Source organism: Kribbella sp. NPDC051587, from assembly GCF_044453945.1.
In the GTDB taxonomy this organism is placed as follows: domain Bacteria; phylum Actinomycetota; class Actinomycetes; order Propionibacteriales; family Kribbellaceae; genus Kribbella.
In genome coordinates this window covers 677,696-725,527 of record NZ_JBITDE010000002.1, presented here as the reverse complement: position 1 = coordinate 725,527, position 47,832 = coordinate 677,696, and the positions used below count along the sequence as shown (strand labels likewise).

Annotated in this window: 62 protein-coding genes and 2 tRNA genes (1 of these 64 running past the window's edge); 28 read left to right on the top strand and 36 right to left on the bottom strand. The window is 67.5% G+C overall.

Translation table 11 applies throughout. From position 1 onward, the window contains the following. The first annotated feature begins 104 nt into the window (after positions 1-104). The 4 genes from ACIA49_RS09800 (at position 105) to ACIA49_RS09785 (ending at position 3,443) form a co-directional block, all read left to right on the top strand. Entirely contained in the window at positions 105-1,448 is a 1,344-nt protein-coding gene (locus tag ACIA49_RS09800) for a hypothetical protein (RefSeq protein ID WP_396376735.1), read from the top strand. 4 nt (positions 1,449-1,452) lie between these two features. Next, complete coding sequence (locus ACIA49_RS09795; protein ID WP_396376734.1) at positions 1,453-2,082, top strand: 2'-5' RNA ligase family protein; 630 nt, start codon at positions 1,453-1,455, stop codon at positions 2,080-2,082. Continuing rightward, on the top strand, positions 2,075-2,704 hold the full coding sequence (locus tag ACIA49_RS09790) for a hypothetical protein (RefSeq protein WP_396376733.1): 630 nt from the start codon (positions 2,075-2,077) through the stop codon (positions 2,702-2,704). The genes ACIA49_RS09795 and ACIA49_RS09790 overlap by 8 nt, the downstream gene beginning before the upstream one ends. Positions 2,705-2,771: 67 nt before the next feature. Continuing rightward, positions 2,772-3,443 (top strand): hypothetical protein, encoded by a 672-nt coding sequence (locus ACIA49_RS09785; protein ID WP_396376732.1) that lies wholly within the window; start codon positions 2,772-2,774, stop codon positions 3,441-3,443. 154 nt (positions 3,444-3,597) lie between these two features. Here the strand turns inward: ACIA49_RS09785 and ACIA49_RS09780 are convergent, their stop codons facing one another. The 3 genes from ACIA49_RS09780 to ACIA49_RS09770 are packed head-to-tail and all read right to left on the bottom strand — an operon-like array spanning position 3,598 to position 5,446. After that, entirely contained in the window at positions 3,598-4,623 is a 1,026-nt protein-coding gene (locus tag ACIA49_RS09780; protein WP_396376731.1) for a UDP-N-acetylmuramate dehydrogenase, read from the bottom strand. After that, complete coding sequence (locus tag ACIA49_RS09775) at positions 4,620-5,027, bottom strand: MaoC/PaaZ C-terminal domain-containing protein (protein WP_396376730.1); 408 nt, start codon at positions 5,025-5,027, stop codon at positions 4,620-4,622. Before ACIA49_RS09775 ends, ACIA49_RS09780 begins: the two co-directional genes overlap by 4 nt. Further along, a complete protein-coding gene (locus tag ACIA49_RS09770) occupies positions 5,024-5,446 on the bottom strand; it encodes a MaoC family dehydratase N-terminal domain-containing protein (RefSeq protein WP_396376729.1) in 423 nt (140 codons plus the stop codon). The genes ACIA49_RS09775 and ACIA49_RS09770 overlap by 4 nt, the downstream gene beginning before the upstream one ends. Positions 5,447-5,527: 81 nt before the next feature. Between ACIA49_RS09770 and ACIA49_RS09765 the strand changes: the two genes are divergently transcribed. Continuing rightward, the gene (locus ACIA49_RS09765) at positions 5,528-6,274 is read left to right on the top strand and encodes a hypothetical protein (RefSeq protein ID WP_396376728.1); all 747 of its coding nucleotides are present in this window, start codon (positions 5,528-5,530) and stop codon (positions 6,272-6,274) included. 58 nt (positions 6,275-6,332) lie between these two features. Here ACIA49_RS09765 and rpmG read toward each other — a convergent pair whose 3' ends face one another. The 3 genes from rpmG to ACIA49_RS09750 form a co-directional block, all read right to left on the bottom strand. After that, on the bottom strand, positions 6,333-6,500 hold the full coding sequence (gene rpmG / locus ACIA49_RS09760) for a 50S ribosomal protein L33 (RefSeq protein ID WP_012923742.1): 168 nt from the start codon (positions 6,498-6,500) through the stop codon (positions 6,333-6,335). Positions 6,501-6,564: 64 nt separating this feature from the next. Continuing rightward, positions 6,565-6,641 (bottom strand) — tRNA-Met (locus ACIA49_RS09755). A 50-nt stretch (positions 6,642-6,691) separates the two neighbouring features. Beyond that, positions 6,692-6,764, bottom strand: a tRNA-Thr gene (locus ACIA49_RS09750). Positions 6,765-6,978: 214 nt separating this feature from the next. On the opposite strand from ACIA49_RS09750, the gene ACIA49_RS09745 reads away from it, so the two are divergent. Beyond that, entirely contained in the window at positions 6,979-7,602 is a 624-nt protein-coding gene (locus tag ACIA49_RS09745) for a DUF899 family protein (protein WP_396376727.1), read from the top strand. Positions 7,603-7,714: 112 nt separating this feature from the next. On the opposite strand, the gene ACIA49_RS09740 is transcribed toward ACIA49_RS09745, so the two are convergent. The 11 genes from ACIA49_RS09740 to ACIA49_RS09690 form a co-directional block, all read right to left on the bottom strand. Further along, positions 7,715-8,491, bottom strand: coding sequence for a DUF1684 domain-containing protein (locus tag ACIA49_RS09740; protein WP_396376726.1), 777 nt, complete (start codon positions 8,489-8,491; stop codon positions 7,715-7,717). Next, positions 8,488-9,594: an LLM class flavin-dependent oxidoreductase gene (locus ACIA49_RS09735; RefSeq protein WP_396376725.1), complete on the bottom strand. Its 1,107-nt coding sequence runs from the start codon at positions 9,592-9,594 to the stop codon at positions 8,488-8,490. The genes ACIA49_RS09740 and ACIA49_RS09735 overlap by 4 nt, the downstream gene beginning before the upstream one ends. Beyond that, positions 9,584-11,470 carry an FAD/NAD(P)-binding protein gene (locus tag ACIA49_RS09730; RefSeq protein WP_396376724.1) on the bottom strand — a complete coding sequence of 629 codons (1,887 nt, stop codon included), beginning with the start codon at positions 11,468-11,470 and terminating at the stop codon, positions 9,584-9,586. The genes ACIA49_RS09735 and ACIA49_RS09730 overlap by 11 nt, the downstream gene beginning before the upstream one ends. A gap of 5 nt (positions 11,471-11,475) precedes the next feature. Next, a complete protein-coding gene (locus tag ACIA49_RS09725; RefSeq protein ID WP_396376723.1) occupies positions 11,476-12,792 on the bottom strand; it encodes an NtaA/DmoA family FMN-dependent monooxygenase in 1,317 nt (438 codons plus the stop codon). Then, positions 12,789-14,087: an LLM class flavin-dependent oxidoreductase gene (locus tag ACIA49_RS09720; RefSeq protein WP_396376722.1), complete on the bottom strand. Its 1,299-nt coding sequence runs from the start codon at positions 14,085-14,087 to the stop codon at positions 12,789-12,791. The genes ACIA49_RS09725 and ACIA49_RS09720 overlap by 4 nt, the downstream gene beginning before the upstream one ends. Next, a complete protein-coding gene (gene ssuE, locus ACIA49_RS09715; RefSeq protein WP_396376721.1) occupies positions 14,084-15,139 on the bottom strand; it encodes an NADPH-dependent FMN reductase in 1,056 nt (351 codons plus the stop codon). Before ssuE ends, ACIA49_RS09720 begins: the two co-directional genes overlap by 4 nt. A gap of 18 nt (positions 15,140-15,157) precedes the next feature. Then, on the bottom strand, positions 15,158-16,111 hold the full coding sequence (locus ACIA49_RS09710) for an ABC transporter substrate-binding protein (protein WP_396376720.1): 954 nt from the start codon (positions 16,109-16,111) through the stop codon (positions 15,158-15,160). A 9-nt stretch (positions 16,112-16,120) separates the two neighbouring features. Continuing rightward, positions 16,121-17,071, bottom strand: a complete 951-nt coding sequence (locus ACIA49_RS09705) for an ABC transporter substrate-binding protein (RefSeq protein WP_396376719.1) — start codon at positions 17,069-17,071, stop codon at positions 16,121-16,123. A 10-nt stretch (positions 17,072-17,081) separates the two neighbouring features. Next, the gene (locus tag ACIA49_RS09700) at positions 17,082-17,843 is read right to left on the bottom strand and encodes an amino acid ABC transporter ATP-binding protein (protein ID WP_391541326.1); all 762 of its coding nucleotides are present in this window, start codon (positions 17,841-17,843) and stop codon (positions 17,082-17,084) included. Beyond that, the gene (locus tag ACIA49_RS09695; protein ID WP_396376718.1) at positions 17,840-18,787 is read right to left on the bottom strand and encodes an amino acid ABC transporter permease; all 948 of its coding nucleotides are present in this window, start codon (positions 18,785-18,787) and stop codon (positions 17,840-17,842) included. Before ACIA49_RS09695 ends, ACIA49_RS09700 begins: the two co-directional genes overlap by 4 nt. A 99-nt stretch (positions 18,788-18,886) precedes the next feature. Next, entirely contained in the window at positions 18,887-18,961 is a 75-nt protein-coding gene (locus ACIA49_RS09690; RefSeq protein WP_355460830.1) for a putative leader peptide, read from the bottom strand. Positions 18,962-19,325: 364 nt separating this feature from the next. Between ACIA49_RS09690 and ACIA49_RS09685 the strand changes: the two genes are divergently transcribed. Both ACIA49_RS09685 and ACIA49_RS09680 read left to right on the top strand, forming a co-directional pair. Beyond that, positions 19,326-20,150, top strand: coding sequence for a M23 family metallopeptidase (locus ACIA49_RS09685; RefSeq protein ID WP_396376717.1), 825 nt, complete (start codon positions 19,326-19,328; stop codon positions 20,148-20,150). A gap of 134 nt (positions 20,151-20,284) precedes the next feature. After that, positions 20,285-20,680: a hypothetical protein gene (locus tag ACIA49_RS09680; RefSeq protein WP_396376716.1), complete on the top strand. Its 396-nt coding sequence runs from the start codon at positions 20,285-20,287 to the stop codon at positions 20,678-20,680. 69 nt (positions 20,681-20,749) lie between these two features. Here ACIA49_RS09680 and ACIA49_RS09675 read toward each other — a convergent pair whose 3' ends face one another. Genes ACIA49_RS09675 through ACIA49_RS09665 form a run of 3 tightly spaced genes read right to left on the bottom strand, consistent with a single transcriptional unit; the run spans position 20,750 to position 22,996 of the window. Then, a complete protein-coding gene (locus ACIA49_RS09675; RefSeq protein ID WP_396376715.1) occupies positions 20,750-21,235 on the bottom strand; it encodes a GNAT family N-acetyltransferase in 486 nt (161 codons plus the stop codon). 10 nt (positions 21,236-21,245) lie between these two features. Further along, the gene (locus ACIA49_RS09670) at positions 21,246-22,337 is read right to left on the bottom strand and encodes a sensor histidine kinase (RefSeq protein ID WP_396376714.1); all 1,092 of its coding nucleotides are present in this window, start codon (positions 22,335-22,337) and stop codon (positions 21,246-21,248) included. Then, positions 22,334-22,996, bottom strand: coding sequence for a response regulator transcription factor (locus ACIA49_RS09665; protein WP_396376713.1), 663 nt, complete (start codon positions 22,994-22,996; stop codon positions 22,334-22,336). Before ACIA49_RS09665 ends, ACIA49_RS09670 begins: the two co-directional genes overlap by 4 nt. 87 nt (positions 22,997-23,083) lie before the next feature. On the opposite strand from ACIA49_RS09665, the gene ACIA49_RS09660 reads away from it, so the two are divergent. Beyond that, a complete protein-coding gene (locus tag ACIA49_RS09660) occupies positions 23,084-23,674 on the top strand; it encodes a M15 family metallopeptidase (protein ID WP_396376712.1) in 591 nt (196 codons plus the stop codon). On the opposite strand, the gene ACIA49_RS09655 is transcribed toward ACIA49_RS09660, so the two are convergent. Beyond that, positions 23,671-24,186, bottom strand: a complete 516-nt coding sequence (locus ACIA49_RS09655; RefSeq protein WP_396376711.1) for an arsinothricin resistance N-acetyltransferase ArsN1 family B — start codon at positions 24,184-24,186, stop codon at positions 23,671-23,673. The genes ACIA49_RS09660 and ACIA49_RS09655 overlap by 4 nt on opposite strands. 39 nt (positions 24,187-24,225) lie before the next feature. Between ACIA49_RS09655 and ACIA49_RS09650 the strand changes: the two genes are divergently transcribed. Beyond that, positions 24,226-24,783, top strand: a complete 558-nt coding sequence (locus ACIA49_RS09650) for a helix-turn-helix domain-containing protein (protein ID WP_396376710.1) — start codon at positions 24,226-24,228, stop codon at positions 24,781-24,783. Here ACIA49_RS09650 and ACIA49_RS09645 read toward each other — a convergent pair. Together ACIA49_RS09645 and ACIA49_RS09640 are read right to left on the bottom strand one after the other, a co-directional pair. Next, complete coding sequence (locus tag ACIA49_RS09645; RefSeq protein WP_396376709.1) at positions 24,750-26,246, bottom strand: FAD-dependent monooxygenase; 1,497 nt, start codon at positions 26,244-26,246, stop codon at positions 24,750-24,752. The genes ACIA49_RS09650 and ACIA49_RS09645 overlap by 34 nt on opposite strands. Positions 26,247-26,328: 82 nt before the next feature. Further along, positions 26,329-26,934 carry a TetR/AcrR family transcriptional regulator gene (locus ACIA49_RS09640; RefSeq protein ID WP_396376708.1) on the bottom strand — a complete coding sequence of 202 codons (606 nt, stop codon included), beginning with the start codon at positions 26,932-26,934 and terminating at the stop codon, positions 26,329-26,331. Between the two features lie 102 nt (positions 26,935-27,036). On the opposite strand from ACIA49_RS09640, the gene ACIA49_RS09635 reads away from it, so the two are divergent. The 3 genes from ACIA49_RS09635 (at position 27,037) to ACIA49_RS09625 (ending at position 29,573) form a co-directional block, all read left to right on the top strand. Continuing rightward, the gene (locus tag ACIA49_RS09635; RefSeq protein WP_396376707.1) at positions 27,037-28,239 is read left to right on the top strand and encodes a TerC family protein; all 1,203 of its coding nucleotides are present in this window, start codon (positions 27,037-27,039) and stop codon (positions 28,237-28,239) included. Positions 28,240-28,363: 124 nt separating this feature from the next. Beyond that, positions 28,364-29,191, top strand: coding sequence for a TrmH family RNA methyltransferase (locus tag ACIA49_RS09630; protein ID WP_396376706.1), 828 nt, complete (start codon positions 28,364-28,366; stop codon positions 29,189-29,191). Positions 29,192-29,201: 10 nt separating this feature from the next. Continuing rightward, entirely contained in the window at positions 29,202-29,573 is a 372-nt protein-coding gene (locus ACIA49_RS09625; protein WP_396376705.1) for a VOC family protein, read from the top strand. Position 29,574: 1 nt separating this feature from the next. On the opposite strand, the gene ACIA49_RS09620 is transcribed toward ACIA49_RS09625, so the two are convergent. Beyond that, the gene (locus ACIA49_RS09620) at positions 29,575-30,369 is read right to left on the bottom strand and encodes a class I SAM-dependent methyltransferase (RefSeq protein WP_396376704.1); all 795 of its coding nucleotides are present in this window, start codon (positions 30,367-30,369) and stop codon (positions 29,575-29,577) included. Between the two features lie 124 nt (positions 30,370-30,493). On the opposite strand from ACIA49_RS09620, the gene ACIA49_RS09615 reads away from it, so the two are divergent. The 3 genes from ACIA49_RS09615 (at position 30,494) to ACIA49_RS09605 (ending at position 32,447) form a co-directional block, all read left to right on the top strand. Continuing rightward, complete coding sequence (locus ACIA49_RS09615) at positions 30,494-31,315, top strand: prolyl oligopeptidase family serine peptidase (RefSeq protein WP_396376703.1); 822 nt, start codon at positions 30,494-30,496, stop codon at positions 31,313-31,315. A gap of 86 nt (positions 31,316-31,401) precedes the next feature. Further along, the gene (locus ACIA49_RS09610) at positions 31,402-31,698 is read left to right on the top strand and encodes a putative quinol monooxygenase (protein WP_396376702.1); all 297 of its coding nucleotides are present in this window, start codon (positions 31,402-31,404) and stop codon (positions 31,696-31,698) included. Continuing rightward, complete coding sequence (locus ACIA49_RS09605; RefSeq protein ID WP_396376701.1) at positions 31,695-32,447, top strand: isocitrate lyase/phosphoenolpyruvate mutase family protein; 753 nt, start codon at positions 31,695-31,697, stop codon at positions 32,445-32,447. The genes ACIA49_RS09610 and ACIA49_RS09605 overlap by 4 nt, the downstream gene beginning before the upstream one ends. On the opposite strand, the gene ACIA49_RS09600 is transcribed toward ACIA49_RS09605, so the two are convergent. After that, positions 32,423-33,736, bottom strand: a complete 1,314-nt coding sequence (locus tag ACIA49_RS09600) for an AlkA N-terminal domain-containing protein (protein ID WP_396376700.1) — start codon at positions 33,734-33,736, stop codon at positions 32,423-32,425. The genes ACIA49_RS09605 and ACIA49_RS09600 overlap by 25 nt on opposite strands. Before the next feature lie 243 nt (positions 33,737-33,979). Here ACIA49_RS09600 and ACIA49_RS09595 point away from each other — a divergent pair, with 243 nt between their 5' ends. Genes ACIA49_RS09595 through ACIA49_RS09585 form a run of 3 tightly spaced genes read left to right on the top strand, consistent with a single transcriptional unit; the run spans position 33,980 to position 36,019 of the window. Continuing rightward, positions 33,980-34,525 (top strand): AAA family ATPase, encoded by a 546-nt coding sequence (locus tag ACIA49_RS09595; RefSeq protein WP_396376699.1) that lies wholly within the window; start codon positions 33,980-33,982, stop codon positions 34,523-34,525. Positions 34,526-34,571: 46 nt separating this feature from the next. Next, the gene (locus ACIA49_RS09590; RefSeq protein ID WP_396376698.1) at positions 34,572-35,255 is read left to right on the top strand and encodes an RraA family protein; all 684 of its coding nucleotides are present in this window, start codon (positions 34,572-34,574) and stop codon (positions 35,253-35,255) included. After that, the gene (locus ACIA49_RS09585; RefSeq protein WP_396376697.1) at positions 35,252-36,019 is read left to right on the top strand and encodes an aldo/keto reductase; all 768 of its coding nucleotides are present in this window, start codon (positions 35,252-35,254) and stop codon (positions 36,017-36,019) included. Before ACIA49_RS09590 ends, ACIA49_RS09585 begins: the two co-directional genes overlap by 4 nt. A 147-nt stretch (positions 36,020-36,166) precedes the next feature. Here the strand turns inward: ACIA49_RS09585 and ACIA49_RS09580 are convergent, their stop codons facing one another. The 3 genes from ACIA49_RS09580 to ACIA49_RS09570 are packed head-to-tail and all read right to left on the bottom strand — an operon-like array spanning position 36,167 to position 38,193. Next, entirely contained in the window at positions 36,167-36,472 is a 306-nt protein-coding gene (locus ACIA49_RS09580) for a putative quinol monooxygenase (RefSeq protein WP_396376696.1), read from the bottom strand. 52 nt (positions 36,473-36,524) lie between these two features. Further along, positions 36,525-37,046 carry a YciI family protein gene (locus tag ACIA49_RS09575; protein ID WP_396376695.1) on the bottom strand — a complete coding sequence of 174 codons (522 nt, stop codon included), beginning with the start codon at positions 37,044-37,046 and terminating at the stop codon, positions 36,525-36,527. Positions 37,047-37,065: 19 nt separating this feature from the next. Further along, the gene (locus ACIA49_RS09570) at positions 37,066-38,193 is read right to left on the bottom strand and encodes a hypothetical protein (protein ID WP_396376693.1); all 1,128 of its coding nucleotides are present in this window, start codon (positions 38,191-38,193) and stop codon (positions 37,066-37,068) included. 79 nt (positions 38,194-38,272) lie between these two features. Between ACIA49_RS09570 and ACIA49_RS09565 the strand changes: the two genes are divergently transcribed. Beyond that, a complete protein-coding gene (locus ACIA49_RS09565) occupies positions 38,273-38,698 on the top strand; it encodes a GNAT family N-acetyltransferase (RefSeq protein WP_396376692.1) in 426 nt (141 codons plus the stop codon). Here ACIA49_RS09565 and ACIA49_RS09560 read toward each other — a convergent pair. Beyond that, complete coding sequence (locus tag ACIA49_RS09560) at positions 38,685-39,485, bottom strand: LLM class flavin-dependent oxidoreductase (protein WP_396376691.1); 801 nt, start codon at positions 39,483-39,485, stop codon at positions 38,685-38,687. The two genes, ACIA49_RS09565 and ACIA49_RS09560, sit on opposite strands and share 14 nt — an antisense overlap. A 64-nt stretch (positions 39,486-39,549) precedes the next feature. On the opposite strand from ACIA49_RS09560, the gene ACIA49_RS09555 reads away from it, so the two are divergent. Next, a complete protein-coding gene (locus tag ACIA49_RS09555; protein ID WP_396376689.1) occupies positions 39,550-40,062 on the top strand; it encodes a DinB family protein in 513 nt (170 codons plus the stop codon). A 1-nt stretch (position 40,063) separates the two neighbouring features. Here the strand turns inward: ACIA49_RS09555 and ACIA49_RS09550 are convergent, their stop codons facing one another. The 4 genes from ACIA49_RS09550 to ACIA49_RS09535 form a co-directional block, all read right to left on the bottom strand. Beyond that, on the bottom strand, positions 40,064-40,348 hold the full coding sequence (locus tag ACIA49_RS09550; RefSeq protein ID WP_396376687.1) for a hypothetical protein: 285 nt from the start codon (positions 40,346-40,348) through the stop codon (positions 40,064-40,066). Continuing rightward, a complete protein-coding gene (locus tag ACIA49_RS09545) occupies positions 40,345-40,800 on the bottom strand; it encodes a hypothetical protein (protein WP_396376686.1) in 456 nt (151 codons plus the stop codon). The genes ACIA49_RS09550 and ACIA49_RS09545 overlap by 4 nt, the downstream gene beginning before the upstream one ends. A 37-nt stretch (positions 40,801-40,837) precedes the next feature. Further along, positions 40,838-41,716 carry a hypothetical protein gene (locus tag ACIA49_RS09540; RefSeq protein ID WP_396376684.1) on the bottom strand — a complete coding sequence of 293 codons (879 nt, stop codon included), beginning with the start codon at positions 41,714-41,716 and terminating at the stop codon, positions 40,838-40,840. Positions 41,717-41,801: 85 nt separating this feature from the next. After that, the gene (locus ACIA49_RS09535; RefSeq protein ID WP_396376683.1) at positions 41,802-42,119 is read right to left on the bottom strand and encodes a hypothetical protein; all 318 of its coding nucleotides are present in this window, start codon (positions 42,117-42,119) and stop codon (positions 41,802-41,804) included. A gap of 220 nt (positions 42,120-42,339) precedes the next feature. Here ACIA49_RS09535 and ACIA49_RS09530 point away from each other — a divergent pair, with 220 nt between their 5' ends. Next, a complete protein-coding gene (locus ACIA49_RS09530) occupies positions 42,340-43,038 on the top strand; it encodes an SDR family oxidoreductase (RefSeq protein ID WP_396376682.1) in 699 nt (232 codons plus the stop codon). A gap of 215 nt (positions 43,039-43,253) precedes the next feature. On the opposite strand, the gene ACIA49_RS09525 is transcribed toward ACIA49_RS09530, so the two are convergent. From ACIA49_RS09525 to ACIA49_RS09515, 3 genes are read right to left on the bottom strand one after another with little or no spacing between them, the layout of a single operon-like run. Beyond that, on the bottom strand, positions 43,254-44,057 hold the full coding sequence (locus ACIA49_RS09525) for a hypothetical protein (protein ID WP_396376681.1): 804 nt from the start codon (positions 44,055-44,057) through the stop codon (positions 43,254-43,256). Between the two features lie 10 nt (positions 44,058-44,067). Further along, positions 44,068-44,562 carry a GNAT family N-acetyltransferase gene (locus tag ACIA49_RS09520; protein ID WP_396376679.1) on the bottom strand — a complete coding sequence of 165 codons (495 nt, stop codon included), beginning with the start codon at positions 44,560-44,562 and terminating at the stop codon, positions 44,068-44,070. After that, positions 44,562-45,293, bottom strand: coding sequence for a GntR family transcriptional regulator (locus ACIA49_RS09515; RefSeq protein WP_396376678.1), 732 nt, complete (start codon positions 45,291-45,293; stop codon positions 44,562-44,564). The genes ACIA49_RS09520 and ACIA49_RS09515 overlap by 1 nt, the downstream gene beginning before the upstream one ends. A 141-nt stretch (positions 45,294-45,434) precedes the next feature. Here ACIA49_RS09515 and ACIA49_RS09510 point away from each other — a divergent pair, with 141 nt between their 5' ends. The 6 genes from ACIA49_RS09510 to ACIA49_RS09485 all read left to right on the top strand — a co-directional run. Then, complete coding sequence (locus ACIA49_RS09510) at positions 45,435-45,605, top strand: hypothetical protein (protein WP_396376677.1); 171 nt, start codon at positions 45,435-45,437, stop codon at positions 45,603-45,605. Positions 45,606-45,691: 86 nt separating this feature from the next. Further along, complete coding sequence (locus tag ACIA49_RS09505) at positions 45,692-45,940, top strand: DUF6284 family protein (RefSeq protein ID WP_396376676.1); 249 nt, start codon at positions 45,692-45,694, stop codon at positions 45,938-45,940. Next, the gene (locus ACIA49_RS09500) at positions 45,937-46,404 is read left to right on the top strand and encodes a DUF3307 domain-containing protein (RefSeq protein ID WP_396376675.1); all 468 of its coding nucleotides are present in this window, start codon (positions 45,937-45,939) and stop codon (positions 46,402-46,404) included. The genes ACIA49_RS09505 and ACIA49_RS09500 overlap by 4 nt, the downstream gene beginning before the upstream one ends. Then, on the top strand, positions 46,401-46,655 hold the full coding sequence (locus tag ACIA49_RS09495; RefSeq protein ID WP_396376673.1) for a hypothetical protein: 255 nt from the start codon (positions 46,401-46,403) through the stop codon (positions 46,653-46,655). Before ACIA49_RS09500 ends, ACIA49_RS09495 begins: the two co-directional genes overlap by 4 nt. Continuing rightward, positions 46,652-46,867, top strand: a complete 216-nt coding sequence (locus tag ACIA49_RS09490) for a hypothetical protein (RefSeq protein ID WP_396376672.1) — start codon at positions 46,652-46,654, stop codon at positions 46,865-46,867. Before ACIA49_RS09495 ends, ACIA49_RS09490 begins: the two co-directional genes overlap by 4 nt. Then, positions 46,864-47,832 carry the 5' portion of a hypothetical protein gene (locus ACIA49_RS09485; protein ID WP_396376671.1) on the top strand. The gene runs 72 nt beyond the window's last position, so only the first 969 of its 1,041 coding nucleotides appear in the window; its start codon is at positions 46,864-46,866; the stop codon falls past the right edge of the window. Before ACIA49_RS09490 ends, ACIA49_RS09485 begins: the two co-directional genes overlap by 4 nt.

Sequence of the window (47,832 nt, the reverse complement as noted above, 5' to 3'; positions counted from 1 at the left end):
CAGATCGGGGCATCCCGGGGCATTCCGGGGCATCGCGGGGCAGATCGTCTCCAGCCGTCCTTTCCGTCGTTGCAGAGAGTGTTCGCAGACCTACAATTGCCGCCATGCAAGCCGCCAATGACCTGTTGCGCAGCGCACGAGAGCGCACCCCTTCTCGGCGCGCACCCGGCGAGTACATGTCCCGCGTCGAGCTCGCGGAGACCGTCTGTGCGTGGCTCTGGGAGACGACCGAGGTCCGCTACGAACTGGACGGCCACTACATCGCGAAGCTCGAACGGGGCGCGGTCCGCTGGCCGGGTGCCGCCTACCGCTCCGGCCTGCGCTTCGTCCTGAATGTTGCCTCCGACAACGAGCTCGGCTTCCTCCCGCCGCCCGGCGCACCGGCCGGCGAACTGGAGCTGGTCCCGCCGTCGACCGTCGGCTTCGACCAGGAGGTCGGGCTCGCCGGCGACGAGTCGATCGCCCTGCTGACCTTCGCCGAGGAGTCGAACGTCGGCGACCTCACGGTCGAGCAGCTGCACGCCGACATCGAACGCATCTCCCAGCTCTACCTCCGCACCGCCACCAAGCCGTTGTTCGAACGCAGCCGGGCCGTCCGCGACCGGGCCTTCGTCCTGCTGGCCGGGCGGCAGTCACCGAAGCAGTCACGTGATCTCTACGCCGCCGCGGGCTGGGCGATCACCTTGCTGGCCTGGATGTCCGTCGATCTCGGCCACCCGGAGGTCGCCGAGAGCCACGCGCGGACGGCCTGGGCCTGCGCCGAGGCCGCGGACCACAACGAGCTCCGCGGCTGGATCCGCGCGACCCAGCACACCGCCGCGTTCTGGCAGGACGAGTTCGACCGGGCTGCCGACCACGCCCAGCATGGTCTCCGCTACGCCACCGGAACGTCGCGACTCTTCCTGACCAGTGCACTCGCGGTCGACCTCGCCCGCTCAGGCCGGGTCACCGAGGCCCGCGCGGCGCTGGCCGCCGCCCAAGAGGTGCCGTGCACACCATCGATTCCGGAGCTCGGTGGCCCGCTGCTGTGTACACCGGAGCGCGCCGAGGGTTTCTGGGCCGACGCCCAGCTGACGCTGGGCGATGCGAAAGCAACGCTCGTGCACGCGGACCGTTCGGTCGCCCGCTTCGAAGCGAGACCACATGCCCTGCGCAACCCAGGATCCGAGCGGATGGTCAGGCTCCAGCAGGTCAAGGCTCATCTGACGCTCGGTGAGCTCGACGGGGCCATCGCTGCTCTCGAGCCCGTCCTCACCACATCCCTGGAGTACCGGGTCCGCCCGCTGATCCACCGCATGGGCGAGGTCGCTGCCATGACGGCCCCCTACACCCGCGTCGCGAGAGCACGACAGCTCCGCGAACGCATCCGTGAGTTCATCTATCGCCCTGACCTACCGGGCCGGCAGCTCGACCACAGACCCCAACCCCTGATCGCAAAGGAGTCCTAGCCACATGATCGACCACGTCCGCGATCACTGGTACTGGCGTCCGGGCTGGCGACAGGGACGGTCCTTCTACACCTGGCACCTCACGTTCCGGTACGCCGCCGCCCTCGCAGCACTGCACAGCAGCTACGAGCCGCTGCTGTGCTCGATGCCGGAGCTCACGCCCGTCCCCCGCCAATGGCTGCACCTGACCCTGCAGGGCGTCGGCTTCGCCGACAAGCTCAACCCAGCGGAGCTCGACTCGATCGTCGCCGCTACTCGCGACCGCCTCGAGTCAGCAGCGCCCTTCGGCGTCACCGTCGGACCGGCGATCGTCGACCTCGAGAGCCTCCAGCTCCCGGTCTACCCGGCCGACAACCTTCGTCAGCTCCGCATCGTCCTGCGCGACGCAATCAAGGAGATCTGGGGCGAGGACTCTCTCCCGGCCTTTCCCGACCTCAACCCACACATCTCACTGGGCTACTGGAACCAGTCGGCCCCGGCCGAACCGCTGCGCGACCGCGTGGCGAAGTTCGGCGAGCACACCACGCAGCTCTACATCAACGAGGTCAGCCTGATCGACCTGAACCGCGACCAGCTCTGCTACCAATGGACGCCGTACGTCGCCCTCCCCCTCGGCCGGCCCACCCATGACTGACGACAGCGCAGCCCGCGTGATCCGTGCCCTCCTCGACTACGGCTCCATCTGGACCACCCACGACCTGGTCGACCTCAGCCAGGCACCCGCCCCCGCCGTACGGCGAATCATCGACAACTTGAGCGCCGTCTCCCTCGTGGAACGTCGCCGCGGCGGCATCATCGCCGTACCGGACTGGTCTCGTCTGCTCCGCCACTGGGCCGCCGACTCCCCCGCGCCGGCCACCAGCCAACTCTCCCGCTGGAAGCCCAGCGCCAGCCACGACGACCTCTTCCACCACCTCGCAACCAGCCCCGTCCGATACGCCCTCACCGGCACCCACGCGGCCGCCTTCTGGACCGCTGGCCCCATCGAAGACGACCCCGTCATCTACACCCCCGACCCCCAAGCCGCTGCCACCGCCTGGGACCTCACCCCCTCCCCCACCGGCACCGTCGTCCTCATCCAGCCCACCACCGACGTCGTCTACACCCGCCGCCGAAGCACCCCCACCGGCCTCCGCCTAGCCGCCCCCACCCAAGTCCTCGCCGACCTCCTGACCCCCGACCAAGACCCCACCCCCCAAGCAGCCCTCCTCCTAACCCGCTGGATGCAAACCCACATCCGGACATGGCGCTACTAGCGCCAGCCCGAACCCGCCGTACCAGCTGGGCAGTCGCTCCGTTGGGCTGTCCCGCGCGGATTGGGAGATGACGCCGGCCGGGGCCGGACAGCGCAACGTCCTGAAAACGCATTACGAGCGCGTTGGCTCCGGCCCGGTTGCCTACTTGGATGAGACCTACCACGTCGAGCAGGACGGCCGACCACGGTTCTACGTCATGGCAGCCGTCGTCGTACTCGAGCCCGATCGCGATGCCCTGCGCAACGAAATCGACGACCTCGTTCCCTCCGGCTGGTGGCACACCACGAACGAACTGCGCTCCACGGACGGTCGAGCACGTGTTCGGACGTTGCTGGAGACCCTCCGAGTGCCGGACGAGACATGCATCGTCGTCGACAAGGTCTCGGTGAACCGCGGCGATGACAAAGACGGAACCCGTGCTCGCGGCACCGTCCTCGGACGGCTTCTGACTGTCCTCCACACCGCCGAGCACGGGACTCATCCGCCGGTTGGACTCGCTGTCCTGGAAGAGCACCGGGTGGCGCGGATCAACAACCATGACCGTGCGGTCAGAGCCGGCTTGATCGCAGCCGGTGGCATCGCCGAGTCGATGGCGCTGGTCTCGGTCTCTCCTGGGTCGGAACACCTGCTGTGGCTGCCCGACCTCGTCTGTAGCGCCTATCGGCAGAAGATGGTGGCGGGTCGGCGTGATCTGTTCGATGCGGTCGAGAACCTCACCCACGTCGTACAGCTCCCGTAGAAATAGCAAACCCCCGGCTGCCGTAGCTACACCGAGGGCCAACCTGGCTCACTCAACCTGAAGGCGAGAAGCCGAAGCCTTTGCTGGTCACTAACTTACTAGGGCATTTGAACGCTGTCCAACCATCTGCCGTGGCCGGCGAGGCCTGGCTGGGTTAGAGGCTGCAGTTCACCAGGACTGGTTCGTTGACGAGGGTGATGGCGAAGGCTTGGTGGACTTGGGAGCGGACGTGGGTGGCCAGGGAGAGGAGGTCCTTGGCGGTGGCGGTGCCTCGGTTGGTGAGGGCGAGGGTGTGTTTGGAGGAGACGGCGGCGGCGCCGAGGGTGAAGCCCTTGGGGATGCCGGCGTGCTCGATGAGCCAGGCGGCGCTGGTTTTGACGCGGCCGTCGGGCTGGGGCCATTGGGGGGCGCCGGCGGGGACCTCGGCGGGGGTGTCGAGGATGGGGTTGGTGAAGAAGGAGCCGGCGCTCCAGGTGTCGTGGTCGGTGGGGTCGAGGACCATGCCTTTGCTGCGGCGCAGGGCGAGGACGGCTTCGCGGACGTCGGCCATCGGGGCGCGGGAGTCGGGTTCGACGTCGAGGACGCGGGCCAGTTCGGCGTAGCCGATGGGCGCGGAGAGGTTGCCGAGCTTCAGCTGGAAGGCGACCTCCAGTACGACGAAGCGCTCGGGCGCGGCCTTGAACCGGGAGGAGCGGTACTCGAAACCGCAGTCGGCGGCGAAGATCGTCCGGATCCGGGACTCGGAGCGGTCCCAGACGCGGACCGAGGCAATGGTTTCGGCGACCTCGTGGCCGTAGGCGCCGACGTTCTGGACGGGGGTCGAGCCGGTCAGGCCGGGGATGCCGGACATCGACTCGAGGCCGCTCCACTCCTCGGCGATCGCGCGCTGGACGACGGCATCCCAGTCCTCGCCGGACTGGATGTGGATCATCGCGCCGGAGCAGGCGTCGGCGTCGACCTTGATGCCCTTGGTGGCGATCTTGATGACCGTGCCGCGGAAGCCGTCGTCGCCGATCACCACGTTGCTGCCGCCGGAGAGCAGCAGCACGGGCTCCTCGGCCGCGTCGGCGTCGCGGATGGCGGTGATCAGCTCGTCCTCGGTGGTCACCTCGACGAGTTTGTCGGCCGGCCCACCGATGTGGAGGGTGGTGAAGTCGGCCAGCGGTACCTGGGTTCTCACGAGACGCGCACGACCGCCCGGGACCGGCCGAGGACCTTCTCGCCACCGAAGACGGCGGTGATGTCGAACTCGGCGAGACCGTCGGCGACCTTGTCGGCCTTGGCCGAGAACGTCACCTCGGCACCGTCGGCGTCATCCGGTACGACGACCGGCTTGGTGAACCGGACCCCGTACTCGACCAGGTCGGCCGGGTCGTCCAGCCAGTCGGTGACCACGCGGGCCGCGGAGGCCATCGTGAGCATCCCGTGCGCGATCACACCGGGCAGGCCGAGGTCGGCCGCCATCCGGTCGCTCCAGTGAATCGGGTTGAAGTCGCCACTGGCACCGGCGTACCGGACCAGGTCCTCGCGGCGGAACGTCACGGTCAGCGTGGGGAGGACATCACCCGCGGAAACGGCCTTCATGACTCCGCCCGGTTGTGGGAGATCGTGGAGGTCGAGGTGGCGATCGGCTCGCCGTCGACCGTGCTGAGCGCGGTTTCGTACATGATCACCTCGACGTCACCGGCCTTGCGCACGGTGGTGATGGTCGCGGTGGCCGCGATGTCGTCACCGGCCTTGATCGGGCGGGTGTAGCTGAACTTCTGCGCGCCGTGCACGATCCGGTCGAGCCGCAGCCCGAGCTCCTTGTCGTTCAGCAGCTGCTCGAGCGCGCGGCTGCCGAGCATGAACGCGAAGGTCGGCGGTGCCACCGCGTCGTCACCGGTGTACGCCGGGTTGTCGTCGCCGATCGCGGCGGCGAACTCCCGGATCTTCTCCCGGCCGACCAGGTAGGACTCGGCGGCCGTGTAGCTCCGGCCGACCATCGTGGCGTCGATCGTCATATCGCAAGAGCCTACTGGCACACTGAGACACCCGGCGCCGCCACCCGGGGATTACTGAGACCCGACTGGGGAAGGTCGAACGTGACGGCAGTAGCGGCGCTGGCCAGGTATGCGCCTCGGTACAAGCTGGAGATCGGTACGCCGGACGGCCCGGAGTGGCTGCGGGTGGACAGGATCCTCGAGCAGGACGGCCCGGAGCTCACCGAGCTCCTCAAGCGGGACAACGACGCGAGCGGGCACGTCTCCGCGCACGCGAACGCCCTGAGCCTGATGTCCTTCTACGCGGGCCGCGCACCGGCCGCTGCACTCCTCTTGTGGGCGCTCGAGGGCCATGTCCTCGACATCCGGCCGCAGAACGTGTGGCTAAGACCACACGACGGCCACGGCATCGCCGCCGTCGCCATCCGGTCCGCCGATTACCTGCCAGGCGGTCTGCAGACCCTGTACGACGTTGTGCTCCGTCAGCACCTGCTCCCACTGTCCGAGGAGTTGCACCGGCGGACGAGAGCCGGCCTGCGCCAGGTGCACGGCGGAGTGGCGGCGGGCTGCGCCATGGCGTTCTGCGCGGCCACCCGGGAGGACGAGACGGTCGACCCGGGGTTCCTGCTCGAGCGCTGGCAGACCTTCGTCGCGAAGGCTCCGGGTGGGCTCAGCAGGCTGGGCGACGTGGAGCTGGCCGGTGGGAAGCTCGTCTACCTGCGGAAGACCTGCTGCCTCTACTACACGAGCGAGGTCGGTGACGGGGCGCTCTGCGGCTCCTGCTGCCTCACTCCGCGGGACGAGCGGCTGGCGGCCTACGAGGCGGGCCGGCCCATCATCACCGTCTGAAGACATGAGAAGGGCCGCCCCGGTTTCCCGGAGCGGCCCTCACGAAAGACTGCTGAGATCAGCGGGTCTCGCGGTGGTCCGTGTGGTCGTTGCAACGCGCGCAGTACTTCTTCATCTCCAGACGGTCCGGGTCGTTACGCCGGTTCTTCTTGGTGATGTAGTTGCGCTCCTTGCACACCGTGCACGCCAACGTGATCTTCGGGCGGATGTCGGTTGACTTGGCCACTGCTGCCTCTTTAGCTCATGAGTGCGCAACTTGGGTGATCGCACTCTCGAAGTACTGCCTTGCGTGGTAGCGGGGGCGGGAGTCGAACCCGCGACACCACGATTATGAGCCGTGTGCTCTAACCACCTGAGCTACCCCGCCGGGAGATTTCGTCAGCCCATCCAGCGAACCGGATGAGCTGTCGATCTCAGAGCCCCTTTACGGAATCGAACCGTAGACCTTCTCCTTACCATGGAGACGCTCTGCCGACTGAGCTAAAGGGGCGGGCCGAGGAGAGAGATTACACGGTCTGCCGCCTCGATGTGAAATCGAGCCAGGCGCACTGTGTGCCCCCCTCTGTCCGACTCGGAAATCATACCGGGTCCCAGGGAGTGCTTTTGACCAACCCCGCCACCAATCTTGATCGGGCCTGGTGTCGAGATCGGGGAACCGGCTTCGTCGTACAGGTAGAGGCATCCAGCGACGAGAGGACGATCAGATGACCGCGCTACCGACAGTGGTCCCGGCCGAGGACTGGGAGAAGGCCCGGGCCGAGCTGCTCACGGCCGAGAAGGAGGCCACCCGGGCCCTGGACCGCCTGGCGGCCCAGCGACGCCGGTTGCCCATGGTCCGGTTCGGCGAGTACACCTTCGAGTCCCCGAGCGGCCCGGTGACGCTCCTGGAGCTGTTCGGCGACCAGCAGCAGTTGGCGCTCTACCAGTTCATGCACACCGGCCCCGACCACTTCTGCCCGGGCTGCACGAACTTCACGAACCAGGTGACCGATCTGGAGGGCCTGGCGCGCGACGGTATGGCCTGGGCGACCGTGTCGGACATGCCGCTGGACCAGATGAGCGGCTACTGGAAGCAGCAGGGCTGGACGGTCCCGTTCGCCTCCTCAGCCGGTACGACGTTCTCCGCCGACTGTGGAGCCGGGGGAGGCTTCCTGCTGAACGTGTTCCTCCGCGACGGCGACACGGTCTACCGCACCTACTCGACCGGCCAGCGCGGCGTCGACCGGCTGATGTTCGTCCCCAACATCCTCGACCTGGCACCGTACGGCCGGCAGGAGGAGTGGGAAGACTCCCCTGCCGGCTGGCCACAGCACCCGACGTACGGCTAGGCCTAGACGCGGCTGGGGTATCGCAGTACCGGCATCACATCTGTGACGAAGGTCTCCACCGAGGCGCGACTCTCGACCTCGGGGAGTTGTCGATCAGGGTAGGTCCAGAACTTCACCGGACCTTCTTCTCGCCGGCAGTCACCGGCAGTCCGAGCCGATTGCCGGTGACCGGCGCTGGGCAGGTCCCGAACGCAGTGAACGCGAACGGCAGGTTGATGGCGCGGTTGAAGTCGATCAGCACCGACCCGTCGCGCTCCACCACACCTGTCGTCACAGTGCGCCACGGCGTAGTCTCAGAGCCATTGGTGGGGTCATAGAAGGACAGCGACAGCCGCCCGTCCGACGCAGCCGTCGCCACCAGCTCGTACGCCGAGTCGTCCAGCGCCAGGTGAACCGTCCCAACCGCAGTGACGTGTTGACGCAGGTCCTTGCGCGCCGTTGACACCTCCACCCGCTCCGGAGCCCCGTACGGCGTGTACCAGCCGCGCACCGCCCACTCCGGCTCCAGCCGGTACGTCGGTACGCCGGTGAACCCTTGTCGGGTCTCAGCACGGGGGTCGCGCTGGCGAACGGCGTACCGGCCGCCACGTAACACCAGCTCGATCAGGCGGTCGCCGTACAGGAGCCAGCTGAGTGAACCGGCCTCAGCGACCGTTGCCGAGGTCTCGTGCACCGGTGCCCCATTCAACGTCAGCGCACCATCAGCCGCCACATGCGCCCGGCCGTCAGCCACCCACCACGTCCCGGGCAGCCCCGGCAGCGCAGCGGGTTCCGACGGGAGCCAGTTGAACCCGACGATGCTCAGCCAGCCGTAGTCCGTGTTCAGGTCCTGCTCACGCGCCGCGTGCCAGGTCTGCCAGTCCTGCTCCAGATCAGAGACAACGGTCACGAGGCCAGGTCCTTCCGGGATTCGCGGTGGGCAACTTCGGAGCGGACCAGCGGGATGACGTAGCGGCCGAAGTCGATCGCGTCGTCGTAGATGTCGTAGCCACGTGCCGAGAAGATCCGGATGCCGAGGTCGTAGTAGTCGAGCAGCGCGGCAGCGATCGTCTCGGGCGTTCCGACCAGTGCGGTCGAGTTGCCGCCACCACCGGTCAGACCGGTCGGTCCGGTCCACAAGGCGCGGTCGTGCCGCTCTCCCTCGGCCACGGCCTTGAGCAGCCGCTGCGAGCCGGCGTTCTCCGGAGTCTTCGAGCGGAGACGGGCGCGCGGCGACGGCGTACCGGCTTGGACGTCCTTGATCCGGCCGAGGATGCGCTCGGCCTTCTCCCAGGCCAGCTCCTCGGTCGCGCCGATGATCGGCCGGAAGGCGATCTGGATGGTTGGTCGATCAACCCGGCCGGCACGCGCAGCCTCAGCCTCGATCGTGGCGAGCTGCTCGCGGGTTCCGGCCAGCGGCTCACCCCAGAGCGCGAAGATGTCCGCCTCGGCCGCACCGACGGCGTACGCGGCAGCCGACGAGCCACCGAAGGAAATCCGCGGCCGGGGCTGCTGCAGCGGCTTGATGTCCGCGACGAACTGCTCGAACTGGTAGTGCTTCCCGGCGAAGTCGAACCGCTCGTCGGACGTCCAGGCCTGCTTGAGGATCTGGATGAACTCCTGCGTGCGCCCGTACCGGTCGTCCTTGCTCAGGAAGTCGCCCTCGGCGGCCTGGTCGGCGGTCGAGCCGCCGGTGATGACGTGCACCTCGAACCGCCCGCCACTGAGGTGGTCGAGCGTCGCGAAGGTCTTGGCGGTCAGCGTCGGGTAGGCGACGTTGGGCCGGTGCGCGACGACGAGGTTGATGTGCTCGGTCTTGCCGGCGACGTAGGCCGCGACCTGCGACGGGTCCGGCGATCCGGAGTGGTACGCGAACAGGATCCGGTCCCAGCCGTTGTCCTCGTGGGCGCGGGCCAGCTTGGCGGTGTACTCCAGATCGAGCGCACCACCGGTGCGCGGCTCGACCTCACTGGCCGGGTTGGTCCCGGCGATGCCCAGGAACTCAACTGGCATGGCGTTCTTCCTTCCGTACGGCGGGCGCCAAGGGCGCTAGCAAAGTGAGCAGATTCCGGGCGACCGCGTCGTTCTGGCGGAAGCCGGGACCGTTGAAATGCGGGCGAGAGAATCCCGACGAACCGGCGGAGCCGGAGACCGACGGGCCGAGCAGGAACAGTCCGGGATGCACGGAACCGTCGGCGCGAATCGCCCGGCTGGCAGCGTCGGCCTTGAGCTGACCACCGCCGAGACTCGTCCCGTCGGCGGCGAACAACTCGTCGGCGGCCAGGGTTCCGTCGGCCAACAGCCCACGCAGCAAGGGATCCGTGGCAGCCAGTACGTCGGGCCGCGGCAACCGCGCTTCGACAAACGCCCGCGCCCGGACCTTCCCGCCGATCGCCGGCGACCGGGCCACGAACCGATCGTTGTCAATGGCAACTTCCAGGTCGGGACCGGCGAACCGGACGATCCCGGCCCGGTGCAGCGCGAGCAGCTCCTCGAGCCGACGCGGCGGCGGACCGCTCGCGACGAAGGAGAAGAACCCGTGCCACTCGGTCTCGACTCGCCGTACCCGGTCCTCGTCGCTCAACCGTCCTTCGGTGATGGCGACCGACAGCACGCTGTAGATGCTCAGCAACGCGTTGAAGACCGCGAGGTCGGCCGAATGGTCCGGGTTGGCACGCCGCAGCAGATCGCTCTCGATCAGCTCGGTGAGGAACTGCTCGAACGTGAACCAGTCCTCGAAGAACCGGCCGTGCAGCGGCCGATCCACCGCCGACCGCACGAACCGATCAGCAGGATCCGGTACGGCGTCCGCCACCGCGGCCACGAATTCCGGTGCGTCGGGCAACGATCGGTCGAGGACCTCCAGGAAGCGAGGCCATTCCCAGCGCGTCCGTTCGGAGTGCGCGCGGAACAGTTGCTGGTAATGCGCGAAGGCCAGTTCCTTGTCGATCAACGGCTGGAGCTGACTGTCGAAGTCGAGCACCCCATCGCCGTACGAGTCGAGGGCTGCCTTGGTCAGGTAGCGGGTCGGGACGGGCTTGGTTCCGGCCACGGTGTAACCGAGTTTGGCGTGATACGGGACGCCGCGCCGCGAGCCGACGTACAGGATCGGCTCGGCACCGGACGGGTTGTACGTGAGCAGGCCGTCGCATTCGTCGTACCAGCCGCCGCGGGCCTCGGTGAGCAGGACCATCAGGTCGATGAAGGCCTGTCCGAAGCCGCGGACGATCACGTGTTCTCCGGGCTGCAGCTCGCCGAGATCCACGTCGGCGGTGTAGCCCGGTGGGATGTAGGTGAGACCAGCAGCCTTGGCCTTCGCGGCCCAGGCGGTCTCCGATGCCGTCGGCAACCGATCGAGATAGCCGAGCGCCAGAACCACCAAGTCTGCTTGGATTTCGACTCCCGACGCGAGGATCACTCGCTGGTCGGGGGTCAGTTCGACCGCTCGTTCGAGGTGGGTGGTCACCGTGGCCGGTAGGTCACGGACGACGCGGTCCCAGACCCAGGAGAGGTACTCCGCCTGGACCAGCCGGGGTGGGAAGTCCATCGGGCCGGGCTGCTGGATACCAGCCCGCTCGAGGATGGTCGCGCCGGCACCGGCAACCCAGGTGGCGAGGTCGGGCCCCGGCCGGATCGGCCCCTCGCACTCGACGGACTCGTCGGTGAAGATCGTGACGTCCGAGGTCATCGAGTTCATCCAGAGCAGGCGCGACTGCTCGCGTCGCCAGATCCGGCCGCCACCAGCGGGGAACGGATCCACGACATGGATCTCGACCGGGCCGTCCCCGAGCAACTCCTCGGCGTTGGCCGCGAACCGCTCGAGGAGTCCGACCGTCCGTGGTCCACCGCCGACGAAGACCACGGTCGGTCGGCGGTGGATGGTGCTCACCTGACTCATTGGTCGATTCCGAGGTGCGAGCGGAGCGTCGTACCGGCGTATTCGGAGCGGAAGACGCCGCGTTCACGGAGCAGGGGGACGACCCGGTCGACGAAGTCGTCGAGGCCGCCCGGGGTGAGGTGCGGGACCAGGACGAAGCCGTCGGCGGCGTTCTCCTGGACGTGGTGATTCATCTCGGTGGCGACGGTCTCCGGCGAACCGATGAAGGTCTGGCGGTTCTGCTGGTTGATCACCGTCTGCCGCAGCGACCAGTTGTTGGCCTCGGCGGCCTCCCGCCACTCCTTGATGATCGACGCCGGGTCGTTGAACCCGGTCCGGCCTTGGGTGACGTTGGATCCGATCACCGGGTCCTCGGCAGGCAGCGGCCCGTCCGGGTCGTACGACGAGAGGTCGCGGCCCCAGATGAGCTCCGCGAGGACGATCGCGGTCGGGCCGGAGACCTGCTGTTCGCGGATGTGGCGCGCCTTCTCGACCGCCTCGGCGTCGGTGTCGGCGACTACGACCGTGACCGCGGGCATGATCTTCAGCGACTCTTCGGTACGGCCGTGCTTGGCCAGGCGGTCCTTCACGTCCTTGTAGAAGGTCTGCCCGGCCGCGAACGACCCGTGCCGGCTGAAAATCACGTCCGCACCGGACGCCGCGAAGTCCCGACCCTGATCGCTGTCACCGGCCTGGATCACGACCGGCCGCCCTTGTGGTGAAGGCGGCAGGCCGAAGCGGCCCTGGATGCTGAAGTGCGCGCCGTCGTCCGCAAAGGCCCCAGTGCCCTCACGGGCGAACACGCCCGCCTCCTGATCCAGTACCAGGTCGTCGTCGGACCAGGACGCCCACAGCTTGCGGACGATCCGGAGCGACTCCTGCGCCCTGACGTAGCGGTCAGCCTTGTCGAGGTAGCCGCCGCGACGGAAGTTCTCGCCGGTGAACGCGTCCCAGGAGGTGACGACGTTCCACGCGGCGCGACCGCCGGAGAGGTGGTCGAGCGTGGCGATCCGCTTGGCCAGTTCGTACGGTTCGTTGAACGTCGAGTTGACCGTTGCTGCGAGACCGAGGTGCGTGGTGACCGCGGCCAGCGCACTGAGCACGGTGAGCGATTCGGGTCGGCCGACGACGTCGAGGTCGTGGATCCGCCCCTTCACCTCCCGCAACCTGAGCCCTTCGGCGAGGAAGAAGAAGTCGAACGTGCCCCGCTCGGCCGTCGCCGCCAGATGCTTGAACGACGCGAAGTCGATCTGTGAACCGGACTCCGCATCGGCCCACACCGTCGTGTTGTTCACACCCGGAAAGTGCGCCGCCAGGTGGATCTGCTTCGTCATCGCGCTCCCTCCGCGTACCGGTTCGCCGGCCGCCCCAACCCCAACCGGCTCCGCAAAGTCACCACCCGCTCCGACTTACTTGCCTGCAGCAACGGCAACAACCGATCCGCGATCGCCGGTACGTCGAGCTCCAACGAGGCCGGCCTGAAGTGCACCCCGTCGACCCCCGCCGCCTGCCACTCCCGCACCAGACTCGCGAGCCCCTCAACCCCACCCACGTAGTCGAACGCCCCACCCTCAGCCCGTCGCTCAGCCGCACCCCGATCCTCATCAATCAGTACGCCGACCGAAACCAGCACCCGAGGTCCCCCACCCCCCGCCCCCGGCTCCACCCCATCCGAGCGGGCGGAGTTCGCAGAAGAGCTGGTCTGGCCGCCGGCTGCCGACGAGGTGGTGCGGGCTGCACCAGCCGAGGAGTCGCCTCCGGCGGATGCCGATCCCGCAACGGGCGCCGCACCGTCCGAGCGAGTGGAGTTCGCAGAAGCACTCGCCCCAGGGCTGGGCTGAGCAGCCGCTGCCGCACCTCGGCGGCCGGAGGCTGCACCACGAGCGGCGGCTCGGATGCGCTCCACGCGCTCCGCCAGGTTCTCCGCCCCTGGCAGCAGCACGAGCTCGGCGTCTCCTGCCGCCTCGAGCGCCTCGGGGGTGTTCACTCGGACGGCCGTTACCGGGTGACCTTGTGGGGGGCGCGGGACGATGGATGGGCCTTTGATGGTGAAGGTGGGGGATTCGTAGTTGACGTAGTGGAGGCGGTCGCGGTCGATGAAGCGGCCGGTGGGGGCGTCGCGGATGATGGCGTCGTCGTCCCAGGAATCCCACAGGCGGCGGCTCACGTCGACGACGTACCGGGCTTCTCGCCAGAGGTCGGCGGCCGGCGCTGGTTCGCGGCGGCCGATGACGGACGCGGCTGCGGCGGAGGTGGAGACGTCGGCGACCCAGCCGCCGCGACCGGACGACACGTAGTCGAGGGTCGCGACCGAGGCCTGCACGTGGAACGGCTCGGTGTGCGTGACCGTGATGGTCGGCAGGAGCCCGATGCGTGAGGTGGCTGGCGCGATGCGCGCGGCCAGGCCGAGTGCATCCAGCCGCACGCTCACAGCACCAGTCGCATCCGCAGGCGCTTCCAGCGTGTCGACGAACGTTGCGATGTCGATCCCGGCAGCCTCCGCACGCTGTACGGCGCGCAGGGCGAGCGAACCCGTGAGGATCGCCCCCGGGTCCACCTCCGGTCCACGCCAGGCGCCCGGGTGACCGCCGGCACCGTCGATCTCGATTGCGGTGATCAGTCGACTCATGAGGCCACCTTCAGAGCGGGTGTGAGGTCCTTGGTGAACGGCAGCGGGCCGATCGACTCCGGGTCGGCGTCCACGTCGAACTGCGGTTCGAAGCCGACGGCTCGGTAGAGCGCGGCTGCTTCCGGCTGGCGGGGTCCGGTGGTGAGGTAGAGCTTGCGGTAACCGAGATCGATCGCCGCCTGCTCCAACTCCGCGAGCACCCGGCGACCCAGCCCCTGCCGCCGATGCAGATGTGAGGTCCACATCCGCTTCACCTCGGCCGTCTGATCGTCGTACCGGCGAATGGCACCACCGGCCACCGTCTGACCGCCGTACCGGAGGAGCACGAACGCACCGCCGCTGTCAGCGTGGAAGTCGGTCGGCGGGACCTCGGTGAGCTGCGTGTTCTCGTTCGTCCGGCCGTAGCGAGTGCTGTACTCGACCACCAGATCGGCGAGCAGCGGCGCGGCCTCCGGGTCCTCGGGCCGAGCCCGGACCACCTCGATCGCCGCGGTCTGTACCGGCGGGCTGTCGACCACCTCACCGCCTTCGACGGCGGTCAGGAACGCCTCGGTCACCTGGTAGAGCGGCACCGAGGCGGTTTGATCAAGCAGTACGCCGCCACCGTCGTACAGGTTGATGTGTGACGACAGCACGAACCAGCCCTGGGTGATCGCGCCAGGGCCGAGGCTGTTGAGGACCGGCCGGAGTGCGTAGTCGATCACCAGCACGTGCGCCGGCGTCCCACCTGTTGCCAACGGCAACACTGTCTTGCCCTTCAGTGCGTACTGCGGCAGCAGGTCCAGGAAGACCTTCAGCAGACCGGCGTACGCCGCCTTGTACACCGGAGTCGTGACGACGACCGCGTCGGCCGACTCGAGAGTCTTGATTGCGGCCGCGATACCGGGGTCGTCGGCGTCGCCGTGCAGCAACGGGCCGGCCGGGAGGTCGCGGAGCACGATGGGGGTGACCTCGTGACCGTGACTGATCAGACGCTTGGTGACGTAGTCGAGGACGGCGTCGGTCCGGGACGGTACCGACGGGCTGCTGGAGATCGTTGCGATGGTCGCCATGTTTCTCCTACTCGTGCACTACTTGGCTGGAGGCTTGGGAAGGCCGGGAGGGTTGACCAACGACTTCGGGACGGCCTCGCCGCTGAGGCCCCACTTGGCCAGCACCTTCGCGTAGCTGCCGTCGGCGATCGCCGCGTTCAGCGCGTCGGCCAGCGGTTTGACCAGGCCGTTGTCCTTCTTCGTGGTGATCCCGACCAGGCCCTGGATCGGATAGCCGGACGACACCGTGCCGACGATCTCGGTCTGGTGCTGCGTGGCGACGTGGTACGTCGCGTTCGGGTTCGGACCGAGGTACAGGTCGATCCGGCCGGACTGCAGCGCGAGGAAGGTGTCAGCGGACTGCTGGTAGTACTTGAGGTCGGCAGGCGGACGGCCGGCGGCCGCGTTCTGCTTGTTCCACTCCAGCAGGATCGCCTCCTGGAGCGTCCCCGAACTGACCGCGACCTTCTTGCCGGAGATGTCGGCCGGACCGCTGATCTTCAGCCCGGAACCCGCCTTCGCCTCGAACGCGTGCAGACCGAGCCGGTAGGTCGCGAAGTCGTATTTCTCCTTGCGCAGTTCGGAGACGCCGATGTTGGAGGCGCCGATCTGGTACTTGCCGGAGTCCAGCCCGAGGAACAGGTTCTCCCAGCTGGTCGTCTGGACGTCGGTCTGCAACCCGAGCACGCTGGCGACGAGGTAGGCGATGTCGATCTCGACACCGATCGGTGTCTTGTTGTCGTCGGCCGTGAACCCGAGCGGCGGCTGACCGCCACCAGCGGAGCCGTTGCCGACCACCAACTTGCCACTCGCCCGGATCTCGGCGGGCAACTCCGCGGCGATCGAGTCGACCTTCGCCGACGTGATGTGTTCCTGCTTCCCGGAGGTGTCGAACGACACCACGGACGCGTCCGTCTTCGGCGCCTCCGTCGGCGGGTCGGCGCATGCGGCCAACGAGAGCAGCGCGACACCGATCAGAATCTTCTTCAGCATGATCAGCCCTCAATCCGTGATCGGCAGGCCGGGCGGATTGATCTCCGACTTCTCAACTGCCTCAGTGCCGACGTTCCAGCGGTCGAGCACCTTGGCGTAGCTGCCGTCGGCGATGGCGGCGTTCAGCGCGGCCTGGTAGGCCTTGACCAGCCCGCTGTCCTTCTTCGTCGTCGCGGCGATCAGCCCCTGCAGCGTCGGTCCCGCGCCGGAGAACTTCCCGATCGACTCGGTCTCCCCCGACGTCTTGATGTGGTACGCGATCGACGGGTTGGGTCCGAAGTAGCCGTCGATCCGTCCCGAGCTCAGCGCCAGGTAGGTGTCGGTGTTCTTCTGGAAGTACTTGATCGTTGCCGCCGGCAACCCGGCCTTGATGTTCTGCTCGTTCCAGTCGACCAGGATCTTCTCCTGGTTCGTCCCGGACCCGACCGCGATCGTCTTCCCGGCGATGTCCTTGCCCGACGTCACCCGCCAGGTCCCGCCCTTCTTGGCCTCGAACGCGATGTCGTCCTTGCGGTACGTCGCGAAGTCGTACTTCTGCTTGCGCTTCTCGGTGACCGTGATGTTGGTCAGGCCGACGTCGTACTTGGCCGAGTCGAGACCGACGAACAGGTTCTCCCAACTCGTCACCTCGATCTCCGGCTTCAGCCCGAGCTCACCGGCGAGCAGGTAGGCGATGTCGATCTCGAGCCCGATCGGGGTCTTGTTGTCGTCGGCGTAGAAGCCGAGCGGCACACTGCCGCTGCCTTGGCCGCTGCCGACGATCAAGGTGCCGCGCTCGCGGACCTTCGCCGGGAGCAGCGCGCCGGCCGCGTCATTCTTCGTGACCTCGACGCGCTTCTGGTCGGCCGACGTGTTCACGCCACCGGTCTCGGCCGAGACGTTGGTGGTCGGGTCGGATGAACAGGCGGTTGCCGCGAGCAACAGTCCGGCGGCGAGAACGGCGTACAGGGGAGTTCTCATGTGAATTTCCTCAGAGGACTTTGGAGATGAAGGCGCGCGTGCGCTCGTGGACGGGGTTGTCGAGCACCTGATGCGGTGGGCCCGACTCGACGATCACGCCGCCGTCGATGAAGACCACCGTGTCGGCGATCTCCCGGGCGAAGCCGATCTCGTGGGTGACGACGACCATCGTGGAACCGTCGCGGGCGAGCTCCTTGATCACGTCGAGCACCTCACCGACCAGCTCCGGATCCAGCGCGCTGGTCGGTTCGTCGAACAGCAGCACCTTCGGCTTCAGCGCCAGCGCGCGGGCGATCGCGACTCGCTGCTGCTGACCGCCGGAGAGCTGCCGCGGGTACACGTCGGCCTTGTCGCCGACGCCGACCCGCTCCAGCAGTTCGCGGGCGACGGGTTCGACCTCGCTGCGCTTGCGGCGCTGGGCCGAGACCGGCGCCTCGACGACGTTCTGCAACGCGGTCAGATGCCCGAACAGGTTGAAGTTCTGGAACACGAAGCCGACCTGCGACCGCTGGTGCAGGATCTCGCGCTCGCGCAGCTCGTACAGCTTGTCGCCGCGCCGCTTGTAACCCATCAGCTCGCCGTCGATCCGGATCAGTCCACGATCGACCTTCTCCAGATGGTTGATCGACCGCAGCAACGTCGACTTCCCGGAACCCGACGGCCCCAGGATCACCGTGACGGTGCCGGCCCGGACCTCGAGATCCACACCCTTGAGCACCTCGAGCTCACCGAAGCTCTTGTGCACACCTTTGATGTCAACCATCGCGCTCATCGCACAACCCCCGCCAGCACCCGTCGTACCCGCTGGATAGGTGTCGGGGGCAACGACCTTGCCGTACCGCGGGCGAAGTGCCGCTCGACGTAGAACTGCGCGATCGACAGCAGCGTGGTCAGGACGATGTACCACACCGTTGCCACCATCAGCAGCGGTACGACGCGACTGTTGCGGCCGTAGATCACCTGTACCTGGTAGAAGAGCTCGGGGATCGCCATCACCGACACGATCGACGTGCCCTTGAACAGGCTGATCACCTCGTTGGCGCCGTTCGGCAGGATCGACCGCATCGCCTGCGGAAGGATGATCCGGAAGAACTGCCGCAGTTTCGGGATCCCCAGTGCCGCGGCGGCTTCGGTCTGGCCGGCGTCGACCGAGATGATGCCGCCGCGGATGATCTCGGCCGCATACGCGGCCTGATGCAACGCCAGTCCCAGTACGGCGGCGCCGAGCGGACCGAACAGGTTGTTGGTACTGAAGTGCACGAACTCCGGGCCGAACGGGATCCCCAGGCTCAGTTCCTGATACAGGTAAGCGATGTTGAACCAGAACAGCAGCTGCACGATCAGCGGGATCGAGCGGAAGGCCCAGATGTAGCCCCAGGCAACGACCTGCAGGAACGGACTGCTGGACAGGCGCATCGTCGCCACCACGGCGCCGAGGGCGAAGCCCAGCACGGTTCCGTAGACCGTCAGCTGGATGGTCACCCAGAGCGCGGAGAAGATCGTCCGGGTGGTGAAGAACTGGAAGAACGTCGGCCAATCCCAACCAGGGTTGGTGACCAGGCCGTGCACGAACATCGCGAGCAACGTCAGGACGACCGCGACCCCGACCCAGCGCCATGGGTGGCGCCGGCCGATGACAGGCAGGTCGGCATCGGCCAGTCCAGCGGATGGTGGATCAGCGGTGTCCTGAGCGGACGTCAGTGAAGTGGTCGACACGGAATCTCCCTGGCGGTGGGCAGGCTTACGCGGGCACGGCGGCGCCGACGTCCGGGCATGGACGTCTTGGGGCGGTGCGGAAGGGTTGAGAGAGTGCGGTCAGCGCCGACAGAGTGCGCTGGAGACCCGCAGCAGGTCGATGTGGAGGCGGTAGTACGGCAGTGCGCGCGTCATTCCCGTTCCCTCCGTTTGCCACTGATATCTGCGGTCTCAACCAGTATGGGACGAAGCTCAAAGATCAGTAAGTCAGTACACAAACATCTCAATATCTGGGCGGCTTATATCGGCTCCGGAGGGCATGCTACGACCAGAACCCGGGTGATCCCGGTCACGCGGTGATCGCGGTTTCCGTGAGCACACCCCACGCCTGAGCGGGTACGAGGCGAAGGACGGCAGTCGCTCAGCGTGACCGATTTCCGTGATCCGGTTGCAATCCGCAGTTGAGGTGCCCGTGATCTCGTCGTTATGGTCGATGAGTTGCCGCGGGATCCGCCACGGCACTACCCCTTCCTGAAAGGCCATCGTGTCCTCTCACCCTGTGGCCAGACACCGGTCCAAGGCGCGTAACAAGCAACGAAGTAGCAGCCGCCGGACGCAGCTGGTCGGTCTCACCGCCGCCCTCGCCGCGACCGCGGGCACCATCGGTCTCACCGCCTCCATGGGCGAGGCCTCTACCGCGAGCACCGGACTGAGCCCCTCACAGGCCGACGCTCTCACCGCAGCCCGTGTCGAGCGTCGTGACCTCGGCTCCCGGGACACCAGCCGGATCAGCTTGTCGCTGGCCGAGGCGAAGGCCTACCAGGACCGTGCGGCCCGGGGAGCCATGACGACCCGTCGTGCGCTGGCCCTGTCCGCCGCCAAGGCGCAGGCGGCCAAGCTCGCCGCCGCCAAGGCCAAGGCTGAGGCCAAGGCGAAGGCCGTCGCACTCGCGAAGGCCGCTGCCATCGCGAAGGCGAACGCCGCGCCGAAGATCGTCCTCCCGACCACGGGCTACCACCTGACCGCGCGCTTCAACCAGGCCGGCGGTCGCTGGGCCCACAACCACACCGGCCTCGACTTCGCGACGGCGTACGGGACTCCTGTTCGTTCCGTGCTGGCCGGCGAGGTCATCCAGGCCGACTTCGAAGGCGCCTACGGCCGCCAGGTGAAGGTCCGGCACGCCGACGGCACCGTGACGTCGTACAGCCACATGGCCGAGTTCGACGTCTCCGTCGGCGACTCGGTCAGCGCAGGCAGCCAGGTCGGCGCAGTCGGCATGACCGGCAACACCACCGGCCCGCACGTGCACTTCGAGGTCCTCCCCGACGGCGAGAACCCGATCAACCCCGAGCCCTGGCTCCGCGCCCACGGCCTCACCCCGTAGTTCAGCACCACTCCCCGAAGGCGTCGCGCTCCCCCGCGCGGCGCCTTCGCGCGTTCACAACAACCTGCAGTCGCCGCCCGCATCCTTGACGCTACTTTGAGCCGATGCCCACGATGGAAAGAGGGTCGCAGTAGATGAGAGGCGCAGTGAAGTTCTGGTCGATCGAGACGGCGGCCGAAGCGGCGACTGTTCGAGTGATGCTGCAACGACGCTTCCCTCAGGCGTACGCACTCTTGGCGCAGAGCCTCGAGGAAGCCGATCCCTGCGAGGTCGTCTACCCGGACAATCCGGATGAGTATGACGACGTCGTTCGAGAGATGCTCGTGATGTCCGATCGGGTGGGTGGTGACTTCAGCAGGCTTAGCCGGCCGGAAGTCGAGACGATGGTGCGGGAAGGGCTTGATCGATGCTTCGGAACGGAGCCGTACGACGAGCCCGACGAGGCACCGGACGAACCGGATGAGGCGCGGCTCCAGAAGGCCGTGGACCTGATCGTCAAGTACGCGGGCGCGGCGGAACGCCGTACTTGAGGAGTCGATTCCACCCGCAGTACAGGGTGGCCGAAGCCTGCGCAGGTCGGTTCAGCCCGCAGCAGGAGTTCACAGGACCTTCGCTAGTACGACGTCGTCCGTCGGCCGGCCCTCGACCACGAACTCCGCGGGGTGGGTGGCCTCGACGACGTATCCGTGGCGCTCGTACAGGCGGCGCGCGGTCGCGTTCGAACCGAACACGTGCAGGCTCAGCTTTCGGGCCTCTCTGCGTCGGGCCTCGTCGGTCGCGGCAGTGAGCAGGGCGGACGCTGCGCCCTGGCCACGCGCGGCGGGCGCCACTGCGAGCCCGTTGACAGCCAGTACGCCGGCCCCTTCGGGGAACGGGTACTTGCTCTCCAGCCGCAGGTATCCGACGACGGCTCCGTCGATCTCCGCGACCAGGTGCACCTCGGGGCCGCTCTTGGCGAAGAAGTTGTCGCCCATCCGCTCCACCATCGACGGGAAGCCGGTCGTCCCGTCCCAGGACGTCTGCTCGATCTCGAGCAGTACCGCCGCGTCCCCCGCAACCGCCCACCGCACCGTCACCTCACCCATGTCCCCATCCTCACCCTCCGACGAGGTCAGCCGGCGGGAGGAAGACGGTGGCGGTGAGGCCGCCGGCGGGGTTGGGGGTGAGGTCGAGGGTGCCGTGGTGGGATTCGGTGATGCGGGCGACCAGGGCCAGGCCTAGGCCGTGGCCGGCGCCGTAGCGGTCTTTGGCGAAGGGTTCGGTGAAGGTTCGGACCTGGGCCGGGTCGAGGACCGGGCCGGTGTTGCGGACGATGAGGCGGCCGGGCGAGAGCGCGAGGGTGACCGAGCCGCCGGGGCCGAGGTTGTGCCGGATCGCGTTCTGCACGAGGTTCGTGACCAGTTGGTGCAGCAGGATCTCGTTGCCCTCGACAACAGATTCGGTCAGGTCGGTGCTGATGGTGATCCCGGCCGCGCGCGCCTCGGCCGTCAGTACGGGGAGCGCCGTACGGACGACAGCTGACAGGTCGACCGGATCGAGCTCGACCTCGCGGTTGTTCAGCGCGGCCAGGCTGAGCAGCGCCTCGACGATGTCGATCCCGCGCTGGTTGGTCTCGGCCAGGCGTTTCACCAGCTCGGGCACGTCCTGGTGATCAGGATCCGCCTGGGCGACGTCGAGCATCGTCTTCATCACCGCATGTGGTGTCCGCAGTTCATGGGAGGCGTTGGCCGCGAACCGCCGGTACTGCTCGAACGACGCCTGCAGCCGATCGAGCATCGCGTCGAACGTGTCGGACAGGTCGGTGAACTCGTCCCGGATCCCGGTCAGCCCGATCCGGTGATCGAGCGCCCCGGTGGAGGCCCGCTGGGCGGCCGCGGTGATCTCCTGCAGCGGCTTGAGCATCCGCCCGGCCAGGAACCAGCCGCCGACGAGGCCGATCACCGCCAGAAGACCGATCGCGTACGCCGACAGTTTGACCGTCAGATCGAGAATCTCACCGCGCGTCGGGGCCGGTCGCTCGTCCCGCGGGTTGGCCGCCATGAACGGATAGTTCGGCACGATCCGGAAGACCAGCCACAGGATGCAGGCCATCACCGCACCGGCGACGACCAACAGCCCGGCATAGCTCAAGGTCAACCGCAGCCGGACCGTCAACCGCGGCCGCCACGTCATCAACGGCGAACTCATGACGTGCCCATCCGATAGCCGACGCCCGGCACCGTGTGGATGACCCACGGATCACCGAGCCGCTTGCGGACCGCCGAGATCGTGATCCGGACCGCGTTGCTGAACGGATCGGCATTCTCGTCCCAGGCCTTCTCCAGCAGGGTTTCCGCGCTGATCACCCCACCGCGCGCGGTCATCAGCACCTCCAGTACGGCGAACTGCTTTCGGGTGAGCTTCACATAGCTGCCGCCCCGATAGACCTCGCGACGAAACGGGTCGAGGCTGACTCCGGCGTACTCGATCACGGTCGGCGTAGCGGCAGCGGGACGCCGTACCAGCGCACGGAGCCGGACGATCAGCTCCCGCAGCTCGAACGGCTTGGTCAGGTAGTCGTCGGCGCCGAGCTCGAACCCGGTCACCTTGTCGTCCAGGTCACCGGCCGCGGTCAGCATCAGCACCCGGCAACCGATGCCCTGCGCAACGATCTGCCGGCAGACCTCGTCGCCGTTCGGGCCGGGGATGTCGCGGTCCAGCACCACCACGTCGTAATCGTTGACGGCGACCGCCTCGAGCGCCGCGTGCCCGTCGAAGGCGAGATCGGCCGCGATCGCCTCCAGCCGCAGGCCGGCCCGGAGCGCCTCGGCGAGATAGACCTCGTCCTCCACGACCAGCACCCGCATACCGACCATTGAACCAGGCCGGACGTATCGAAAACGTATGCCGAAACGTAGACGCTCCGGCAACATCGCAGCAGATGAACTGTCGGCATGATCGAAACCACACCTCGTCGCTCCACTGCCCTCGCCGGGCTGGTAATCGTTGCCGCGGTCACCAGTTTCGGTCTGACCGCCTGCTCGGCCGACCGGACCGACGCGGCGGCCCCTCCCGGCACTTCGCACGGTAGGTCGTCGAGTGCCGGCAAGGGACTCCCGGGCGCGGCCGACGGCAAGCTGCCGGCCGGGACCAGCGCCTTCGACACCGACCTGCCCGGGATCGGCAAGCTCGACCCCGAGCTACGCAAGGCCGTCCAGCAGGCCGAGAAGGCGATGAAGGCCGATGGCATCCCGATGCAGGTGACCACCGGCTGGCGGAGCAAGAAGTACCAGATCGAGCTGATGGACAAGGCGATCAAGCAGTACGGCAGCCGGGAGAAGGCGAAGAAGTACGTCGCGGACCCGGACGAGTCGCACCACGTGACCGGCCATGCGGTCGACATCGGCCCGACCAACGCCGACGACTGGCTGATCCGCAAGGGCAACCGGTACGGCCTCTGCCAGACCTACTCCAACGAGATCTGGCACTTCGAGCTGGTCACCACACCCGGCGGCGACTGCCCGCCGATGACCACCCCGTCCTAGCGCGGTTCGGCCGGCGGATCAGCCAGTACGGCGAGCCTCCGTTGCGCCCAGGCGACGTCGTGCCAGCCGCCGAGCTTCCAGCCGATCTCGCGGTAGGTGCCGATCGGCTCGAACCCCAGGGCCTTGTGCAGTCCGACGCTGGCGTCGTTCGGCAACGTCATCCCGGCGATCGCCGTCCGGTACCCGCGGGCGATCAACCGCTCGAACAACGCCTCGTAGAGCGCCCGCCCCGCTCCGGTACGGCGGCGGCCGAGCTCGAGGTAGACGCTCACCTCACACGACCACCGGTACGCCGCTCGGGCCTTCATCGGGCCGGCGTATGCATAACCGGTGACCCGGCCGGCGTCCTCGATCACCAGCCAGGCATGCGTTTCCTGGGCCTGCTCGATCCGGACCGTCATCTCCGCGGCCGTCGGCGGCTCGATCTCGAACGTGATCGTGGTGTCGGTGACATAGGGCGCGTAGATCGCGGCACAGGCCGCGGCGTCCTCCGGTGCGGCATCTCTGATCATGTGACGATAGTAGCCATAAGTGCCGCTATAGTGGCAAGCATGGATCTCTCCGACTCGCTCGCCGCGACCGTGCAGGCTGCCCGGATCGCCCAGGACCTGTCCGTGAACGCGCTCGCCGAACGCTCCGGCGTCTCCCGCGCGATGATCGGCAAGATCGAGCGTGGCGAGGCCCAGCCGACCGCGATCCTGCTCGGCCGGCTCTCCGGCGCACTCGGGATGACGCTGTCCGAGCTCGTCGCCCGGGCCGAGAACACCGGCGACCTGCTGCGCCGTGCGGCGGACCAGCCAGTCTGGACCGACCCCGTCACCGGATACCAGCGCCGGGCGCTGTCCCCCGTGACCGACGGACCGCTCGAACTGGTCGAGGTTCAGCTGCCGCCCGGCGCCTCGGTCTCCTATCCGGCCGACGCGTACATCTTCAAGAGCCAGCAGTTGTGGATCCTCGAGGGCCAGTTGGAGTTGCACGAAGGACAGGAGGTGCACCAACTGAACCCGGGCGATTGCCTGCAGCTGAGCGCACCATCCCCCACCACCTTCCGCAATCCGACCGACACCTCCTGTCGTTACGTCGTCGCGTTGGTCAAGCTCCGCACCTGAAACCACTTGCTCAACGCTTCATCGAGACCCTGTTGATCGTCGCCGTCATCGGCCGCCCAGGCGACGTACCCGTCGGGCCGGATCAGCATCGCGACCTGCCTTTCACCTCGTCCGGTGACCAGGTCGATCCGGTCGCTGTCGACCTGGTACGGCGAACCTTCGAGCAGGTCGAGGAGAACCGGCCGACCCGAACGCAGGATCTCGGCCAGCCGGACACCGTCAACGGTCAGGTCGGGGACCGAGCGGCCGATCAACGAATGCGGACCGTCGAAGTACCGGACATCGGCGCCGGAGATCAGGTTCGCGATGTGCTGGACGGTCGCGGGTTCGGTGAGCAGCTCGGCGAACACCTTACGAAGGGCGGTGACTTCGGGGCCGGGGGCAATCAAGGCGGACTGCGCCTGCGTCTGCAGGACCACACGCTCGCCGACTGGCCGACGCTCGGATTCGTAGGTGTCGAGCAGGCCTTCGGGCGCCCAGCCCTGAACTTCGGCGGCCAACTTCCAGCCCAGGTTGAGGACATCCTGCAGGCCGAGGTTCAGCCCCGGACCGCCCATCGCCGAGTGCACGTGCGCGGCGTCGCCGACCAGCAGCACGCGGCCCACCCGGAACCGGTCGGCGATTCGCGTGTTGCCGCCGACAGTCCGCCGTACAAACTCGGACTCCTGGACCAGCGGGAGGTGGACGCCGAGGACTCGGTCGACGCTTGCCTGAAGCTCCTCGAAGGTCATCTCGTTGGCGCCCGGCTCGTCCCACTCGCCGGTGCTGACGAGGGGCTGCCGACCCGGGAAGGGCGCGTAGACGAACAGGCCGTTGTCCGAGCGATGATGCATGAACGGCGGAACGTCGCCGTACCCGGGAATCCGCAGTACGCCGGTCGCCGGGTCGACGTACTCGGTGGGGATGCTGGCATGACCGGCCCGCGAGACCATCGCGTCATTGGTCACGCCGACGAAGTCGATCCCGGCCAGCTTGCGGGTCAGACTGCGGCCGCCGTCGGCGCCGACGAGGAACTTTGCGCGCAGGGTGTATGAGCCCTCGGGTCCGGTGACCTCGACGGTGACGCCGTCGGCGTCCTGGGTGAAGCCGGCCAGCTCGTGACCGCGGCGGAGCTCGGCGCCGAGCTCGAGCGCGCGCTCCTCCATGACCGCCTCGATCTTCGGCTGGGGCGACGGCAGGATGTAAATCGGGTTGTCGTCGATCAGCTGCAGCGGCAGACGCATCGCGGCGAAGATGTACTCCGGCCGCGGGACCGGTCCGCCCGGGTCGCCGCCGAGCGGTTCGGCGAGACCACGACGGTCGAGGGCGCGGGCGACCTGGCCGACCAGGCCGTTGGCGCGCTGTTCGTTGGCGCGTTCGGGGAGTCGTTCGAGGACAATCGGACGGGCTCCGGCGAGGCGTAGTTCGGCGGCGAGGAGCAGCCCGTTCGGACCGGCTCCGGCGATGACGACATCGGCATCCATGGCGGTTCTCCCTTTCAGGGCAGGATTTTTGGGGCAAAACTCAGCACCCCGGTTGGTGACCGGGGGTTTCTGGAGATGAGATTCAGGAGGGTTCGGGCAGGCCGGCGGTGATCCGGTCCAGAACCTCGTGGAACAGGTCGAACATCGGCCGCGGCGGATCGGCCCGCAGCCATTCGTGCGTCGCGGCCAGCTGGGCGGCACCGATGACCTCGGCAACCAAGCGCGGATAGATGCCGGAGGCACCGGTCCGCTCCGCCACGACTGCGACCAACTCCTCGGTGACGGCGGCCTGCGCTCCGGCCATGGCTCCTTGCAGCGCGGGCTCCGTGACCATCAGCCGGACTCCGGCCAGCCATTTGTCGTCCGGAAGCTGCTGACCGCCGCCCTCGACGCCGAGCTCGAACCCGGCGTTGACCGCGGCGCGAACGGCCTCCCACAACGGCTCGTCGGCGGGCCGCTCACGGAGGGCCGCATTGACCGTGTATCCCCGATCGACCTGCCGCGCAGCGATCGCCTCGGCCTTGCTGGTGAAGTAGTTGCGGAAGGTGCGGAGCGAGACCCCGGCCTCGGCGGCGATGTCTTCGAGCTTCACGTTGCCGTAGCCACGCTCGACCACGAGCCGGACCGCTGCCCAACTGAGCGCGATCCGCGTCTCCCGCTTCTTCCGCTCCCGCAGTCCCTCGGTCATGCCATCGACTCTACACAAACTTGCCCTTTAGGCAAAGATGCCTTTCAGGCAAATTTCCAGAAGGTGGCGTGTCCACGGACACCGTCGTGATTGGCTGGCCCCATGACGCTGGCCTGGGTGTTGACCCTGCTCGGGATTGTCGGACTGCTGCTGTTCGACTACTTCTTCCACGTCCGGTCGGCGCACGTGCCGACACTGCGCGAGGCCGCGGTCTGGTCGTCGCTGTACGTCGGGATCGCGGTGCTGTTCGGCGTCGGGACGTTCGTCCTGGGCGGCTCGGCGATGGGGTCGGAGTACTTCGCCGGCTACGTCACCGAGAAGGCGCTCTCGGTCGACAACCTGTTCGTGTTCCTGATCATCATGACCAGCTTCCGGGTCCCCCGGGAGAACCAGCAGAAGGTGCTGCTGGTCGGCATCGTGGTCTCGCTGATCGCCCGGGCCGGCTTCATCTTCCTCGGCTCCGCGCTGCTGAACTCGTTCTCGTGGGTCTTCTACCTGTTCGGCATCGTGCTGCTGATCACCGCCGGCAACATGCTGAAGCCGGAGACCGAGGAGTCACACCAGGCGCAGAACATCGTGGTCCGGCTGGCCCGCCGGATGTTCCGGACCAGCCCCGAGTTCGACGACGACAAGCTGTTCACGACGGTGAACGGCAAGCGGCTGATGACCCCGATGCTGCTGGTGATGGTCGCCATCGGCGGGACCGACCTGATGTTCGCGCTCGACTCGATCCCAGCGATTTTCGGGCTGACACAGAACGTCTTCGTCGTCTTCACCGCGACCGCGTTCAGCCTGCTCGGCCTGCGCCAGTTGTACTTCCTGCTCGACGGCCTGCTGGACCGGCTGATCTATCTGTCCTTCGGACTGGCGGTGATCCTGGCGTTCATCGGCGCCAAGCTGATCCTGCACGCGCTGCACGAGAACAACCTGCCGTTCATCAACGACGGCGAACACATCGAGGTCGGCGAGATCAGCACCGGGCTGTCGCTCGTGGTGATCCTGGTCGTGCTGGTGCTGACGATCCTCGCGTCGCTGTTCAGCACGCGGGGACGGACCCAGACCGCGATGGCCCACATCCGCCGGGACGCAACGGCGTACCTGGACGAGGAGTACACCGACGACCCGAGCGAGCGCGAGCGCATCTTCCTCCGCCTCCTCCGCGCCCGCGACCACATCGTCGCTCTAGGCCCCAAAGCCCGCCAGCAGGTCAAGAACGAGCCGGAGCTCCTGGCCCTCTGCCACCAGGTGGCCGAAACCCACGCCACCCTCCACGCCGGCCACACCAAGGGCTACATCCAGCCCTAACGTCCGAAGCACCGCAGTACGTGGTCGGCGTGTTTTCGGACGTTAGCAAGAGCTCTCCCGCAGCGTCCGAAGGAATGCAGTACGTCGTCGGCGTGTTTTCGGACGCTGGCTCTAGGGTGGCGGGATGCAGCGGATCTCGACGCGGAACGCCCGGTTCCAGGTGTGGCAGTCGTACTTGGGGAATCGGAACAAGCGCCAGCGGGCCGGGGAGTTCCTGGTTCACGGGGTGCGGCCGATCTCGCTGGCGGTGGATCACGGCTGGCCTGTTCGGGTGGTTATTCATGATGCTGCTCGGCCGCTGTCGACGTGGGCGCGTGAGCTGCTGACGCGGCTGCCAGGTGTTGAGCGGGTGGCGATGGAGCCGGCACTGCTGGCTGAGCTTGGCGAGAAGGACGAGCCCGAGCTGATCGCCGTCGTCGAGATGCCGCCCGACGATCTCGACCGGATCCCGGTCGGCCCCGACTTCCTCGGTGTGGTCTTCGACCGCCCGACCGGGCCGGGCAACATCGGCTCGATCATCCGGTCCGCCGATGCCTTCGGCGCGTCCGGCCTGATCGTCACCGGCCACGCCGCCGACATCTACGACCCGAAGGCGGTTCGCGCGACCACGGGTTCGCTGTTCGCGCTGCCGGCGGTTCGAGTCCCGTCACACCGCGAGGTGATCGACTGGGTACGCCGTACCGACGTCCCGATCGTGATGGCCGGGACCGATGAGACGGGGACCGTGGATGTCTTCGACTTCGACTTCACCCAGCCCGCGCTGGTGCTGATCGGCAACGAGACCAACGGGTTGAGCTCCGCCTGGAAGGACGCCGCCGACGTCCTGGTCCGGATCCCGATCACCGGCGCCGCGAGTTCGCTCAACGCGGCCAACGCGGCGACCGCCGTACTGTATGAGGTTTCCCGGCAGCGTTCCCATTCCTTCAAGACCGGTACGCCGCCGCCCGCCTAACGTCGTGGGCATGCAGCCTCAACCCATGATCGCCGTGCGCGATGTCGAGAAGAGCAGTGCCTGGTACGGCGAAGTCCTCGGAGCCGCGAGCGGTCACGGCGGACCGGAATACGAGCGGCTCCTGGTGGACGGCGTACTGATCCTGCAGTTGCATCGATTGGACGTCGGTCACCACCACGGGACGATCGGCGATCCCGAGCAGGTGCTGGGGAACGGCGTCGCGCTGTGGTTCGCGACCGACGACCTGCAGGCGGCCGCCGCGCGGGCCCGGGCGGCCGGGGCGACGATCCAGACCGACGTTCACCACAATCCGAACGCCGGCCACGACGAGCTCTGGTTGCGCGATCTGGACAACTACCTCGTCGTCCTCGCCTCCCAGTAGCTCAGGCTGTGCAGAGGATCTCGCCGTGCAGGATCGAGATCCAGCCGTCCGGCCGCGCCGCCCAACGGCGCCACGCCTGGGAGATCCCTTCCAGCGTTGCCTCCGGTACGCCGGACGCGCGGGCCTGGTCGGCCATCGCCGACTGGAGGATCCGGTCGGCCCACATGCCACCCCAGAACGCGCGTCCCTCGGGGTCGGCGAAGGTCCAGTTGCTCGCGGTCGAGTCGACCTTCTCGAAGCCGGCCTCGAGCGCCCACGACAGCAGTTGGCGACCCGCGTCCGGCTCGCCGCCGTTGGCGCGCGCGAGCTGCTGGTAGAGCTCCATCCACTCGTCGAGCTCGGGGAATCTCGGGTACCAGGCGAAGGCGCGGTAGTCCGAGTCGCGGGCGGCGACGATCCCGCCCGGCTTGCAGACGCGGCGCATCTCGCGGAGCGCTTGGACCGGATCCGCGACGTGCTGCAAGACCTGGTGCGCGTGGACGACGTCGTACTCGTCGTCCGGGAGGTCCAGCGCGTGGACGTCCCCGACGACGAACTCGATCTCGATGTCCAGGTCGGCGAAGGTGGCGCGGGTGATGTCCAAGGCTTCGAGGGTCGCCTCGAGCGCGGTCGTCCGGCCGGGCTCGACCAGGCGGGCGAGGTCGGCGGTGATCGTGCCGGGGCCGGCGCCGATGTCGAGCAGGGACATGCCGGGGCGCAGGTGCGGGAGGAGGTAGCCGGCCGAGTTCTCCGCGGTCCGCCAGCTGTGCGAGCGCAGTACCGATTCGTGGTGGCCGTGCGTGTACACGTTATTCATCCCAGGCTCCTTTGCCCTCGGCGACACGCCTCAGGCTACCCCTGAATCTTGCTGAGTGAGACCCATCGTCTTACATACCGATACACACTAGTTGCCGGGAGCAAATGCTTCTATCCCTGATGACATGCCTGATCTCTCCTATGACACTGCGCTGCCGCTGAATCCGGTCACCGACGTCCTGGGCGAGCGCGACGGCGTGGTGCTCGCCCGGTGCAGTTACGACAACGCCGAGGGCTCGCGGGCCGAGGGCTACTTGGTCTTCCCGTCGGGCGCACTGCTGGCCGGCGACGAGCTGGCCGGAGTGATCTACCAGCACTCGACCGGCGGGCGGGAGGCGTTCCTGCCGGAGGCGATCCAGGTCGCCGAGGCCGGCGGGATCGCGTTGTCGCTGGCCATCGCGGACACCGGCGACCCGGTCCGGAACCTCCGCGAGTCGATCTTCGCGATCCGGCGCGGCGCCGACCTGCTCACGTCGTACGGCGTGGATCGGCTGGGCTGCGTCGGGCACTCGACGGGCGCGATGATGGCCGGCACGGTGAGCGGGATCGACCGGCGGTTCCGGTGCTTCGTGTTCGACTCGGGGATGTCGGGGATGAGCATCTTCTACCGGGAGACGTCGTACCCGGAGATCGCGCGAAGGCGGGAGGCGATGACGCCGGCCGAGTACGAACCGCTGCTGGCATTGATGGAGCCTTACGACTGCGTTCACTTCGTCGGTGATGCGGCACCGGCCGCCCTGTTGTTCCAGTCGGCCTGGTTCGACCAGAGCGTGAGCCGGGAGAGCTGCGAGCGGTTCTTCGCGGCGGGGAGTGAACCGAAGGAGTTCCGGTGGTACGACACCGGGCACGTGATCAACGAGGTGGCGGCGTACACGGATCGTGCCCGCTTCCTCGCACAGTGGCTGGACCTGCCGGGGTTGCCGGATCGGTTGCGCGCCCGGACGTGAGCTTGTCCGGATCTGGCCAGACCTGAGGTGGGTCCGCGGGGGAATCTTGAGGGGCTTTCAACAACCCCTTTCAGGAGGAACTTTCCATGTTGGCCAAGGTTTTCCCCATCCAGCTCAAGCCCGGCAACCAGGCGACCGCCGAGGAGATCGTCCAGGAGTTCGCGCCGCTCGGGCCGGGCGTCGAGGAGGGCACGCTGTCGTTCCGGGTCTACCGGCACCCGGCGAACCCGGACTACCTGCTGTTCGTCGAGCACTTCGCGGACCAGGCGGCGTACGACGCGCACACCGGATCGGCGGCGTACAAGGAACTGATCGCCGGCCGGTTCGCGGACCTGATCGTCGAGTTCGTCGAGCACGACCACGAGCTCCTGGTCAGCCTGTGACCACTCAGGCCGAGCAGGCCCGGCGGCTGCGCACGCTTCACGCGCAGCCGCCGCTCGTCCTGCCGAACGCATGGGACGCCGGTTCCGCCCGCGCCATCGAGGCCGCCGGAGCTTCGGCGATCGCGACCACGAGTGCCGGTGTCGCCTGGTCCTTGGGCGTCGCCGATGGCGGCGGGCTCTCCTTGGAGGCCGCGGTCGGCGCGATCCGCGCGATCGTCGCCGCGGTCTCGGTACCGGTCACGGTCGACATCGAGGCCGGGTACGGCGATGTGGCGGCGACTGTGCGTGCCGTCCTCGAGGCCGGAGCGGTCGGCATCAACCTCGAGGACAGCACCGGCGGTGTGCTCGACACCCCGATCGTGCACGCCGATCGCATCCGCGCGGCGCGCGAGGCTGCAGTTGCCTTTGGCATCGATCTCGTCATCAACGCCCGCACGGACACGTACATGTTCGGTGACGGCACCGGCACGATGGTCCGCGCCCACCTGTACGACGAAGCCGGGGCGGACGTCCTCTTCGTTCCTGCCGTGGTCGACGCACCCACCATCCGTACGCTGGCCGCCGACTCGCCGCTTCCCCTCAACATCATGGCCGGTCCCGGAGCACCGACCGTCGCCGAACTGGCCGAGCTAGGGGTCGCCCGGGTCAGCGTCGGCCCGGCGATCACTGCCCGCGCCTACGCCCTGGTCACGGCCGCCGCCACTGAGCTCCTCAAGAGCGGTACCTACGACGCTCTTGCAGAGAGCTGATGGAATGCAGCCAGTGACCTCCAGGGGCTGAGATGTTCCGCGTCGCCGTCCAGCGGCCAGGCATCTCGGCCCCCGAGGCGCATCACGGTCTGCTGCGCAGCCTTGCGACTCACTCCCGGAATCTGCATCAGCTCCGCCGCGAGCTCCTCGGGCCGGCCACAGTCGAGGATGATGTTGCCCTCAGCAACTTCCCTCGCCAGTGCCGCGACCGGCTCCACGCCGGTCAGCGCTTCGGGCGCCGGGAACAGATGGGTCAGCCCGTATCCGATTCCCGGCACCGCGATGCCGTGCACCTCCACGATCTTCCGCAACACGTCATCCGCGTCCGCGTGATCTCGTGCGCCACCCGGCTTCCGTCGTACCGGGTCTGGTGGGTTGCGGACGACTGCCTGAACCGCCGCCTCGAAGGGACCCCACGTGCCCGGCACCCGGAGACCCGGCCGCGCCGCGACGAGTGGGCCGACCTCCGGATCACCACCGAGGAACTCCCTCGCCGTACTGAGGTCCTTCTCGAGACCGACCAGGCACGCGGCCCGGTCGACCACGTGGATGACGCCCTCCCAGAACGGCAGATGGGCCTGCAGCAACAGGTGATCCGGCCCGCCCGGCCCGATCTCCAGCAGCCCCGGCTCACCGTCCAGCGTGATCGTCCGGCGGTAGACCCCGTCCTGGACCGACTCGACTCCCGGGATCGCGTGCGCGGCGAGGAACCCGCTCATCGCCTCCCAGTCGTACGGCGGGGTGTACGGCAAACGCAGTACCAGGCCGCCATCGGCTGTCAGCCGGTCCGTCTTCCGCCGCCGCTCCCGCAGCTCCTTCGGAGACGCGCGGAAGATCTCCCGCATCGCCCGGTTGAACTGCCGCAGACTCCCGAACCCGGACGCGAACGCCACCTCCGCGATCCCCAGGTCGGAGTCATCCAGCAACCGCCTCGCGAAATGCGCCCGCCGCGACCGCGCGAACTGATCCGGCGTCACCCCCAGATGCTCATGGAACATCCGCCGCAGATGCCGCGCCGAGACCCCGATCCGCTGCCCCAGCACCTCTTCGCCGGCCGCATCCATCACCCCCGCGATGATCAACTGCACCGCCCGGCACACCAACTCCGGCGCCTCGTCAGCCACCGTCCCCGCCACCCGATAAGGCCGGCACCGCAGACAAGCCCGGAACCCCGCCGCCTCCGCCGCAGCCGCCAGCTCGAACGTCTGCACGTTCTCCGCCAGCGGCTTCGCCCCACACCCCGGCCGGCAGTAGATCCCCGTCGTCCGCACCGCCGAATAAGTCGTCATCCCCAGTCCCAAGCCCTCCCACTCATGCCCCGACGCTAACCACCCCCACCGACACTTTCCGCCAGCCCAATCTCCGCCGCCACCCTTTTCGTCCACGCCCGAAGCCGACCACCCGCACAACGACAGGACGTAGTCGCCTACGTACACCCCGCCGCCCGCGACAGGCCGCCGTACCGGGCCGTCCGTCCTGCCCTTCGGCAGATTCAGGTGGCGGGACGGGCGGGAGATGGCTAGGGTGCGGCGGTGCAGTCGAAGCCGTTGGTGGTTGTCGTGAGTGGTCCACCGGGGACCGGAAAAACGACGTTGGCGCATCGGGTGGCGCGCGCGATCGGGTGTCCGGCGATCTGCCGGGACGAGATCAAGGAGGGGATGGCCCATGCCACCCCTGGGTTCGCGCCCGGACCGGGTGATCCGCTCACGATGCGGACGCTGTCGACGTTCTTCGATGTGATCGGTCTGCTCGTCGGCCGCGGTACGACGGTTGTTGCCGAGGCAGCGTTTCAGGACCGGCTCTGGACGCCCGGCCTGAGTCCGTTGCTCGGTCGGACCGACCTCCGGATCCTGCACTGCACGGTTCCCGCCGAGGTCGCCCTCGAACGCATCACCGCGCGGACCGCGAACGACCCGCGGCGCGCCGCACACGAGGACGCCCAGATCCCCGCCGACGCCCGGCTCAGGACCCACAACGCCTTCCAGGCAGTCGATCTGCCCGTACCGAGCCTCACCATCGACACCTCGGTCGAGGACTACAACCCGTCGTTCGCAGAGGTCGTTCAGTTTCTGTCCTAGCCACCTATTACTGTCGTCGGTGGATCGACAGACAAGGGGTGTGGGGATGCTGGAACGGTTCGACGAACTCACGACGGCGCACGTGGCAGACGCCTGCCTACGTGCAGGTCTGCCGGTACGCACGGTCTCCCTCACGGCTGTGGTCGGGAGTCGCGTGGCCGGGCGTGTCTTGCCTGTTCAGCATGTGGGCAGTGTGGACGTCTTCCTGGAGGCGTTCGAGACCGCGGCCGTGGGCGATGTGCTGGTGATCGACAACGGTGGGCGCCGCGACGAGGCGTGCGCCGGCGACCTGGTGGCGGCCGAGGCGCAGGGCGCTGGTTGCAGCGGCATCGTCATCTGGGGTCTGCATCGAGATACCGTTGATATACAGGCGATCGGGCTGCCCGTGTTCAGTCTCGGTGCGATGCCGACCGGGCCGCTCCGACTCGACCCGCAACCGGCCGATGCGTTGCTTAAGGCAACTATCGGCGAATGGACCGTGACCAGTGACGATGTTGTGCTCGGCGATGAGGACGGCGTGATCTTCGTGCCGGCTGATCGGGTCGAGGAGCTGTTCGACCTGGCCGAGTCCATCCGCGACACCGAGCGGAAGCAGTCCGAGGACATTCGCGCCGGGCGTTCGTTGCGTGAGCAGGTCAAGTTCGCGGAGTACCTGACGGCGCGGGCCGCGGATCCGTCGCTGACGTTCCGGCAGCACCTGCGCGCGGTCAAAGGAGCGATCGAAGAATGACGACTTGGAAGCTTGGTGACGTTGCCGTCCAGCGGATCGGGTTCGGCGCCATGCGGCTCGATCCCGCCACCGGCGTCGCCGTACTGCGTCGCGCCGTTGAGCTCGGAGTAGACCACTTCGACACTGCGCAGTTCTACGGAGCTGCGAATGAACTGCTCCGGGAGGCGCTCTCGCCGTACCCGTCGGAGGTGTTGATCGCGACGAAGGTCGGCCCGGGCACCTCTCCGGAGCGCGGTTTCTACTACGCGACCAACCCCGCCGAGCTCCGCGCGCAGGTCGAGGACAACCTGCGCGTGCTCGGCGTCGACGTACTCGACCTGGTGAACCTCCGGGTGCCTGATGATTCCGGTTCCCTCGCCGATCAGTTCGCCGTACTGGCTGGGCTGCGCGACGAGGGGCTGATCCGGCAGCTCGGGGTCTCCAACGTCCGCGCGGACCAGCTGGAGGAGGCTGTCGGGATCGCTCCGGTGGTCTGCGTGCAGAACAGCTACGCCGTCGACGATCCGCTGATCGATCTGTGCGCGGCTCAGGGCATCGCGTACGTGCCGTTCTCCTCGATCGTGGGTCCGTCGAGCGCCGCCGTACAGGCCGTCGCCGATGCTCACGGGGTCAGCCCGCAACAGGTGCGGCTGGCGGCGACCTTGCAGCGCTCGCCCAACATCCTCGCCATCCCGGGCACCGGCAAGATCCCGCACCTCGAGCAGAACGTGGCTGCCGGGGACCTCACTTTGACCCCAGAGGAGCTCGCGACGCTTACCGACTGACTGCCGCACGGACGGCTGGGACGACCTCGTTGCTCCACCGAGACAGCTGTACGTCGAACGGTTCGGATCCGCGCGGGAAGAGGGTGAACCCACCGGCGCCGTGGTTGAGCGCGGACACTCCTGAGGTCCGGCACGTTGTGGAGACGGTCAGCTTGTTGCTCTGAAGGGTGGGCCTGAGGCGGAGACCTCGTGGAGGTAGACGTTCTGGGAGGTGATGGATGCGGTGGTGGGCTCTGGGTGGGGGGATTGAGCGCGCCAAGTGTTGAGGGTTTCTTCGGAGTCCCAGTACTCGTAGATGTTCACCCGGCCGGGGTCCAGCGGGTCGGCTGAGATGGCGAGGTCGAGGCAGCCGGGGTGAGCGCGGGCCGCGCGGACGATCACCTGGTGCGCGGCGACGTACTGGTCTCTACCGGTCGGGTCCACCCAGATGCTGCCGGCCACGATGACTGTCATCGTTGCTCCTTCCGTCAGTGGACCGACGAAGAGAAGCCCGGGAGACAGACAGTTAGCGGCGGCCGCCGAAGGTCCAGGGGTGGACTTGGGTGACGTCTGCTTGGGCTAGCGCTGCGGCTGACTCGGGGTCGGCGGCTTCGAGCAGTACGGCGCGGCCGAGGTGAGCGCCGTCTTCGAGAGCCCCGAGGTCGCCGTACAGGATGATGTGCGGGGAGCTGAGTTCACGCGCGGCGTCGTCGGTGTGGACGAGGTAGCGGTTCAGGCCGTCGACGGCGTTGGCGAAGTCCCACATGCTTCCGCCGGTGTGGTTCTGGAAGCGGCAGATCAGGACTTCGTCGAAGACGCCGCCGAGGTAGTAGGGCTCTTCGTACGCGAAGGTCCTGACCGCCTCGAGAGTCGGCAGGTCGACGATGTGCAGGCTGCCGGTGGTTTCCTCGCCGTCCGGCGTGAGCGTGGGGCCGCGGGCGATCAGCTCTGCGGCGTACCCGTCCATGAACGCCCAGTGCTCCGGCGTCAGCCGCCCTTTGAGCTCGCCGGCGCCGGTCCGATCCCGTCCATACACGAAGTACTGCACGGGATCGGACCTTAGCTGGTTAAGAGGTCGTCGCGGCCAGGTGCAGACGCAGGATGGTGTCGTAGTCGAGCACCTCGACCCCCTCGGCCGCATTCAACTGCGCGGCGTCCACGATGTCCTGCGAGCTGATCACCACGACCTTGCGCGGTGCGGTGATCTCCACGCCGTACTTCGTGTTCGCGAACGCACGGTTGTCCGCGTTGTCGAAGTACTCGGTGACGCGCCCGAGCTGGGTGACGCCGTCCGCGAGGTCCGTCGTACGGCGGTGCTTCTTGCCCTTGACGCCGTCGGCCAGCGGGAGCCGCAGGTCACCGACCACATGCGAACCGTCGGCCCGCTCCAGGATGAAGTCGGGCGTGAGGGCGGCCTCGTCGCCGGACTGCCACTCCAGGTGCGGCTGCCGGATCAGCTTGGTCGCGTCGAAGGCGGTCAGCAGGAAGTCCTCGTTGGCGCTCAGGAACTGGTCGACCGTCGAGTTCGGTACGTCGTGCGCCAGGTAACCGCTCGCGAAGACCGCGCCCTTCAGGTCGGCGCCGTCGTCGGCCCGCGGCACGCTCAGCGTCCCGACCGGGTCGGTGTGCGGCGCGGCGGCGGCGAAGTTGCGCAGGAAGTCCAGGTACTTCTCCGCGGGCTCCGACCGGTGGATCGCCAGCGCGAAGAACACCCAGTGCGCCCGCAGCGCGGACCCGGCCGAGTGCACCAGCAGCGTCCGGTCGAAGGTCGAGTAGTTGCCCGGCGCGAACTTCAGCAGGTCGTCACCCGGCCCGGAGAACTCCTGGCCGATCATCGACCGCACGCCCGGGAACCGCGCCTCGAGCTCGCGCCGACCGTCGTGCGTGGCCACCGTCGAGTCCTTGAACAGGTTCTCGCCCGGCAGCGTCACCACCGCGGAACCACCGCCGACCCCGAAGTACTCCTCCACGCTCGCGACCTTCTGCCGCCGTACGTCGAGGCTCCGGTACTCCCGGCTGATGCCGACCAGCTCCACGATGTTCCAGTCCGGCGTCTCCGTCAGGACCAGCATCCGCGGATACAGCAGCGGACCGGCCAGCTCCCGCCGGTGGCTCACCGGCAGATGCCCGCTGATCTCCCGGAGGTGCTCCCCCCAGAACTGCGCGTTCACCTTCACGAACTCAGTCGGCTTCATCCCATCCCTCTCACACTTGTGCTCACCAACGCCAACCCTGCCCCGCCCGGCCGGTATTCCCAACCCTAGAGTCCTGTCCGTGCTCCCCGCCTGGACCCTCCGCCCGGCCGCCCACTCGGATCTCGAGGAGATCGCCGAGCTGCGGGCCGTCGTACTGCGCCCGGACCTCGAACGCCTCGGCCGGTACGACGACCGCCGCGTCCGCCAGCGGTTCCGTGACAGCTTCGAGCCCACTCACGCCCGGATCATCGAGGTCGACGGGGTGTTCGCCGGCTCGATCGCCCTGCGCCCGGCCGACGGCGTGCACTGGCTGGAGCACTTCTTCCTGCTCCCGTCACTGCAGGGTCGTGGGCTCGGCAGCGCCATACTGTCCGAGGTTCTGGCAGCGTGCCCCGGGCCTGTGCGCCTCAACGTCCTCCAGGGCAGCGCCGCCCGCCGCCTCTACGAACGCCACGGCTTTGTTGTCGACTCCGAGGACCCGGTCGATGTCTTCATGACCCGCTAGGTGGGCCTGCGGCGATCCGCTCGCGCACCTGCCGCATGCGCTCGGGCGAGTGGTGCGGCATCTCCCACCGCGTCTCCAACCACCAGCTCGCGCCGGCATCGGCCCACTCACGCACCGGTCCCGGATCCGTCCCCGTGGTCTCTCCTTCGGCGATCACCTCGATATCGGGCGCCCGCTCCACCAGCCAGTCCTTGAGCCGCCGCATCTCCGCAGGCGTCTCGTCCCCGGCCGCGAACTGAGGCAGCACACCGTCACACCGCAGCACCCGCCGCATCGACTTCGGCCGCGGCCACACGCCAACCACCCAGATCGGAACCCGCTCCTGCACCGGCCGCCCGACCTGCGCCAGATCATCCCGCTCACAGCTGTACTCGTAGTACTGGCCCTGATAGCTGAGCCCACCGCCCCACAACGTCCGGATCAGGTCGATCCCCTCATCGAGCATCTCCGCCCGCGTCCGCAGATCCAGCTCCTCACCCGTCCGCGGCAGAGCCGTCTCCGTCGCTCCGACGCCCACCGCCAGCGTCGCCCGCCCACCAGACAGCTGATCAAGCGTCGCCACCTGACTCGCGACCTTCCACGGCCGCCGCCACGGCAACGGCGTCAGCATCGTCCCCAACCGGATGCGCTCCGTCCGCGCCGCGATCGCACACAGCAGCCCCCACGGCTCAACGCCGTACGCCGCCTCCCACACGAACACGCCGTCCCACCCAGCCTCCTCGGCCAGCACAGCCTGCTCCAACTGCTCCCCAGCGGTCCCGCCCGGCAAGATGAATCCGTATCTCATCCTCCAGTTCTACCGGCCGCGGCCGACATTCGGCATCAGCCGGCGATCTTTTAAGCTCACGTCCATGACTACCTTCGAGCGCCCCGAACCACCCCTCGTGGCCGGCGAGACCGAGTCGCTCATCGGCTTCCTCGAGTACCACCGGGCGACGTTCGCGTGGAAGAGCGACGGCCTGGACGCGGCCGGCCTCGCGGTCACCGTGGGCGCCTCGACCATGACGCTGGGCGGCATGTACAAGCACCTGGCCTACTACGAGGACCACTGGTTCTCGCGCTGCATGCAGGGCAACAAGCGCCACCCCCAGTGGTCCGGCCTGAACCCCGACGAGGTCTGGGCGGTCCACGAGACCCCGGAGGCCCTCCACGACATCTGGCAGAAGGCCGTAGACCGCTCCCGCACCCAACTGACCGAAACCTTGGCAGCCGGCGGCCTGGACCAGCCCGCCCGCCGCAGCTTCCCCGACGGCGAAACCGCCAGCGTCCGCTGGATCATCCTGCACATGATCGAGGAGTACGCCCGCCACAACGGCCACGCCGACCTCCTCCGCGAAGCCGTCGACGGCGTCGTCGGCGAATAGCTCAGGCGGCCCGCCACATCATTCGGCTCCGCATCATTCGCGGCGTATCGCGCGCATTGGGCGCGATCGAATGCAGCACCCACGGATGCGTGAGGTAGACATCCCCGGCGCTCCCCGTGAGCTCAACCACCCGCACCGGAATCCCGTCGACGTCCGCCTCACGCATCGGATCGATCTCCCGGTCCGCACAGGTCAACTGCCGAAACCACCCGTACGACGCCAGTACCTGATCGCGAACCGTCGTGAACTCCCGCTCCCCCGTGCCGTCCAAGTACCTCGCGATCACCCGATGCGACCCGGCAACCTGAGGCGTACCGCCACCCCCAGCTCAAGATCCCCGAGCAGCGCCCACACCTTCACGCCCGCCGGCACCTCGTCGTACCCGACATCCGTATGCCACTGCCGACACGGCACCGCCCAAGGCTCACCCGTCGGCATCGTGACCAACACCTGCCCCTGATGCGACGGCTCCACCCACTCACCCAGCAACTGATCAAGCGCACCCCGAAGCGCCGGCCCCAGAATCGCTGCCGCCGCCGGGTCCTTCTTGCTCGCCTTCAATCGCGTTGGCCTGCACGGTTCCCACGTACGGCGATCATCCGGCCGCATCCCGTACAGCTCACGGAGTTCACGCCAGATCCCCTCCCGCACCCGAGCCGCATCCTCAGCCCCGAACGCCCCCGGCAACCGCACAATCCCGTCCCGCGCGAACTCCTCCAGCTGCCCGTCGCTCAACATCCCCTCATCGTGAGCGCCCGTCGTACCGGCTCGCCACTCAATTCCGCTTGGCCCCGCCACGACGCCAGCGCAGCCGGCGCAGCTGCTCGTCCGCCCGGATGAGCTGCGCCTGGGCATGGGGGTTGTCCCGCCCCTGCACAAAGATTGCCCGCCGCAACTGCTCGATGGCCTGTCGAGTGACCGTCTTCGCCTCGGGCCAGTTGCGCAGCTCGCCGTACAGCCTGCCCAGGTTGAGAAGCGCGGCACCGTAGTAGGGAACGTACCGATCGTCCGTCCTGACGAGCCGGTGGTACTCCACCAGCAAGATCTTCAACTGCTCGATGGCGCCCTCCCGATTCCCCAGCTTCTCGAGAACCTCCGCCACCCGCGCGCGCACCGAAGCCGCCGTACCTTTGTCCCCGATCCCCGCGAACCACTCCGCCGACTCCAGCCACACCTCCGGCCGCTCATCCAGCGGCAGGGAGTCGCCATGGTGCAGCAACGTCTCCGCGAACAACCTGGCTCCCACCAGGTCACCGGCTGCTTCCCGCATCAGGTCGAGCCGGCCGTCCTCATCCGCGCGTCCACCCGGCAGGCTCTTCAGCAGGTACTCCGCCACCCCCGGATCAGCGAACCGCTGCCCCACCAGCGCCAGCAACTCCCGCTTGATCTCCGCAGCCCGAGCCCGCCGCCGCTCCGACAGAGCCATCGACTCCCCCACCGTCGTGGGATTAGGACTGGCCGCCGGCAGATACCGAACCCACCCGTCCCGCATCACCGAGTACACGACCTCCGGATGCGCCCTCGCAAACGCCTTCGCCTCGTCGACGCCGTACCGCCGCCCGCCCTCGGCCAACCCATTGGCCACCGCCACCCAAACCTCCACCGGCCACCCACCCAACGGCGCCCGATCAACCGCCTCCCCAAGATCGCTCATCCCCAAAAACTACGCACACCCCCGCGCCCCACGATCCTCACGGCACCAACAGGCCAAGGACCCGACTTTGCCGCGAGCCTTTTCATCACTCGATCTCGATCGTTCGCTCCACAGCGGCCGGATCACCCGCGTCGCCGTACCGCAGGGTCACCTGAACGGGCCGCAAGGACACCGCCCGCAAGGCCGGTTCGACGGCGGCGTACAGCTTGTCTGCATCCGGACCGTACAGATACAAGACCGCCTGGCCGCCCCCGAACTCATCCCCGTCGAAGTCCCCCAGACCACTGCCATCGACGATCGCCCGGATCTCCCCCTCAAGAGCCCGCACAACATCGCGCGCCCCCGCGCTGCCGAAATGCTCTTCGCCAATGGCGACACGAACGATCACCGCATGCTCAGACATCCCAACCCCTATCCAAAGACAAACCCCAGCCGACAGTACCGACACCTGACCCACCCACCACCGAGACGCTGGCCCCCGACTGGGGTGGGGTGCTGGGTCCGCGCCTCGCAGCGCCTCGGCTTAGGTACGACGTCGGATACCCTGCGTCCGCCAACTCGGTGTTCATCGACACCTGGAGCCCGGCGCATCACCCACACCGCCGTCACCAAGGAGGCCCTCCATGGAACCCGTCACGTTGATCACCGGCGGTTCGAGCGGGATCGGTGCGGCCACTGCCCGCGCCCTCCTCAAGCAAGGCCACCGCGTCGCGATCACCGGCCGCGACGCCGATCGCCTGGCCGCCGTTGCCACCTCCGCCGGAGCCGGCAACCAACTCCTGACCATCACCGGCGACGCCAGCGACGAGACCCACGTCGCCGCCGCCGTGAGTGAAGTCGTGGACTCGTGGGGCCAACTGGACGCAGTCATCGCGAACGCCGGCTTCTCCCTCCCCGGCACCCTGGAGAACCACGACCCCGCCGACATGCGCGCCATGGTCCTCACCAACGTCCTCGGCCCAGCCCTCCTGGTCCGCGAGACACTCCCACACCTCAGGAGGTCCAAGGGCCGCATAGTCATCGTCGGCTCGGTCGCCGGCACCAGAAACACCCCCGGAAACCTGTACTCCGTCACCAAGTGGGCCGCCCACGCCCTGGCCGAGAACACCCGCCTCCTAGTAGCCAAAGACCACGTCGGCGTTGCCCTCATCGCCCCAGGCGTCGTCGACACCCCCTTCTGGGACGACCGCGGCGGATCCCCCGCAGCCGCCCCAACCCTCACCGCCGAACAGATCGCCGAAACAATCCTCTTCGCCCTCAACCAACCCGAAGGCGTAGACATCAACCACCTGGTAACCCGCCCCACCGGCCAACTCAACTGACCACCGGACAAACGAAACAGCCCCTGACCTGCTGATCGCAGGTCAGGGGCTGTTCAGCGCCTGTGGCGGGTGCAGGGTTCGAACCTGCGTAGGCATAAGCCGACAGATTTACAGAGGGGTGATGCCCCCGCTCTGACCTGCATCAGAGGCTCCCGTAAGCCAGTCGCCCGCAGCATTTCCGCAGAGCCGTCCACAGAAGCCGGATGGCAACCTCGTTACTCGACGTCCGCAGTGTCTTCCGGGGCGGCGGATACGCGCTTGGTGACAAACCGCTGAACAACCTTGCGAGCCAGTAGTACCGCATCCAGACGCTGCTGCTCAGTTGCGAAGGGCTCGGCACCATGACGGCGGGCAGTCGCTAGGTACTCCAACGGCTTGATCTCTTCACGGTCGATGTCGAGTTCCGCTCGCAGCGCTTTCCAAGATCGATTGCGAGCAGCATCGCTGTCGGCTTTGCCATCCAAGTACCAATGGCGAATGCTCTCGATGGCTCGGAAGCAGAGCATCACCGTCTCACCTGGAGAGTCGATTGCCGATCGCAGATCGGCAAGTGCAAGCCGAACAGCCGACTCCCCTAGAGCCAGGTTCATGAAGGGCTGAAGGTGGACCCCTTCAACTCGCGTCTTATCCGAGCCCTCAGGTAGCAGTAGCTCCCATTGAAGGTCGCGGTGATGCAATTCCACCCCGTCAACCACCATGGACAAGATCTCGCCGCGAAGAGGCGCAGCCATGAAGAACCCCAGCGAGTCAAGCGCCCCTTGAATTATTGAGTGAACGTGATTCAAGAACGTCGGCAGATCTTCCGGCCGATCACCTTCGATGAACATGTTGAAGACGGCGCGCCGCACGAAGAGCGTGCATTTTGCCCCATAGAACTCGAAATCGACCGGATCCTGAAGTGTCCAGCCGAGGCGGCCTGGGTGGATGACTCCCGTTATCACTGCGAGCATTTGACGGGACTCAGATCCACCTTGCGCCTCCGCCGCTTCATTGGATCGCTCTTCTGAGACGGGAGTCATGCAGATCGCCTCACGAAGTCAAATCCCGCTGAAATAAGGCGCCGCTCATCCGCCCAGGAATGTCACACGTACGCACATAGTCGAAGCCATGCCTCATGTAATACTCATGGAGTCGCGTGTTCGTACTCCAACAGTTCAGGCGCATCCACCGCTTACCATCCCGCCGCGCTCGATCGGCAACCGCTTCAAGCAGATCTGATCCATAGCCCTTGCCATGCTCAACCACAAAGAACCGACTGATATAAACCTGCGGTTCGGCCCGTTCTTCCGGCGACCAGAACTCCGCCTCAGGGTCGATGATCGCCATCATTGCGACAACTCGACCGTCAATTTCCCATCCTACAAACGGGAAGCGGTCGAAGTCGGCGTCAATGTTGGCGTGGACCTTATCCATATCGAGGCCGCCCCGATACTGGTCGGTTCCCTTGGTGGACAGCCATTCCCCGGCTTCGTCGCGGACCTGGTGGACGAGCTGGCGGTGCGATTCATCGAGCGTAATCAGCATCAGTCGTCCGTATTCAGGTCATAGGAAACCTCTACGCGGTCGGCCGCCATTCGCGACACCATGTATCGGACCGGGCGACCTTCGGCGTCATATCCGACCCGGCTATGAATGAGTAGCGGGGTTCCCGGCGCCATCATGAGGCGCTGCGCTTCGTCGGCGCTGGGCATGCGGGCCGTGATGGTGTCGTGCCAACGAGTCTGCTTGTGGCCAGTCGCGGCGAGCAGGCCGCCCTGCACTCCGAGGTCACTCGGGTTCCAAAACAAATCATTGCCATCGGTGACGAACGGCGGGAAATACGAGTCGCTGAGCTGGTGGGGTTCGTCGTTGACCCAACGCAGGCGATTACGAGCCTGAATCGGCGTGCCCGGCTCGATGTGGAGCGCTTCGGCAACATCCGGTGAGGCTTGAATGCTGAGAATCTGCAGATCGTTCCTCGGCTTACCACCCTGAGCCTTGATGGTGTTTGCCCACGCGTCGCCGTCGTTGTTGTGGGCTTTCTCCCATTCGGCCATCTTCCATTCCCAGCGATGGATCTTGCGGACTGTACGAGTCCGGCCCTGGCTGCTGGTGATCAGCCCCTCAGCCTCCAGAGCGGCCAGTGCAGCGCGCACCGTGTTGCGGCTCGCGCCGTAGCGCTGGACCAACTCCGCCTCACTGGGCAGGGCAGAGCCCGGCTCTCCCAATGAGTCGCGGATCAGGCGCGCCACCCGCTCTTGCAACGTCTCTGGCATCCCAAGTTCCTCTCGTCTGCTGCTTGACAAGCCTATCCAGCTTGTTCCAACATGTCACTCGAACAACTTGTTCCTACAAGCCATAGAAGTAGTCCAAGTCCCATAGGCGTGGAACCCGCCGAGATCGAGAGGCAGCACACCGTGAGCAACGAGAAGCCGACCAGCAAGGACAGCAAGCCCCGCCCCCGGCGCGGCGGTATCGGCAGCATCACCGGCCCGATCGGGACCGTGATCGTCGGCGGAACCGGCCCGATCCACACCGGCAGCGGCGACGTGTACGTCAACGGCAAGAAGCAGCCGAAAACCAACTGAGTCCCGACATGAGCGACGCCCCGGCGGTTGCACCCGCCGAGGCGTCCGGGTCGCACCAATCCATTGCGTAGAGGAGCACAACCCGAATGAGCATCATCTCCCTTTTCGAGCCGTACGGCGAGGAGCCGACACCCGCCGACCTGGCCGCGATCGAGGCTGAGTGGCCGCAGATCGCCGCAGATCTGGACGTGCTGGATGCCGAGATCGCCGAACTGATCTCCGGTCCGTACATGTCCGAGATCGACCGCCGCCGGGTCCGCCGCGCTGAGCGCCGCGTGCTGGATTCGCGCCGCGAGCTGGCCGACAACAACCCGAAGTCGGAGGACGCAGCATGAGCGCCGCTTTCGCCGCCTATCTCCTGGCGCTGCTCACAGCCCACACCGTGGCCGATCACTGGATTCAGACGCATCACCAGGCCCTGTGCAAGGGCAAGCCCGGCCGGGTCGGTGTCCTCGCCTGCCTGCGTCATGTCGCCACCTACACCGCGACGACGGCCCTGCTCGGATTGCTGGTTTGGCAGGTCCTCGATCTCGAGCTGAGCTGGCTCGGTTTCCTGGCCGGACAGGCACTTTCGGCCGTCACGCACTACTTCGCCGATCGCCGGGTGCCGTTGGCGCGGTTGGCTCAGTGGTTCGGTAAGGCCGACTTCCTGGCGCTGGGCGTTCCGCGTACCGGCCTCGACCGCAACGGCAACGCCTACGACGACAACCCGTCGCTGGGGACTGGTGCTTACTCCCTCGATCAGTCGTTCCACCACCTGTGCCTGTTCCTCGCGGCCCTGCTGACGGTGGCGCTGTGAACGCCCGGGCGCTGCACCTGGCCGACCTGTACGCCGACCGGCTCGGAATCAACTCGCCCGACGCGGTGCAGAGCGAGCTGGCCGCGCGCTTCGAGCACCTGTCGTCCTTCGTACTGCTCGGAGGGATGCCCCGCGCCGGTGAGGCCGGTGTGATGTCAGCCGAGGGCGCGGCGGCCTACGGGGAGCTGTGGGTTCTGGACGCGTTCCTGACCGATGTCCGTGCCGCCCTCACCGAGGGGGTGCGGCGATGAGCAGCGAGGGCGTACAGCGCGAGATCCTGCGGCGCGCACTGGACCGGCACATGGACCGGGACCTGAACTTCACCGCCGGGTTCCTGGCGTCGTTCGTCGCGCGGGCCGTCCCGGTTGAACTGCTGGCCGAGCTGGTCGACGGACTGAACAAGGCCCGGCCGGTGCGCTGGATCGACACGGGCAGCGGCCCGGGTGTGGAGGACCCCCGATGAGCACACAAAAATCGGTCCAGGCGGTTATGCCGGCAAAAATCTCAGGCTCCGGCGTGGACCGATTGCGGACCGCTGCGGCCGAGGCGTCGCAGGTCCGGGCCCTGTCCACGCACCCCGACGTTGTGGCGCTGCGGGTGGAAAAGGTCCGCACGCAGGTTGACGTGTTGATGTGGGTCGGGATCGTGCTCGGTCTGGCCTTCACGATGGTCAACGTCCAAGCGTTCGCCGCTCAGGGCGCGGAGCCGAAGTCGCTGCCGTGGTTCGCAGCCTGGTCGCTCGATCCGATGGTGTCGCTGGTGCTGATCGCGGTGCTGCGGGCTGAGCAGATCACCGCCCGCTACCAGGTGTTCGACAACACGAGCTGGACCAAGGACGCCAAGTGGTACCAGCGGCTCGGCAACACCGACTGGATCAAGCGCACCAAGTGGTTCGCGTTCGTCGCGACATACGTCATGAACACCTGGGCGTCGTTCGGGCACAAGGATCCGGCCGGGATCGTGCTGCACTCGGTTCCGCCGCTGCTGGTGTTCTGCGCTGCCGAAACCGCGCCGATGCTGCGGGACCGGCTGACCGAAGCCGTCCTGCGGGCAGAGCAGCAAGCCGCGGTTGCCGTGACCGCCGTCCAGGTCGACGAGGCGGGGGCATCTCCTGTCCCCGCCGACGTAACCCCGGCAGCCGAGCTGCCAGCAGCCACGAGCGTCCCGGAAACGGCCACAGGAGACGAGAAGCCCGCTCCCGCTGACAAAGCGCCGTCGAAGCCGAAGCGTCCCCGCACAACGGCTTCCAAGGCCGCCAAGAAGCCCAGCACCACCAAGCCGGGCCGCAAGTTCCTGGCCGACTACGTGGCCGATGCCCTGGCCGTGATCGAGACCGGCGGCATGCCGGACGAGATCACCCCGGCGTGGGCGCGCCACACGACCGGGTGTTCGGCAGGGCTGTCCGCGAAGGTCGCGGCCACTGTGCGC

What these genes read in the sequence shown, in the direction of transcription:
- ACIA49_RS09800 (WP_396376735.1), top strand. Translation starts at nt 105, where the DNA reads ATGCAAGCCGCCAATGACCTGTTGCGCAGCGCACGAGAGCGCACCCCT.
- ACIA49_RS09795 (WP_396376734.1), top strand. Translation starts at nt 1,453, where the DNA reads ATGATCGACCACGTCCGCGATCACTGGTACTGGCGTCCGGGCTGGCGA.
- ACIA49_RS09790 (WP_396376733.1), top strand. Translation starts at nt 2,075, where the DNA reads ATGACTGACGACAGCGCAGCCCGCGTGATCCGTGCCCTCCTCGACTAC.
- ACIA49_RS09785 (WP_396376732.1), top strand. Translation starts at nt 2,772, where the DNA reads ATGACGCCGGCCGGGGCCGGACAGCGCAACGTCCTGAAAACGCATTAC.
- ACIA49_RS09775 (WP_396376730.1), bottom strand. Translation starts at nt 5,027, where the DNA reads ATGAAGGCCGTTTCCGCGGGTGATGTCCTCCCCACGCTGACCGTGACG.
- ACIA49_RS09770 (WP_396376729.1), bottom strand. Translation starts at nt 5,446, where the DNA reads ATGACGATCGACGCCACGATGGTCGGCCGGAGCTACACGGCCGCCGAG.
- ACIA49_RS09745 (WP_396376727.1), top strand. Translation starts at nt 6,979, where the DNA reads ATGACCGCGCTACCGACAGTGGTCCCGGCCGAGGACTGGGAGAAGGCC.
- ACIA49_RS09735 (WP_396376725.1), bottom strand. Translation starts at nt 9,594, where the DNA reads ATGCCAGTTGAGTTCCTGGGCATCGCCGGGACCAACCCGGCCAGTGAG.
- ACIA49_RS09725 (WP_396376723.1), bottom strand. Translation starts at nt 12,792, where the DNA reads ATGACGAAGCAGATCCACCTGGCGGCGCACTTTCCGGGTGTGAACAAC.
- ACIA49_RS09720 (WP_396376722.1), bottom strand. Translation starts at nt 14,087, where the DNA reads ATGAGTCGACTGATCACCGCAATCGAGATCGACGGTGCCGGCGGTCAC.
- ssuE (WP_396376721.1), bottom strand. Translation starts at nt 15,139, where the DNA reads ATGGCGACCATCGCAACGATCTCCAGCAGCCCGTCGGTACCGTCCCGG.
- ACIA49_RS09710 (WP_396376720.1), bottom strand. Translation starts at nt 16,111, where the DNA reads ATGCTGAAGAAGATTCTGATCGGTGTCGCGCTGCTCTCGTTGGCCGCA.
- ACIA49_RS09705 (WP_396376719.1), bottom strand. Translation starts at nt 17,071, where the DNA reads ATGAGAACTCCCCTGTACGCCGTTCTCGCCGCCGGACTGTTGCTCGCG.
- ACIA49_RS09700 (WP_391541326.1), bottom strand. Translation starts at nt 17,843, where the DNA reads ATGAGCGCGATGGTTGACATCAAAGGTGTGCACAAGAGCTTCGGTGAG.
- ACIA49_RS09680 (WP_396376716.1), top strand. Translation starts at nt 20,285, where the DNA reads ATGAGAGGCGCAGTGAAGTTCTGGTCGATCGAGACGGCGGCCGAAGCG.
- ACIA49_RS09675 (WP_396376715.1), bottom strand. Translation starts at nt 21,235, where the DNA reads ATGGGTGAGGTGACGGTGCGGTGGGCGGTTGCGGGGGACGCGGCGGTA.
- ACIA49_RS09670 (WP_396376714.1), bottom strand. Translation starts at nt 22,337, where the DNA reads ATGAGTTCGCCGTTGATGACGTGGCGGCCGCGGTTGACGGTCCGGCTG.
- ACIA49_RS09665 (WP_396376713.1), bottom strand. Translation starts at nt 22,996, where the DNA reads ATGCGGGTGCTGGTCGTGGAGGACGAGGTCTATCTCGCCGAGGCGCTC.
- ACIA49_RS09660 (WP_396376712.1), top strand. Translation starts at nt 23,084, where the DNA reads ATGATCGAAACCACACCTCGTCGCTCCACTGCCCTCGCCGGGCTGGTA.
- ACIA49_RS09655 (WP_396376711.1), bottom strand. Translation starts at nt 24,186, where the DNA reads ATGATCAGAGATGCCGCACCGGAGGACGCCGCGGCCTGTGCCGCGATC.
- ACIA49_RS09650 (WP_396376710.1), top strand. Translation starts at nt 24,226, where the DNA reads ATGGATCTCTCCGACTCGCTCGCCGCGACCGTGCAGGCTGCCCGGATC.
- ACIA49_RS09645 (WP_396376709.1), bottom strand. Translation starts at nt 26,246, where the DNA reads ATGGATGCCGATGTCGTCATCGCCGGAGCCGGTCCGAACGGGCTGCTC.
- ACIA49_RS09640 (WP_396376708.1), bottom strand. Translation starts at nt 26,934, where the DNA reads ATGACCGAGGGACTGCGGGAGCGGAAGAAGCGGGAGACGCGGATCGCG.
- ACIA49_RS09635 (WP_396376707.1), top strand. Translation starts at nt 27,037, where the DNA reads ATGACGCTGGCCTGGGTGTTGACCCTGCTCGGGATTGTCGGACTGCTG.
- ACIA49_RS09630 (WP_396376706.1), top strand. Translation starts at nt 28,364, where the DNA reads ATGCAGCGGATCTCGACGCGGAACGCCCGGTTCCAGGTGTGGCAGTCG.
- ACIA49_RS09625 (WP_396376705.1), top strand. Translation starts at nt 29,202, where the DNA reads ATGCAGCCTCAACCCATGATCGCCGTGCGCGATGTCGAGAAGAGCAGT.
- ACIA49_RS09620 (WP_396376704.1), bottom strand. Translation starts at nt 30,369, where the DNA reads ATGAATAACGTGTACACGCACGGCCACCACGAATCGGTACTGCGCTCG.
- ACIA49_RS09615 (WP_396376703.1), top strand. Translation starts at nt 30,494, where the DNA reads ATGCCTGATCTCTCCTATGACACTGCGCTGCCGCTGAATCCGGTCACC.
- ACIA49_RS09610 (WP_396376702.1), top strand. Translation starts at nt 31,402, where the DNA reads ATGTTGGCCAAGGTTTTCCCCATCCAGCTCAAGCCCGGCAACCAGGCG.
- ACIA49_RS09600 (WP_396376700.1), bottom strand. Translation starts at nt 33,736, where the DNA reads ATGACGACTTATTCGGCGGTGCGGACGACGGGGATCTACTGCCGGCCG.
- ACIA49_RS09590 (WP_396376698.1), top strand. Translation starts at nt 34,572, where the DNA reads ATGCTGGAACGGTTCGACGAACTCACGACGGCGCACGTGGCAGACGCC.
- ACIA49_RS09585 (WP_396376697.1), top strand. Translation starts at nt 35,252, where the DNA reads ATGACGACTTGGAAGCTTGGTGACGTTGCCGTCCAGCGGATCGGGTTC.
- ACIA49_RS09580 (WP_396376696.1), bottom strand. Translation starts at nt 36,472, where the DNA reads ATGACAGTCATCGTGGCCGGCAGCATCTGGGTGGACCCGACCGGTAGA.
- ACIA49_RS09570 (WP_396376693.1), bottom strand. Translation starts at nt 38,193, where the DNA reads ATGAAGCCGACTGAGTTCGTGAAGGTGAACGCGCAGTTCTGGGGGGAG.
- ACIA49_RS09560 (WP_396376691.1), bottom strand. Translation starts at nt 39,485, where the DNA reads ATGAGATACGGATTCATCTTGCCGGGCGGGACCGCTGGGGAGCAGTTG.
- ACIA49_RS09555 (WP_396376689.1), top strand. Translation starts at nt 39,550, where the DNA reads ATGACTACCTTCGAGCGCCCCGAACCACCCCTCGTGGCCGGCGAGACC.
- ACIA49_RS09545 (WP_396376686.1), bottom strand. Translation starts at nt 40,800, where the DNA reads ATGTTGAGCGACGGGCAGCTGGAGGAGTTCGCGCGGGACGGGATTGTG.
- ACIA49_RS09540 (WP_396376684.1), bottom strand. Translation starts at nt 41,716, where the DNA reads ATGAGCGATCTTGGGGAGGCGGTTGATCGGGCGCCGTTGGGTGGGTGG.
- ACIA49_RS09535 (WP_396376683.1), bottom strand. Translation starts at nt 42,119, where the DNA reads ATGTCTGAGCATGCGGTGATCGTTCGTGTCGCCATTGGCGAAGAGCAT.
- ACIA49_RS09530 (WP_396376682.1), top strand. Translation starts at nt 42,340, where the DNA reads ATGGAACCCGTCACGTTGATCACCGGCGGTTCGAGCGGGATCGGTGCG.
- ACIA49_RS09525 (WP_396376681.1), bottom strand. Translation starts at nt 44,057, where the DNA reads ATGACTCCCGTCTCAGAAGAGCGATCCAATGAAGCGGCGGAGGCGCAA.
- ACIA49_RS09520 (WP_396376679.1), bottom strand. Translation starts at nt 44,562, where the DNA reads ATGCTGATTACGCTCGATGAATCGCACCGCCAGCTCGTCCACCAGGTC.
- ACIA49_RS09515 (WP_396376678.1), bottom strand. Translation starts at nt 45,293, where the DNA reads ATGCCAGAGACGTTGCAAGAGCGGGTGGCGCGCCTGATCCGCGACTCA.
- ACIA49_RS09505 (WP_396376676.1), top strand. Translation starts at nt 45,692, where the DNA reads ATGAGCATCATCTCCCTTTTCGAGCCGTACGGCGAGGAGCCGACACCC.
- ACIA49_RS09500 (WP_396376675.1), top strand. Translation starts at nt 45,937, where the DNA reads ATGAGCGCCGCTTTCGCCGCCTATCTCCTGGCGCTGCTCACAGCCCAC.
- ACIA49_RS09490 (WP_396376672.1), top strand. Translation starts at nt 46,652, where the DNA reads ATGAGCAGCGAGGGCGTACAGCGCGAGATCCTGCGGCGCGCACTGGAC.